Annotated in this window: 50 protein-coding genes, 3 pseudogenes and 2 riboswitches; of the genes and pseudogenes, 15 read left to right on the top strand and 38 right to left on the bottom strand. The window is 35.3% G+C overall.

The genetic code is table 11. From position 1 onward, the window contains the following. Nucleotides 1-151 precede the first annotated feature (151 nt). Together ABE048_RS10300 and ABE048_RS10295 are read left to right on the top strand one after the other, a co-directional pair. Nucleotides 152-745, top strand: coding sequence for a hypothetical protein (locus ABE048_RS10300; protein WP_430311128.1), 594 nt, complete (start codon nt 152-154; stop codon nt 743-745). Nucleotides 746-759: 14 nt separating this feature from the next. Next, nucleotides 760-1,242 carry a hypothetical protein gene (locus tag ABE048_RS10295; protein ID WP_430311126.1) on the top strand — a complete coding sequence of 161 codons (483 nt, stop codon included), beginning with the start codon at nt 760-762 and terminating at the stop codon, nt 1,240-1,242. Between the two features lie 91 nt (nt 1,243-1,333). Here the strand turns inward: ABE048_RS10295 and ABE048_RS10290 are convergent, their stop codons facing one another. Beyond that, a complete protein-coding gene (locus ABE048_RS10290; RefSeq protein ID WP_430311124.1) occupies nt 1,334-1,534 on the bottom strand; it encodes a hypothetical protein in 201 nt (66 codons plus the stop codon). A gap of 77 nt (nt 1,535-1,611) precedes the next feature. After that, the gene (locus ABE048_RS10285) at nt 1,612-2,802 is read right to left on the bottom strand and encodes a YhgE/Pip domain-containing protein (RefSeq protein WP_430311122.1); all 1,191 of its coding nucleotides are present in this window, start codon (nt 2,800-2,802) and stop codon (nt 1,612-1,614) included. A gap of 164 nt (nt 2,803-2,966) precedes the next feature. Here ABE048_RS10285 and ABE048_RS10280 point away from each other — a divergent pair, with 164 nt between their 5' ends. The 3 genes from ABE048_RS10280 to ABE048_RS10270 all read left to right on the top strand — a co-directional run bounded on the left by ABE048_RS10280 (nt 2,967) and on the right by ABE048_RS10270 (nt 5,657). Continuing rightward, nucleotides 2,967-3,578 carry a TetR/AcrR family transcriptional regulator gene (locus ABE048_RS10280; protein ID WP_430311120.1) on the top strand — a complete coding sequence of 204 codons (612 nt, stop codon included), beginning with the start codon at nt 2,967-2,969 and terminating at the stop codon, nt 3,576-3,578. Between the two features lie 271 nt (nt 3,579-3,849). Next, nucleotides 3,850-4,269 carry a MarR family winged helix-turn-helix transcriptional regulator gene (locus tag ABE048_RS10275; protein ID WP_430311118.1) on the top strand — a complete coding sequence of 140 codons (420 nt, stop codon included), beginning with the start codon at nt 3,850-3,852 and terminating at the stop codon, nt 4,267-4,269. Nucleotides 4,270-4,454: 185 nt separating this feature from the next. Further along, nucleotides 4,455-5,657, top strand: coding sequence for an MFS transporter (locus tag ABE048_RS10270; protein WP_430311116.1), 1,203 nt, complete (start codon nt 4,455-4,457; stop codon nt 5,655-5,657). 432 nt (nt 5,658-6,089) lie between these two features. Here the strand turns inward: ABE048_RS10270 and ABE048_RS10265 are convergent, their stop codons facing one another. From ABE048_RS10265 to ABE048_RS10255, 3 genes are all read right to left on the bottom strand, one after another. Further along, nucleotides 6,090-6,674, bottom strand: a complete 585-nt coding sequence (locus tag ABE048_RS10265) for a GNAT family N-acetyltransferase (protein ID WP_430311114.1) — start codon at nt 6,672-6,674, stop codon at nt 6,090-6,092. Nucleotides 6,675-6,696: 22 nt separating this feature from the next. Further along, nucleotides 6,697-7,110 carry a VOC family protein gene (locus tag ABE048_RS10260; protein ID WP_430311113.1) on the bottom strand — a complete coding sequence of 138 codons (414 nt, stop codon included), beginning with the start codon at nt 7,108-7,110 and terminating at the stop codon, nt 6,697-6,699. Between the two features lie 431 nt (nt 7,111-7,541). After that, complete coding sequence (locus tag ABE048_RS10255) at nt 7,542-8,024, bottom strand: hypothetical protein (protein WP_430311112.1); 483 nt, start codon at nt 8,022-8,024, stop codon at nt 7,542-7,544. Between the two features lie 239 nt (nt 8,025-8,263). On the opposite strand from ABE048_RS10255, the gene ABE048_RS10250 reads away from it, so the two are divergent. Continuing rightward, the gene (locus ABE048_RS10250; RefSeq protein WP_430311111.1) at nt 8,264-9,301 is read left to right on the top strand and encodes an inorganic phosphate transporter; all 1,038 of its coding nucleotides are present in this window, start codon (nt 8,264-8,266) and stop codon (nt 9,299-9,301) included. Next, on the top strand, nt 9,301-9,924 hold the full coding sequence (locus ABE048_RS10245) for a DUF47 domain-containing protein (RefSeq protein ID WP_430311109.1): 624 nt from the start codon (nt 9,301-9,303) through the stop codon (nt 9,922-9,924). The genes ABE048_RS10250 and ABE048_RS10245 overlap by 1 nt, the downstream gene beginning before the upstream one ends. A 348-nt stretch (nt 9,925-10,272) precedes the next feature. Here the strand turns inward: ABE048_RS10245 and ABE048_RS10240 are convergent, their stop codons facing one another. The 4 genes from ABE048_RS10240 to ABE048_RS10225 form a co-directional block, all read right to left on the bottom strand. After that, nucleotides 10,273-11,511 (bottom strand): glycosyltransferase family 2 protein, encoded by a 1,239-nt coding sequence (locus tag ABE048_RS10240; RefSeq protein WP_430311107.1) that lies wholly within the window; start codon nt 11,509-11,511, stop codon nt 10,273-10,275. 18 nt (nt 11,512-11,529) lie between these two features. Beyond that, nucleotides 11,530-13,443 (bottom strand): DUF2334 domain-containing protein, encoded by a 1,914-nt coding sequence (locus ABE048_RS10235; protein WP_430311105.1) that lies wholly within the window; start codon nt 13,441-13,443, stop codon nt 11,530-11,532. A 258-nt stretch (nt 13,444-13,701) separates the two neighbouring features. Beyond that, the gene (locus ABE048_RS10230) at nt 13,702-14,538 is read right to left on the bottom strand and encodes an EamA family transporter (protein WP_430311104.1); all 837 of its coding nucleotides are present in this window, start codon (nt 14,536-14,538) and stop codon (nt 13,702-13,704) included. A 206-nt stretch (nt 14,539-14,744) separates the two neighbouring features. Next, nucleotides 14,745-15,299, bottom strand: coding sequence for a GNAT family N-acetyltransferase (locus tag ABE048_RS10225; protein WP_430311103.1), 555 nt, complete (start codon nt 15,297-15,299; stop codon nt 14,745-14,747). 351 nt (nt 15,300-15,650) lie between these two features. Here ABE048_RS10225 and ABE048_RS10220 point away from each other — a divergent pair, with 351 nt between their 5' ends. Further along, nucleotides 15,651-15,980: a hypothetical protein gene (locus ABE048_RS10220; RefSeq protein ID WP_430311101.1), complete on the top strand. Its 330-nt coding sequence runs from the start codon at nt 15,651-15,653 to the stop codon at nt 15,978-15,980. Nucleotides 15,981-16,073: 93 nt separating this feature from the next. Here the strand turns inward: ABE048_RS10220 and ABE048_RS10215 are convergent, their stop codons facing one another. Continuing rightward, complete coding sequence (locus tag ABE048_RS10215; RefSeq protein WP_430311099.1) at nt 16,074-17,267, bottom strand: hypothetical protein; 1,194 nt, start codon at nt 17,265-17,267, stop codon at nt 16,074-16,076. Nucleotides 17,268-17,516: 249 nt separating this feature from the next. On the opposite strand from ABE048_RS10215, the gene mutT reads away from it, so the two are divergent. Further along, complete coding sequence (gene mutT / locus ABE048_RS10210; protein ID WP_430311097.1) at nt 17,517-17,912, top strand: 8-oxo-dGTP diphosphatase MutT; 396 nt, start codon at nt 17,517-17,519, stop codon at nt 17,910-17,912. A 20-nt stretch (nt 17,913-17,932) separates the two neighbouring features. Beyond that, a complete protein-coding gene (locus tag ABE048_RS10205; protein WP_430311095.1) occupies nt 17,933-20,815 on the top strand; it encodes a DUF3427 domain-containing protein in 2,883 nt (960 codons plus the stop codon). A gap of 176 nt (nt 20,816-20,991) precedes the next feature. Here the strand turns inward: ABE048_RS10205 and ABE048_RS10200 are convergent, their stop codons facing one another. Beyond that, the gene (locus tag ABE048_RS10200; protein ID WP_430311228.1) at nt 20,992-21,075 is read right to left on the bottom strand and encodes a putative holin-like toxin; all 84 of its coding nucleotides are present in this window, start codon (nt 21,073-21,075) and stop codon (nt 20,992-20,994) included. 904 nt (nt 21,076-21,979) lie between these two features. On the opposite strand from ABE048_RS10200, the gene ABE048_RS10195 reads away from it, so the two are divergent. Beyond that, nucleotides 21,980-22,519 (top strand): ECF transporter S component, encoded by a 540-nt coding sequence (locus tag ABE048_RS10195; RefSeq protein ID WP_430311094.1) that lies wholly within the window; start codon nt 21,980-21,982, stop codon nt 22,517-22,519. Nucleotides 22,520-23,252: 733 nt separating this feature from the next. Here ABE048_RS10195 and ABE048_RS10190 read toward each other — a convergent pair. Both ABE048_RS10190 and ABE048_RS10185 read right to left on the bottom strand, forming a co-directional pair. Next, nucleotides 23,253-24,662, bottom strand: a complete 1,410-nt coding sequence (locus ABE048_RS10190) for an amino acid permease (protein WP_430311092.1) — start codon at nt 24,660-24,662, stop codon at nt 23,253-23,255. 184 nt (nt 24,663-24,846) lie between these two features. After that, nucleotides 24,847-24,936, bottom strand: a riboswitch (glycine riboswitch). Then, nucleotides 24,937-25,038, bottom strand: a riboswitch (glycine riboswitch). A 542-nt stretch (nt 25,039-25,580) separates the two neighbouring features. After that, nucleotides 25,581-26,429 (bottom strand): pyridoxamine kinase, encoded by an 849-nt coding sequence (locus tag ABE048_RS10185; protein WP_430311090.1) that lies wholly within the window; start codon nt 26,427-26,429, stop codon nt 25,581-25,583. A gap of 630 nt (nt 26,430-27,059) precedes the next feature. On the opposite strand from ABE048_RS10185, the gene ABE048_RS10180 reads away from it, so the two are divergent. Next, nucleotides 27,060-30,110 (top strand): efflux RND transporter permease subunit, encoded by a 3,051-nt coding sequence (locus ABE048_RS10180; RefSeq protein WP_430311089.1) that lies wholly within the window; start codon nt 27,060-27,062, stop codon nt 30,108-30,110. 161 nt (nt 30,111-30,271) lie between these two features. Here the strand turns inward: ABE048_RS10180 and ABE048_RS10175 are convergent, their stop codons facing one another. From ABE048_RS10175 to ABE048_RS10140, 8 genes are all read right to left on the bottom strand, one after another. Continuing rightward, nucleotides 30,272-31,843 (bottom strand): SagB family peptide dehydrogenase, encoded by a 1,572-nt coding sequence (locus ABE048_RS10175; protein ID WP_430311088.1) that lies wholly within the window; start codon nt 31,841-31,843, stop codon nt 30,272-30,274. A 21-nt stretch (nt 31,844-31,864) separates the two neighbouring features. Further along, nucleotides 31,865-33,814, bottom strand: a complete 1,950-nt coding sequence (locus ABE048_RS10170; protein ID WP_430311087.1) for a TOMM precursor leader peptide-binding protein — start codon at nt 33,812-33,814, stop codon at nt 31,865-31,867. After that, a complete protein-coding gene (locus ABE048_RS10165; RefSeq protein ID WP_430311085.1) occupies nt 33,811-35,778 on the bottom strand; it encodes a putative thiazole-containing bacteriocin maturation protein in 1,968 nt (655 codons plus the stop codon). The genes ABE048_RS10170 and ABE048_RS10165 overlap by 4 nt, the downstream gene beginning before the upstream one ends. A gap of 185 nt (nt 35,779-35,963) precedes the next feature. Then, nucleotides 35,964-36,278, bottom strand: a complete 315-nt coding sequence (locus ABE048_RS10160) for a hypothetical protein (protein ID WP_430311226.1) — start codon at nt 36,276-36,278, stop codon at nt 35,964-35,966. A gap of 858 nt (nt 36,279-37,136) precedes the next feature. Next, nucleotides 37,137-37,910, bottom strand: a complete 774-nt coding sequence (locus ABE048_RS10155; RefSeq protein WP_430311084.1) for an SDR family NAD(P)-dependent oxidoreductase — start codon at nt 37,908-37,910, stop codon at nt 37,137-37,139. Between the two features lie 319 nt (nt 37,911-38,229). After that, entirely contained in the window at nt 38,230-39,657 is a 1,428-nt protein-coding gene (locus ABE048_RS10150) for a protein adenylyltransferase SelO (RefSeq protein ID WP_430311083.1), read from the bottom strand. A 564-nt stretch (nt 39,658-40,221) separates the two neighbouring features. Next, entirely contained in the window at nt 40,222-40,359 is a 138-nt protein-coding gene (locus ABE048_RS10145) for a YfhE family protein (RefSeq protein WP_430311081.1), read from the bottom strand. A gap of 164 nt (nt 40,360-40,523) precedes the next feature. Then, complete coding sequence (locus tag ABE048_RS10140; RefSeq protein ID WP_430311224.1) at nt 40,524-41,888, bottom strand: catalase; 1,365 nt, start codon at nt 41,886-41,888, stop codon at nt 40,524-40,526. A 427-nt stretch (nt 41,889-42,315) separates the two neighbouring features. On the opposite strand from ABE048_RS10140, the gene ABE048_RS10135 reads away from it, so the two are divergent. Further along, complete coding sequence (locus tag ABE048_RS10135) at nt 42,316-42,717, top strand: helix-turn-helix domain-containing protein (RefSeq protein WP_430311080.1); 402 nt, start codon at nt 42,316-42,318, stop codon at nt 42,715-42,717. A gap of 175 nt (nt 42,718-42,892) precedes the next feature. Here ABE048_RS10135 and ABE048_RS10130 read toward each other — a convergent pair whose 3' ends face one another. From ABE048_RS10130 to ABE048_RS10095, 8 genes and pseudogenes are all read right to left on the bottom strand, one after another. Beyond that, entirely contained in the window at nt 42,893-43,063 is a 171-nt protein-coding gene (locus tag ABE048_RS10130) for a hypothetical protein (protein ID WP_430311078.1), read from the bottom strand. A gap of 75 nt (nt 43,064-43,138) precedes the next feature. Further along, nucleotides 43,139-43,642, bottom strand: a complete 504-nt coding sequence (locus tag ABE048_RS10125) for an Imm6 family immunity protein (protein ID WP_430311076.1) — start codon at nt 43,640-43,642, stop codon at nt 43,139-43,141. A 218-nt stretch (nt 43,643-43,860) separates the two neighbouring features. Then, complete coding sequence (locus tag ABE048_RS10120) at nt 43,861-44,316, bottom strand: DUF600 domain-containing protein (RefSeq protein WP_430311074.1); 456 nt, start codon at nt 44,314-44,316, stop codon at nt 43,861-43,863. Nucleotides 44,317-44,528: 212 nt separating this feature from the next. Continuing rightward, nucleotides 44,529-44,783, bottom strand: coding sequence for an Imm6 family immunity protein (locus ABE048_RS10115; protein WP_430311072.1), 255 nt, complete (start codon nt 44,781-44,783; stop codon nt 44,529-44,531). Then, the gene (locus tag ABE048_RS10110) at nt 44,770-45,243 is read right to left on the bottom strand and encodes an SMI1/KNR4 family protein (protein ID WP_430311070.1); all 474 of its coding nucleotides are present in this window, start codon (nt 45,241-45,243) and stop codon (nt 44,770-44,772) included. Before ABE048_RS10110 ends, ABE048_RS10115 begins: the two co-directional genes overlap by 14 nt. 188 nt (nt 45,244-45,431) lie before the next feature. Then, nucleotides 45,432-45,707: pseudogene (locus ABE048_RS10105) on the bottom strand (IS110 family transposase); the annotation flags it as partial. A 238-nt stretch (nt 45,708-45,945) separates the two neighbouring features. After that, nucleotides 45,946-46,413 (bottom strand): DUF6985 domain-containing protein, encoded by a 468-nt coding sequence (locus ABE048_RS10100; RefSeq protein WP_430311068.1) that lies wholly within the window; start codon nt 46,411-46,413, stop codon nt 45,946-45,948. Between the two features lie 25 nt (nt 46,414-46,438). Beyond that, nucleotides 46,439-46,888 carry an HNH endonuclease gene (locus tag ABE048_RS10095; protein ID WP_430311066.1) on the bottom strand — a complete coding sequence of 150 codons (450 nt, stop codon included), beginning with the start codon at nt 46,886-46,888 and terminating at the stop codon, nt 46,439-46,441. A 383-nt stretch (nt 46,889-47,271) separates the two neighbouring features. Between ABE048_RS10095 and ABE048_RS10090 the strand changes: the two are divergent. Together ABE048_RS10090 and ABE048_RS10085 are read left to right on the top strand one after the other, a co-directional pair. Beyond that, nucleotides 47,272-47,364 (top strand): annotated as a pseudogene (locus tag ABE048_RS10090) (hypothetical protein); the annotation flags it as partial. After that, a complete protein-coding gene (locus tag ABE048_RS10085; RefSeq protein ID WP_430311222.1) occupies nt 47,354-47,443 on the top strand; it encodes an IS3 family transposase in 90 nt (29 codons plus the stop codon). The pseudogene ABE048_RS10090 and the gene ABE048_RS10085, both read left to right, overlap by 11 nt. A gap of 976 nt (nt 47,444-48,419) precedes the next feature. Here ABE048_RS10085 and ABE048_RS10080 read toward each other — a convergent pair. The 9 genes and pseudogenes from ABE048_RS10080 to ABE048_RS10040 all read right to left on the bottom strand — a co-directional run bounded on the left by ABE048_RS10080 (nt 48,420) and on the right by ABE048_RS10040 (nt 57,349). Further along, nucleotides 48,420-48,854, bottom strand: coding sequence for an SMI1/KNR4 family protein (locus ABE048_RS10080; protein ID WP_430311064.1), 435 nt, complete (start codon nt 48,852-48,854; stop codon nt 48,420-48,422). A gap of 11 nt (nt 48,855-48,865) precedes the next feature. Beyond that, entirely contained in the window at nt 48,866-49,801 is a 936-nt protein-coding gene (locus tag ABE048_RS10075; RefSeq protein WP_430311063.1) for an HNH endonuclease, read from the bottom strand. Nucleotides 49,802-49,843: 42 nt separating this feature from the next. Then, nucleotides 49,844-50,179, bottom strand: a complete 336-nt coding sequence (locus tag ABE048_RS10070; protein ID WP_430311061.1) for a hypothetical protein — start codon at nt 50,177-50,179, stop codon at nt 49,844-49,846. A 103-nt stretch (nt 50,180-50,282) separates the two neighbouring features. Continuing rightward, nucleotides 50,283-50,752, bottom strand: a pseudogene (locus ABE048_RS10065) (DUF6985 domain-containing protein). A gap of 111 nt (nt 50,753-50,863) precedes the next feature. Next, nucleotides 50,864-51,376 carry an Imm6 family immunity protein gene (locus tag ABE048_RS10060; protein ID WP_430311060.1) on the bottom strand — a complete coding sequence of 171 codons (513 nt, stop codon included), beginning with the start codon at nt 51,374-51,376 and terminating at the stop codon, nt 50,864-50,866. Nucleotides 51,377-52,073: 697 nt separating this feature from the next. After that, the gene (locus tag ABE048_RS10055) at nt 52,074-52,583 is read right to left on the bottom strand and encodes an Imm6 family immunity protein (protein ID WP_430311059.1); all 510 of its coding nucleotides are present in this window, start codon (nt 52,581-52,583) and stop codon (nt 52,074-52,076) included. Nucleotides 52,584-52,599: 16 nt separating this feature from the next. Next, a complete protein-coding gene (locus ABE048_RS10050) occupies nt 52,600-54,375 on the bottom strand; it encodes a pre-toxin TG domain-containing protein (protein ID WP_430311058.1) in 1,776 nt (591 codons plus the stop codon). A 629-nt stretch (nt 54,376-55,004) separates the two neighbouring features. After that, nucleotides 55,005-55,793, bottom strand: a complete 789-nt coding sequence (locus tag ABE048_RS10045) for an enoyl-CoA hydratase (RefSeq protein ID WP_430311056.1) — start codon at nt 55,791-55,793, stop codon at nt 55,005-55,007. Continuing rightward, entirely contained in the window at nt 55,790-57,349 is a 1,560-nt protein-coding gene (locus ABE048_RS10040) for a class I adenylate-forming enzyme family protein (protein WP_430311054.1), read from the bottom strand. Before ABE048_RS10040 ends, ABE048_RS10045 begins: the two co-directional genes overlap by 4 nt. Between the last annotated feature and the right edge of the window lie 322 nt (nt 57,350-57,671).

Raw genomic sequence — 57,671 nt, 5'->3', positions numbered from 1 at the left:
CCTTGTCGATTTTTGTCGGATATTACCTTCTAAATATTTATAGTATTTAGAAGGTAATAAATATAAAGTTTTCTTTTTCTAAAATATCATTTACATCATATTCCCCTTTAGATAGGCTTTTATAAAAAGATTGTTTTCAGGAGGGCTTTTTTTGAAAAAGAAAATTGTTTTTTCGATTATTTTCTGTTTGATTCTTACAGTATTTTCTCCGAGTGTGTATTATAAAGAAAAAGAGGATTTTTCGGATAATATAAGCTTTGCAAATTCTGTAGAAAATAATAAAGAATTAGTAATTGGTTATCAAAAAGCTGATGCTTGGATAGCATTAGTAGGTAGATTAATTATACAAGGTGCAACAAAATTAATTAAAGTAGGTAGTAAAACTTTTAAAAAAGTACCAAAAGATAAAGTAGTGAATGCATTAAAACATTATAAAGGTACAACATTTAAAACCGGAACGAAAACTTATAAACTAACTAAGACAGATATGAAACATATGTTAGAAAGACATCACCCTAAATATTGGAATGGTTCTGAAAAAAAGAAACAGACGTATTATGATTCTCGATATTCTATAAAAGATATTGAAAACGTTGCTATCACTGTTGCTAAGAAAAATAAGAAGAAATTATCTGAAATTTCGGCTAATGCTTCTGGACAAGTTAAAGCAAAAGTTGACGGTATTGAATGGGTATTAGGAGTGAAAAACGGACATATTCATCAGCTATATCCTGTGAAAAAATAAAGGAGAATTATTAAATGAAAATCAAAACTTATATATATATTCGAGAAGAAGATAAGTTTATAAATATTAAGAAAAAAGAAGAAATAAAAGAAATTATTGCTATAAAAAAAGATGTTTTTGAAGATGGGTTATTAAATTTAGATGGTGTTATTGTATTTGAAAACGGTGTTCATGGAAAAATTGAAGATTTTGAAGCATATGATGATATTGATTCATTATGGTATTTTTATAAAAATGCATTAGAAAATTTCTTAGAAAATGGAGAAGGTGAAATTTATTTCCCTAATACACCTATCGAAATTAAGTTTGAAAAGAAAAATAAAAGTAATTTACTCTTATCAGTAGATGAACAGCTATTAGTTAGCGAAACTAAAGAATTTATTGAAGCATTCTATGAAAAAGGAAATGAGTTTGCGTATTTTCTAGATTATATTTCAGATTACACTTATAAAAGTGATTTTAGAAGAGATTTAGAAAAGCTAAAAAAATATAGATAGCATTGTAAGAAGAGAACGCTCATTAATTTAAGTGTAAAAAAGGCTAACCATTATTGGAAGCCTTTTTTCTTCGCTTATTGCTGACACTTGCCTATTTAAGTTTTTTATTCCAATTTTTAATTACTACTATTTCTTCTTTTAAATCATCGGAATATTGCCCTTCACTTATATAATCAGTGAATTCAATGAATTTGATTGCAACATCATAAAATTCTTCTAGAAATTCTTTTTGATCACAAATTATAATTTGATTTTCTAAAGATAACATCAAATCTTTTTTTGATTTTTTCAAATTTTATTTCTAAATGTTAACTTGGATAATAAGCTTCCCTATATCCTTCTTTTAAGTAATCTATTAAAGCATTTTTATTAAATACTTAAGGATTCATCTACTATACCTTGTGTTTCTTCAACTTCACCCTGCTCTTTCTTCGGTTTCCAAACAGATAAAATTGCTAAAGCTAAGCTCACAATTGCAATCCACGCTAAGACTATAGTTGATGTATTCCAACTTATTGAATCATCAAAGAAGAATAGTTGGCGTAATCCTTCGATCATAAAGCGCATTGGCATCCAAGGATATATCCAGTCCTTATAGAAGGTTGGCATTACTTCTGGTGTCATTTGTAGTAAAGGAATACCGAAGAATAATAACAATACAAATATCGGAATACCCGCAAATCCAATCCAGCTTAAAACAGCGAATATCATTAATGTGAAGCTACAACTTGCTAAAGTTAAAAATAGCGCTGTATCCATAAAACTTGGAAACTCATAATCTAGTATAGATGATGCCACCCAAGTTAGACCAAATCCAGCTACAACACCAATCAACAAGCTAACCAATAGCTGAAGTAATCGTGCTTTCAATTTTTCTTTTTGATTGTTAAAGTTACGTTTTTGCATTGAAAGATAGATAAAAACTGCTCCTATTAGACTACCAAACCAAAGTGGTTGGAACAGAGATAAAGGTGCATTACTTAATGTACCCGTTGGATGAATCATTGTTGTTGTTTTTGTAATCGGTGTTGTTAAAATTTTAGCCTGTTCTACTGATAATTTTGCATTCTTTGCTTGTAATGCACTTAATATTTCTGCACTCATTTTTCCGTTAATTTTATCAACTATGCCGTTTAAAGCTTGACTTACTACATTTGCTATATTGGCGTTTTTCCCTTGATTCACCAATAGTTTAATTTCTGGGGAAACAGGTGACTTTGTTTGTAAAGACATGTATTTTTCACTAAAATCCGATGGAATGACGATTGCCCCATAATAGCTTTGATCATTCATTCCTTTTTGCATTTCCTCTTGATCTTTTAGGTTCACCCATTTAATCATTGGCTCGTCATTCGTTTTTTTCTTTTCAGATGCTTGCTGAATCCCTTTCAAAATGGTTTCACCCACATTATTCTTTCCTACTCCCTGATCTTCGTTGACAACCGCAATTTTCAAGTTTTTAGGTGTCTGATGAGCAGCGGGGATTTGCGTACAACTAAAGATAAAAATCAGGAGCAACGCAACTATTGGCGCAAGTATTAAAAATTTTTGGTTCTTCATCAAATCTCTCCTTTCCAGATAATGAACATGGTGTTCATTTACAAACACACTGTTTATTATATTCAAGATAGTGTAATATACAATAAACAATAAAAATCACCTTGTTGATTTTTAAACACTTATATAATATATGTTCATTATCTAGTGATTTAGGAGATGTTTTTATGACTCAATCCAAACAAGATCGTCGAATACTAAAAACAAAAAGTGAAATTAAACAAGCATTGACAGAGTTAATGGAAGAGAAGCGTTTTGAAGCGATAACCGTTCGAGATTTAACGGAAAGAGCGAATATTAACCGAGGTACATTTTACTTACACTATCAGGACAAATATGACTTATTGGAACAATGTGAAGACGAAGTCATAAAAAACATTTTGGAGACTGTACGTGACGTACAGGTTTACGATTTAGAAATACTAATCGCAAACGAAAAACCATTTCCGTTTATCGTCAAAATTTTAGAATATATCCAAGAAAATGCTGGCTTTATAAGAGCCATTCTAGGACCAAATGGGGACCCATCATTTCAGGAAAAATTAAAAGAAGTCATGATTCAAAACTTCTTCTTTAAAAAGTTAAATAATCCTTCAACAACTGTACCTATTGAAATTTTGACAACTTATATTTCGTCTGCTCATATAGGAGTAATTCAACAATGGTTAAACACTGGGATGAAACAATCCCCAGAAGAAATGGCCACTATTCTTTTTAGAATCATCTCAAAGGGTCCCATTCAAGTAATCGGTATTGGTAATCATGTACATGAAAAGTAAATGTTTTATTTTTTTATATAGTGGATAATAGGAATTATGTGTGGCTTTCAAATGGCTTGGAATTGAAACAAGTTTCCAGCTTAAATTGTCCTTATGGGTTGTAAAAGGCTATCCTTGTAGGATGCCTTTTTCTTCTCTTACAGTTTTCAAGCTAATTATTTAATTAGTTTTTTTATAACATTTGACAACAAAGGTCATTTTATTTAACATAAACTTAAAATATTTTAATTAAATTTTTTTAAGTTTATTACAGAAAGGAGAAAATAATGAGATGAATGAACTCTTTGAAGATTTGTATATGAAAATTACTATGAATTTTTATAAAAAGACCGCTCACGGCCAAGTTGAGATTGAAAATTTAAGTGCTGTAGAAATGGCATGCCTTGAAGTCGTATTTTTCTTAAAAAAACCTACCTATAGCGAGCTTGCAGAGTTTTTTAATATATCACAACCGAATGCAACTTATAGAATCAACAAATTGATAAAAAAAGGATATCTTACAAAATTCAATGACGAAAAAGATAAACGTGTATATTACCTCCAAGTAACAGATAAATTTATGGAGTATTACTCTCTTAATGATAATTATATTAATAATATAATTACAAATTTGAAAAAAAGATGTACCGCAGAGGAAATAGAACAATTTGAAAGAATGTTAAAAATACTAATAAAAGAAGCTATGGAATAATTACAAATTGAATTAAAATTTGCAGAATAGGATGAGCAAAACAGTTAAAACGTTTATTTTTACAAAACACAAATTAATTCAAATTAATTTGGAACCCATTCTATGTAAAAAATCAGAAGCCTCTTAGACAGTATTTTGAAGAGGTATTTCACATTAATGCTTCTTATAGAAAGAGATGTTGATATATGAAGAAAACAATAAAAGAACAAAAGTCGATATTAATTATTCTTCTAAGCAATATATTCATTGCATTTCTCGGAGTTGGTCTCATCATTCCAGTTATGCCATCATTTATGAATATCATGCATTTATCAGGAAAAACGATGGGTTATCTTATGGCCACATTTGCGGTGGCACAACTACTTATGTCACCACTCGCTGGTCGTTGGGTTGACCGTTATGGCAGGAAGAACATCATCATAATCGGTTTATTCCTTTTTGGTATTTCAGAACTTATCTTTGGTTTAGGCACGCAAGTATGGGTGCTTTATCTATCAAGAATGTTAGGGGGAATTAGTGCCGCCTTTATTATACCAGGTGTTACTGCATATGTTGCAGATATTACATCCGTTCAGGAACGACCAAAAGCGATGGGCTATATTTCTGCCGCTATTAGTACTGGCTTTATTATAGGACCTGGCTTGGGTGGCTTTATTGCAGAATACGGTATTCGCGTACCCTTCTTCTTTGCGGCAGCCATTGCCTTTTTAGCATGCATTTCATCATTATTTATTTTAAAAGAGCCGCTAACAAAGGAACAGCTTGCAGAAATTTCTGCTAAAACAAAGCAAATAAACTTTATAAACGATATAAAAAAATCACTTAATCCACTTTATTTCATTCCATTTATCATTGTATTTGTACTCGCCTTCGGTTTATCTGCATATGAAACTGTTTTTAGCCTATTTTCTGATCATAAATTCGGCTTCACGCCGAAGGACATCGCAGCCATTATTACAATAAGCTCAATCTTCGGTGTTATTGTGCAAATATTTATGTTTGGAAAAATGGTAGATAAACTCGGTGAAAAGAAATTGATCCAGATATGTTTAATTACAGGTGCAATATTGGCGGTTACGTCAACCGTAATCTCTGGCTTTTGGGTAGTGTTGGTTGTAACTTCCTTTATCTTCCTCGCATTTGACTTGCTACGTCCGGCATTAACGACATTTTTATCAAAAACTGCCGGTAAAGAACAAGGATTTATTGCCGGAATGAACTCAACCTATACGAGCTTAGGTAATATCATCGGGCCTACAATAGGCGGAATACTATTTGACGTAAACATCCACTATCCTTACCTTTTCGCAGCTGTTATTATGGTCATTGGCCTCGGTATTACATTTGTTTGGAAAGAAAAACGATTGACAGAAAACTTAGTGGAATAATTAGAAAAATTCGGGAAGAAAAGGTCTAGGGTTATTAAAATAAGAACAAACATAAAACAGAGTTAATAAAAAACATCCTAATTTATTTAGGAGTGTTTTTTATTAAAATCTTGAAAACTATCAAAAATATTACTGATCCTACAAAAGAATCAATAATAGCAGTAACCAATTCTCTCTTTAAAACAAAATAAAATCCTAAAAATGAAATAACTAGATATATTATTATTACTTTTAACAAAAAATTCATGTGGATTCTTCTCCTTATAAGTTTTTAAAAATTCAACAACCTTGCACCTCTCACTTCAGGTGACTGCCCCCAAAACAAATAATAAAGGTGCCAGGTACTCAAACAGATAAATGTCGTAATTTCTGTGAGTGCCTGGCAACATAATCTAACGTATCAATTTGAAGGAGGCGTTTTTCTTATGCTAACTAACAAAATTCTTCCGACTGTATACTTTTCCAGTCTTCTTTCTTTAAAACATAGTGGTTGAACTGTTCTCCATCTATTTCTGCATTCCCTTTCAGATGAAATCCGCATTTTTGAATAACTTTATTAGAGCTACCATTATGTAGGAGAACAACCGCATTAATGAGTTTCACATTTGTATGCTGAAATAAATATTGGATTAATCCTTTTACAGCTTTTGTTGTATAGCCCTTGTTTCGGTAATGCTTTGAAATTGCATATGCAACTTCTCGGTTTGATCCACTTAATTCTTTCTTTATCCCTGAAGTACAAAAACCAATAAATTCACTTGTTTCTTTTAAGATTATCCCAAGTCTTATAATTTCCTGATTGAGATTCGGAACAGCAGCTAAAAACGCTTTATTATCAGGAATATCTTCGTTTATAGTCCAATCTAAGCGCTGTTCTCTAGTGGATTTCCAATCTGGTAAAAACTCAGCGACTTCATGTTGAGATGTAATTTCAACGATTGCATCCACATCCTCTTCACAAAATTCCCTTAAGTAAAATTCACCACAATCAATTGTGAATAGTTTATTTTCTTTCAACTGCAGACAACTCCTCTATTTCTTACCCTTTCGGCATCTTGCTCATATCCATATACAATACATTCCAGCGGTGACCATCCAAATCAGCAAAGCCGCATCCGTACATCCAACCTTGGTTCTCTGAGGGATCACCAAAAATTGTTCCTCCAGCCTGCACTGCCCTCTTTGCTATTTCATCTACTTCTTCTTTACTCTCTGCATCAATGGAAAATAATACTTCAGTAGCTTGTTTTGTATCGACTATTTCTTGTTTGGTAAAATTTTCGAAAGTGGAAACAGGAAAAAGCATTACGGTAGCATTATTATCTCCGATGACTAATTGCACTTGATCGCTATTGCCAAGTGGTGTATTGGTCGAAAATCCAAGTTTGCTGTAAAACTCTTTTGATTTATTTGTATCTTTAACTGGCAAGTTGATCCAAAATTGTTTTGTCATAGTTATTTCTCCTTTTTAAATTAATTCTACTCTCCCATACATTCTTCAGTAAGGTATAAAACACCTTCTTCCACTAACCTGCCCTCTGGTTCTTTTTCTTTTGAGTATCTATACACCATTAAATTGAATGTTTAATGATAAAGATAACATACTCTTGTCCCCATTAGTAAAAGCATCTCCAAGAAATAGTTAGGTAACTCAAACCAAATTCCTTTAAAGATGCTTTTTTATTTTGTCTAACCCACTGGGGTCAGTTCAAACCAATTCCATTGCATTTTTGTATGCTAATTTAACGATGATATTCTTACTTATTGTTTTGCTAAATCGGTCACGAATTCAGATTATATACTTCAAAACCGAACCTATCCGTTAACCTTAGAGGACGCCTTTTCTTCGCTTATCGTTGATACTTACCAAAACTAATTAAAATTTCAATCAATATATTTTTTTAATTTCTTTATACTTTTTTTAAAATTATCATCATATTTACCATCTGTAATAAAAATTCTTAATTCAATAAATTTATTACTTGCTTTATAAAATTCTTTTAAAAAAATATCTATGTCACACACCAGTATTTGATCTTCTAAAGATAATATTAATTCCTTTTTTGATTTCTTTTCTAATGTAATTTCTAATGGCAAATCGGGATAATAAACCTGTCCGTATCCTTCATCTAAAAAATCAAAAAGAACATTCGTATAATAATGCCAAAGCGTATTAATACTGTCTAAATTATCGAAGTCTGCTATACTTTCATTTTTATGTTTAAACGTAATCGTTCCATCTAATATCAATAAATCTTCTACAATTAAATCCTCTTTACTATCTGTAAAACGCTTTATTTCATCTTGTCCATCCAAAGGAACACAAATATCCTTATCTTCCAATAAAATATAGGTTTCTATTTTCATTTATTAAAAAACTCCTTATAGATTTAGTTCATATTATATCTATTTTGGAAAAATAAAGAATAGAATTTCAATAAAAAAGTAAATTTTTACCACATAATTTTCTTATAAAACTTAGTTGGTTGAAGATAAAGTTAAGATTTATAGAAAAGAAAAAGTACCTTAAGTGTAACAAATATTCTTATTTATTTTTATGCAATCTGATTAGTATAATGTAAATATAAATAAAGGAGGGGGCAATGGTGTTAACAGGAATCTATTGGTTATTGGCTGTTGTGATTATTATTGCATTGATTTTTACGCTGACAAATGGATTGCATGATGCGAGTTCAGTTGTTGCTACGATGATTGCTTGCAAAGCTGCTAGTCCTGTTCAAGCGGTGCTGATTGTTGCGATTTTCGGATCACTAGGTGTTATTTTTAGTGGAAATCAAGTTGCTGATACTGTGTCAGCAATCGTTAAACTCTCTCCAGGGATTCATCTTATACATATATTAATCGCGTCTATTTTCGGTGCGGTAGTTTGGAATCTCATTACTTGGAAAATCGGCATTCCTTCCAGTTCAACTCATGCTCTTATCGGAGGTCTTGTTGGAGCTGCTTGGATTGCAAATGGACCTAGTAGCATTTTATGGGGAGTTTCGGAGCTCTTTTCAGGCAATCACCAGTTGGTAGGGATTATGAAGGTTATCGTTTCACTGATTCTTTCCCCTGTCCTGGGTTTCGTCATTGCATATGTAATTCAAAAAATATCTGCTCTGTTGTTAAGAAATGCTAAGTTCAGCATTAATGGTACGATCAATAAGCTGCAGTGGATTGTGGCAGCTGCTCTGGCATTTAGCCACGGATCAAATGATTCTCAGAAAATAACCGGGTTGATTTCACTGGCACTTATATCTGCCGGAATCGTGAATTCTCATGGTGTTCCACTTCTCATTAAATTAGCAGTAGGCTTGGTCATGTTCATAGGTACTGCTTTAGGTGGATGGAAAATCATGAAGACGATTGGAAACAAAATATATGATCTCAGACCAATTCATAGCTTAAATTCAATGCTCTCTTCAGGAACTTCTATCCTACTCGCTACTTTTACTGGTGCACCCGTTTCCACAACACATGTGGTTGTCGGTGGTATTATGGGGGTTGGTTCAGCAGACGAATATCGTATGGTAAACTGGAACATTGGTAAAGAAATAGTTACAGCATGGTTTATCACCATCCCGTGTTCTGCCATAGCTGCTGCTATTGTCTACTTTTTAATGAATGGGAGGATTTTTTAATGAGTGATAATAATTTTTTGGATAAAATATTCCCAAAAAAGTATGATTTCTATTCCATGCTTTTGAATCAAAGCAAAACAAATTATCAAATCATTGATTCATTGAACGGATGGATTAAGGACAAAGGTGAATCCGATTCTCTTGATTTATTCAATAAGAAAAAGGAAGCGGATACTATACGTTTTCAGCTTGAGCATGACCTTGTAGAAGCATTTGCAACTCCCTTTGATAGACAGGATCTTTATTCTATTTCTGTGTCGATGAACAAAATTAGTGACTGCTCCATATCTATTTTTAAGACAATTAAGGCTTTAAACATCGATGCGGACTCTACAATCATAGGAATTACTAGTTTATTAAGTCAGGGAGCCTTAGAACTCAGTGACGCAATATTAATTTTGGAGAAAAAACCTGATGAATGCCAAAGCAGAATTGCAGAAATCAGAATTGCTCAACAATCGATGGAAGATATCTATATTTCAGGACTGGCAGAGCTCTTTACAAACAATGATTCTATTACCATCTTAAAATATAAAGAAGTATATGATGTTCTAAAAGAAGCAGCTATTTTATTGGGGGATACGGTGGATATTTACCATAGGATCTGCGTTAGGATGATATAAAAAGCTATTGAAAATTCTTCAAATGAAAGTTAAGTAAAAAACAGGTATACCAAATTAAAGAAGATGCTGTTCTGTATTTTGCAGGCAGCATCTTTTTTGAATTTTATCGGCTACGATAATGACTATTTCTCGATTCACATCTTCTATTACCTCGCAGTTTCTCTAATCGATTTCGAGGACTTAAAATGCTAATAGGGCGAATACAATTCCAAAAAGAGCGAATAAAGTACTAGAGAAAGCGAATAAATCTGTTGGAAGAGCGAATAGCCCCCTTAAGAGAGCGAATAAACTCTCACATGCCTTCCAGCTGTTATTTTGAAAAAGATTTGAAAAACTTATTCCAAACCATCATTCCTTCATATCCTCAAATCGAATTGAACGTGTATGGACTGTATGGTGCCAAGCTTTATTCTTACTTGTGAATAAGCCTATTAAAGTAATCGGGAACCACGTGAATTGGAACACTGGAAATAGTATGAGCCCCCAATAAGCTTTCAAAGGTCGTTTCTCTAACATCATGACTAATGGGAATTGCAAAAATAAGGCGATGTTTAACACAATCCAAGCCCAGTCGGGAACTATTTTTAAAAAGGGAAAGTGAGTATATAAAGGAGTTCCTAATTGCAAATAGGTCATGACCCACACAGCTGCAACGAACAAGAACCGGATAGGCTGGAATAAGTACAAAGCCGCATCAAATTCAGAAAAATTTCGTGTTCTAACGGCATGGCTTAGAAGTGGCTTCATATATCTCATTGCACATTCAGTATGTCCTCTTATCCAACGTATTCTCTGCTTAAAAGAGCTCCTAAGTGTGATGGGTTTTTCATCATAAATAATCGCATCATTAGCCCATGTGGGATAGATTCCTTTGAGAACGCAACGCGCCGTAAATTCTACATCCTCCGTAAGCGATGTTGCATTCCACCCCATCTCCTTGAGTAAATCAGAATCGAAGACCATTCCTGTTCCAGCCAAGGTGTTCGGCATCCCCCAATTTTGCCTAGCCTGTTGCCACATCTTATTCATGAACCAATAACTGATCGCATACGAAAGTGTAACCCATGAATCATATGGGTTTTTCGTTTCTACGTAGCCTTGTATCACTCTATAGCCATTTAGTAACTTGTTATTCATTTCATGTAAAAAGTTTCCGCTAACTAAATTGTCAGCATCAAATATGACAACAGCATCGAACTGTCGCTCCCTTTTCCATAGCTGATTTAGCATCCATTCAACTGCGAATCCTTTTCCCTTTTGAACATCATCAAACCTCTCCATTGCATGAACTCCATGCTCAATCGAAATCTGTGCGGTGCGGTCTGTACAGTTATCACAGATGACGAAGACCTCATACAATTCTTTGGGGTAGTCCAAGTTGTTGAGGTTATCTAGGAGTGGGGCAATCACCTTCTCCTCATTATGTGCCGCAACAAGTATGGCAAATGACTTTTCTGGTGAATGCTTCTCTTCTGTATCCTCTTTCCCCTTTCTATAACCAGCTAAACTGATTATAAATTGAAAAATAGTAATGGAAAAAATAATTACTTGCAATATGTCAGCAATTATTATGAAAAATAGATGCATAAGTTCTTCCTTTCGACATTAAGGATTCACATTACGAAAAGACAGAGCGATATCTAATATATTCTCCGAATTATCGTAGGATCCAATATCTGTTTTTCCATTGCCATCAAAGTCGGCAACAAATCCGATTCTCCCTTTTCCATGAGCCCATGGACCAAAGTCATTATCTAGCCGAACAAACCGACTATTCCCTTTGTTCTCGTATATTTGCCATACACCAGTATCAGAAGAATAAATAATTAAATCGCTTTTCCCATCTCCATTTGGATCGCCCACAAGTAATTGATCACTTCGATGTAACTTAATCCCTTCAATTACTTTAGGCTTAGTGTATTGATCATTCCCTTCATAATAGAGAATGGATACATGAGGGTCTTTTCGTGATACACAAAGGATGTCGTTTTGAGTAGAGCTTTCAAATCGTCCTATGTATAAATTCGAATCTTTAGGAAAAGGATACTTTACCGTACTTATGACAAGCTTATTATTCACATAATGAATGAATATTATTTGCCCTTTTTGTTTAGCAATTAACCCACTACCTTTTTCTGATTGGAATCCCTCCATGAATTGAAGTCCAGAAGGCAGTTTACCAAGCAAAGCAGGAGTTAGAAACTGACCTTTCCCTGCCCAAGAAATCCGAAGCTCTCCTGTTTTTTTGTTATAGACAATTAAATCCTGCTTACCATCACTGTTCCAATCTGAAAGGAAAAATTCTTCTTCAGTTGTAAAGGTATAATTCAGCCATATTTGAGATGCAGGCTGCGGACGATTGCGCGGCAATGTATATGTTTGAGGTATAACCAACACACGATGCTTTTCGACTACAATTACATCCGCATGTCCTTGTCCAATTACATCTCCGAATAATACTTGCTGGGTTTTCGTTTTAAGTGGTAACGTCACACGATGAGCAGGGGTAAACGGAACAATATCATGGAGTGACATCCAGCGGTAACCCTCTTTTTCAAAACCATCCAACAGCCTATGAAGATACGAAATTTCGCCATCTTCCTTATATTTAAAAACAGGTAACCCTTCCCTTATCAACTGCTTTCCATCTGCTCCTAACTGTTCCTCCAAATAAGGAAATTCCATAAATGGATGAAAGTATAAGGAAGCTAGACCATCGTCTTTGGCAGCTTTTGATAAGATCCGGTCCACTGATTTTCTGTCCGCAACATAACTGTAAGTTGTGGGCACATAAATGGACCCTAGACTCCTCTGGCCCCAAAAATTAGTACTATCGTAAACGTTTATATCTTTAAGTGAACGAAGAGAAAAAAAATCAGGCTGATACAGGATACCAATGAAAGAACGGAACAACTTCTCCTGAACCCTTTTGTCATGATAATGTGGTGTTTCCCAAAACTCAGGATGTAAGCCAGCTTTATCAAACGCTGCAATACTTTGAGTAATTCGTTCAGCTGCATATGAACTTTCCTTCGTTTCAGGTACCCCTTTCACATTAAACTCATTGCCAATTCCAGAATTCTGATTATCATTAGGCTTGTCGGAATCTCCAAATTGATGGCTATATCCATGCATTCCTAGAATAGCCCCTCGTTTCTCACCTTCTTGAAGAAGGCTGATAAAATGACTTACCACGAGATCTGGATTAGGGTCATCTATTCCTCTTTCCTTCCATGTTCCATCCATTTCAACACTTATCCATCTTGGAATAACGGCCATATGATAAGGTATATTCTGCGTCTGGATGTATTCCATAACGGCTCGTAATTTTCCTAAACCTTCCAGACTACCATAGACACCACCTGGCCCAACGTCTTCCAATCGAATCATTGCATGTTTCTTTTTTGTGTTTGGATAGATATTCTCTCCTGTAAAAGTAATTTGGTAAAGTAGGACGGATACTGCGACAATTACAGTAATCATAAAAATACCTACCCATCTCCAAATCTTTCTCTTCAAGCCTTATTCTCCTCCAGCTTCGTAATTTCTAATATTCTTTCATTAGTTACTATGCCCTCATTTGAATAAATTAATCCTTCTAGTTTGCAATACTCCTAATACAAAATCGTAAAAAGATTAAAATAAAAATACGACTTAACGAAAACTATGTGAATGAACACATTTTTCGATTAAGTCGTATTGAAAATTTCTTATTTTATTTAAGATAAGGTTTGGTTTTATTCAGCTTTTATATAAAATATAGTTGAAATTCTTCTATTAAATCTTTGTAAGCACAATCCCACCGATTGCTGTTAAAACACCGATGATTTGATAAGCTTTCATTTTTTCTTTATAGAGCAAGACACTGCCAAGTACAACGACTAAGCAACTCAAGCTTACGATTGGGAATACAATACTTGCGATCCCTGTGTCTAGTGAGAAAAAGTAGCTACTATAACCTACGACACTAAAACAGCCAATAATTGAACCAAATTTCACTTCAGAACGAAGCCATTTTTCTTTCGTAATCAGGCTTTGGATGATTAAGTATACAGCGCCACCACCGTACATACATACTAGCGTATTAATCGAATCGATTTGTAAATGTGAAGAGGTTTTCATCAATACACCAAGAACACCAAAACATAGAATTGAAAGTAAAATTCTGTACATCCATGGCTTGTATTTAATTTCGCCAGCGCTGCCTGGTGCATATTGAATGACCGCCGCAGACGCAAGCATGACGATTATTCCAATCCACTGAATGAGTGTAATATGTTCATGGAAAATAAGTGCTGCACTTAAAATTGGAATTACCGTATAGGTGCTAATAATAGGAGATGTCAGACTCGCAGGTCCCTTTTCAAACGCCTTCGACATTTGAATATTACCATTTGCATTTAATATGCCAATCATTGCACCGAGTACAATAGTTAAAGTATTAAATGGTGCAAATCCTTTGATTGCTCCATATCCACACATTAACAAAAATGCGATAAGATAAAAGAAAAACTGCATATGTACCTTTGACATTCCTTTTCCAGAAGTCGCCTTAAAAATGAGATTATTGATACCAAAACAAAACATCGTCAAAACTGCTGCTACAATCCACATAAATATCCTTCTCTCTCTTTGATACTGCTACTGCTTATTTTAGTATGAAAATTGCGGATATTGAACAATTTTGATGATTTTCATCATATCTTGTATGAAATTGGTAGGTGACACGCATAAAATAGAAAATCTGATTCATTTACGTACAAAAGAATCAGAACATGATTAAATACTTAAAAGATAGGTTGAACACAAGAAAAATTATTTTATTGCGTAAAATATGCCATTAGGAGTAAATCATAATATGTGTCATTTTCATTTTTTATAGCTTTTAATTTTTTGCCCTCGACAATAAATCCAAAATTTTCATACATATGAATTGCACTTTTATTGATGGAAACTACTTCAAGACAAACTTTTTCAATCGATGCCTCTTGTTCTGCCCAATTCAGAAGTTCTGTTAATAGCGCACTGCCAATCCCCTGGTTTCGAAATTGTTTTGAAACACTCATTCCAAAAGAGCCCTGGTGTTTAATCCGATTTCTATGTCCATTATGGAAATCTAAGAAACCAATAACTTCCCCTTGAAATTCTGCTATTATCGCTAATTTCCCATTATCTTCAAACACTTGTTGTAAGAATTTTTCTTCCTGCTCAATTGAGATTTTGAATTCTTCCCTGGTAGTCACTAGATAGGGAGCTTCACTAATAATATCTTTATTAAAGTTCAATACTCTCTCCGCATACTCTGGTAATGCAGTCGTTAACGTAATTTTTTCCCCATTCTTCATTGTGTATTGTTTTATTTTGATTTGTCCCATGTAATCCACCTCCTCATTTTCATTCTTTAAAGTATTTACTTATTCTGTATGTTCCTACTGCAAGAAGAATACTAAATTATTTATTTTGACATTCGCAAACTGTAATTGCTATTTCAAATACAAATGAAGTGAATAAAGACTCTTTCATATGCTGTTCAATGCTTTCATTACTACGACTATCGACAACCAAGCATGGTAATTATCAAGATATTTTGTAGCCAGACCTTTTAAGCTGTCTATCTATTGTTTTAAACGAGGGTAGGATCTAAATTATATAATTCTTGGAATTCACTGGCTTTCTTGCCTTATAATAGTCATAGAGATTCTTTACAACAAAGGAAGTGTGAAATAATGGATGATGTAATTGGCTATTTAGTGGTCATATTTGTCATAATCGGGTTTACATTTGGATTAGTTAAACAACTTCAACATACTGTGACAATCCAAAAAACAGTTGGATTTAAATTTAATAGATTACTAGTTGGTAATTATCTAAAAAATGCGGCACTATTTGGTTTTATCATTTCTTTTCTATTAAACATTTTAGTAGGACTACAAATAATACACTCAAATAGTATCACAAGTAATACAACTGGTTCTGCATGTACTCTATTTCTATTTGGGTTTTTTATAGCTGAATATTTGGTTATTCCTAAGAATAGACTTAAAAAAAGTATTTAGGTGTTTTTTACACATTCGTATCTAAAAGATAAAAGTATTTTGAAGAATAATAAACAAGCATTCAAATTTAATTTGAATGCTTGTTTAATTTCTCTATTTCAAAAAGGTTTTAAAATGTTGATACGTTTTTTGGGGTACATATTTCTTTTGTTTGGTTGTAAGTTTTTTGTAAGCTGTATTGGTTTTTTTAATCAGTGCTTTCGATGATCTACGATTGATTTTTTCCATTGCATTTGTCACGTCATTCGCGGCTCTCATGTCGATCATTTTTTCGTGATCTGTTAATACAGCTTTATAGATAAGGAACTTTTTTTGGGCTTTCGTTAGTTTATCATATTGAGATCGTACCTTTTTTACATTTGATTTATAGTTTGCTGATGTGCAAAATCTAATGTTTAAAATGGCTTTATCGACCTTAGCTGCTTCTTTTTGATCTTTTACAATTTGCTCATTTGTTAGAAGTTTTTTGTAACTGTTTTTAACAACTGCCTTTTGTTCTGAAGTTAATGCGTTATAATACTGACGGGCTTCCTTCACACGTTCTTGATAATCACCATCTTCTATAAACATATACAATTCATCTGCAACTGATTCAAATTGGTGAATAGGTTTATCAAATTCAACTTGCACTTCTGCCTTCTCAAGTTTTGTTACAAAGTCAGGATTGAACATCTCTTTTTGTTTATATGTGAGAATGTTGTATTGTTGCCGAGCTTTTGTGACAAGCGACTCATCTGCTCCCGCTTCTGTAATCAGATTTTCAACACGTTTAACAGCGTTTTGATTAACCATAACCTCCAATTCTTTTGCTTGCTCGTAGCTCGCTTCAGCTAATTCCCGTGCAGCCAAACTAAGAACTGCAAAATTGCTATAGGCAGTATTCAATTGACCTAATGCTCGTTTTGAATTGATATCAATACTGTCCACGTAAGCTTTAAAAGTATTCGCCTCTTGCTGAACTTGAACTCTCTTTTCACATTGTTTCAGCATGAAAGAGGCACCATTATTTTTGGCTATCAACATCTGACTTGGAGTTAAATTAGTATACATTTCGCGTGCAATACTTACTTTTTCTTCATCAATGATATCTGTTACTTCATACTTAAACTGATAGAGTTTTGCAACATAATCCACTACTCCTTGTGCTATCTTTTCATCTGCTAATTTTTGTTGATATGCAATAGCGTTTTCTTCAGGTGTTGCCGCCTTCACACCTTGCTGATTGATAAACATGAGTAAACTCATACCAATCATTGCTGTTGAAAGCTGGGACCATTTTTTTCTCATATGTAAGTTCCTCCAAAAATTACTATATATAAAAATATTTTATCATTATTTTAATAAAATTTTATAAATATAGATCAAAAAAGTAAAATCATTCACAATATAGTGATTCTTAATTCCTTATTCCCATTGAACTATCTCGGTCATTTGGTATCTTACTGTGATTTTACTTTATAATCTCTAATGACTGTTATATATGAATAATGTAAGATATATCTTATATAAATTAATAATATTGAGGAGCAATCCATTATGAAAAAATCCGTACACGTCGTTGGTGCAATTATTGAAAATGAAAAAAATGAGATTTTTTGTGCATTACGAAGCCCTAATATGACACTTGCAAATTACTGGGAATTTCCTGGAGGTAAAATCGAAGCTGGAGAAACACCGCAACAGGCTTTAAAACGTGAAATTTCAGAAGAATTCAGCTGTGAAATTGAAGTTGGACAAAAAGTAGAAGATACTACATATGAATATGAAAAAGTCATTGTCCGTTTAGAAACATATATGTCTAAAATTGTACAAGGTGTTCCTACCATTAGTGAACATGCTGATGCACAGTGGGTACATCGTCAAAATCTTTCACAAATGGGTTTTGCACCCGCTGATATTCCGGCAGTAAATAAGTTAGCAATCCAAATATAATAATGATTGGCGTGAACTGAATGGAACAATTGATAAGTAAAATTGAAAATTCATTACATAAGGGCTTTATCAATCAAAACAAACCAGTGTCGGCTCAATTCAAACCGAAACTACTTACGAATAAAGCACATGAAAATGTTCTATCAACATTGTTACAAGAGCTTAAAACGTGTAAAACCTTTACCTTTTCAGTTGCCTTTATCACTGAAGGTGGATTGGCTACATTAAAAACGATGCTCTATGATCTAAATAAAAAAGGAATAAAGGGGCGAATTTTAACCTCAACATTCCTAAACTTCAATCAACCTAAAATGTTTAAAGAACTATTAAAACTTGAAAATGTTGAAGTCCGTTTAACCGGAGTAAAAGGCTTCCATTCAAAAGGCTATATTTTCGAACATGAAGATTATTATTCATTAATCGTAGGAAGTTCAAATTTAACCGACAGCGCCTTAAAAGCAAATTTTGAATGGAATGTGTTTTTAACTTCTCTTGAAGAAGGCGAAGTTATCCAACATTTTAAAAACCAATTTGAGGATGCGTGGAAAGAAGGTATTCTATTAACTGACGAATGGATTGCTAATTATAAACAAAATTATGTAGCAGTTCCTTTTATTAAAAATCAAGCAAATATAATTGAAGCGAAAACTGAATATCTAACTAATGCATTAGCTGAAAGTCTATCTATTAAACCAAATAAAATGCAGTCTGAAGCACTTGAACAACTTAAAGAATTACGAGCAACTGATGCCACAAAAGGGCTAATTATTTCTGCAACAGGTACTGGTAAAACATTTTTATCAGCGTTCGATGTTCGTAATTTTCAGCCAAAAAAAATGCTCTTCATCGTTCACCGAGAACAAATCTTGAAAAAAGCGATGGCTGATTATCGTAAAATATTGGGCGGTCATGAAGACGACTTTGGTATTTTATCCGGTAACTCTAAAGATATAAATGCCCGTTATTTATTTGCTACGATTCAAACGATTTCATCTGAGCATTATCTACAACAATTTGAAAAAGACGAGTTTGATTATATCTTAATTGATGAGGTTCATCGTGCAGGTGCAAAATCTTATCAAACGATCTTTAATTATTTTGATCCTAAATTTTTACTTGGTATGACAGCTACTCCCGAGAGGACAGATAACTTTAATATATTTGAGTTATTTGATTACAATGTTGCTTATGAAATCCGTCTACAAGCTGCTCTTGAAGAAGACATGCTATGCCCTTTCCATTATTTTGGCGTAACAGATTATGAAAAAGATGGAATCATAATTGATGAAGTTACCGAACTACAAAATCTCGTTTCACATGAGCGTGTGCAACATATAATTGAAAAGATAAACTACTATGGTTATTCTGGCGAAAAAGTTCGAGGTCTAATGTTTTGTAGTTCCAAAGAAGAAGCTTATCAACTATCTGCTGCTCTAAATACTCGTGGTTTAAAAACATGTGCTTTAACCGGTGAACATTCTCAAATTGAACGTGAAGAAGCCATTGCTAAATTGAATTCAGGTAAGCTTGAATACATAATAACTGTTGATATCTTTAATGAAGGTATCGATATTCCATTCTTAAATCAAATCGTTATGCTACGCCAAACACAATCGAGTATTATTTTCATTCAACAATTAGGGCGTGGTTTAAGAAAACATGATTCAAAAGACTATGTAACAATTATCGATTTTATCGGAAACTATAAAAATAACTTTTTGATTCCAATTGCCCTTTCTGGTGATCAATCTATGAACAAAGATAATATTCGTCGGAAAACTGTTAATACAGATTATATTCAAGGTGTTTCAACTATTAACTTTGAAGAAGTCGCTAAAAAACGGATTTTTGATGCAATTGATAATACAAAATTAAAGTTGTCCTCAATGTTAGTGTTAAAAGAAACTTATTTTTCTTTAAAAAATCGTCTAGGTCATATCCCATCTTTACTTGATTTTATAAAAAATAATTCATTGGATCCTGAAGTCATCTTTGAAAACAACCCTAACTATCCAAAATTTCTTAGCAGACTTAAAGAACCGGTCGATGAATTCTCTGAATATGAACTTGCAGTATTAACAATGTTTTCTCTTGAAATTCTTAATGGAAAAAGAATTCATGAAGCTGTTTTATTAGATCAATTATTGAAGCATGATAAAATTTTAAAAAAAGATTATATTAAATTGCTACAACAATTAGGAACATATACAGATAAATCAACAATTGAATCTATTGAAAACTACTTATCCTTAAATTTCTTTGTTACTGTTGCCCGTGAAAAATATGGGAATAAGCCAGTCATAATACTGGATAATGACTACTACAAATTTAATGATAATATAGCTCATAGCTTAATAAACGAGAATTATAAGGAATTAATTATAGATATAATCGCATGTGCGTTCGAAAAAAATAAACAATACGATCTGAATCAATCATTTACCATGTATAAAAAATATTCTCGAAAAGATGTGTGTCGCCTACTAAATTGGGATAACAATGAAGAAGGGACACTTAATGGTGGACACGTTAAATCAAACACTTGCCCAATTTTTGTGAATTACCATAAGGTAGAAGATGATGCTACAGTACAATACATGGATGAATTTTTATCAAACGAAATTTTCACATGGTGTTCAACTAAAAACAGAAAAATTACTGCCAAAGATATTTACCCAATCGTCAAATCTTTTTCAGAAAATACTACAGTCCATTTATTTGTAAAAAAACATAATGGAGAAGGTAAGGATTTTTATTACTTAGGAAAAGTAACGGTTGATGAATCAAGTGCCAAAAATGATCAGTTAGTTGATAAAGGGAAATCTTATAATGTAGCCACTATGAATATGATTTTAGAACAGCCAGTTGAATATAATATGTATCATTATTTAGTTGAAGAATAAGTCCACCTGTAAAGTTGAAACAAACACTATTGCTAGGTATAATTAACTTAACATGAAATACAATAAAAAGACCGCCGATGTTGGTCCATCGACGGTCAATCATAATAGTTAGTTCCCTCAGGGGGATTGGCTGTCCAGTGGAATTAACCCATCTGAGCTTCCGACTCAAGGATGGGTTATTTTTTATGGTTAAATGTAAGTATTGATACAACTAAAGCTGCGAATGTTACCGCAAGCATTAATGCTTCAAATACTGACATGGCATCGCCCCCTTTCAAACGGGAGTGTGCCAACCACCCTTGAGTACCAAACTATTACAAGTATATTATAACAAACATCCGTTCTCATTTATAGTAAAGAAGGATATTTTTAACACATAATTTTCTGTCCCCTCTTATTTACATGGTGATACTGCTCCAACACTCACCACCTAATACTGAAATTCCTGAAACTAGTAACAGTAAGACCTGTTGCCAGCCTTTATTGTTTTTCAAATCATGCATGCAATCACCTAGTATAAAAACTATAAAAATCTCATTTTTAAAATAGCTGCTCCTTTTTTTAATCCAAGAAAATAAAAATTATCACACACCTCCACTAAAAACAAAGCACTTCCATCACCCTACCCAACATCTCCTTAAAACTCCCCTCCCAACATCAAAAACCTCACGATACAACCACTGTCGATGCACATTATGCATCCTTATCGGTTGCCATTTATAAGTCGCCTCATGCAAAGCTACAACCTGTTGAATTTAGCTAACCATCTCATAAACCCATAGAATTCCTTAAATGCAGGCCTTAAATTGCTGTATTCGCGGATTATATTTCAAAAACCGCAGAAGCATGTACTAGAATCGCGGAAGTTCATTCCAATATCGCGGAAATTTGTACTTAAATCGCGGAAGCTCATACTATTTGATATGTAAGATCATGATTCACTCTATTGGTTAAATAAAATGGATTAGCATTACTGACCACACGATTTTCTGATTTTTCTAAAACTGACCTCTACATTTTTTATAGAATTGATACTTTTATAAATACCAATCCTTTGATAATGTTATCTGTAAATAAGAAAATGGATTAAACAAGTAGGGTTTCAGAGGTCTAGGAAATTGCGCGCAACTATTCCTTGATGTCCATAAAAAGGAAGGTTTTATTATGCAAAAAACGGCAAGTTATTCAACTAACAAATCACGTACTTTTGAATTAATTCTAACTGCAATGTGTATTGCACTTGTATTCGTTGCAACAATGATGTTAAATATCAAACTACCAATTGCAGCAAATGGCGGTTTGGTTCATCTTGGTACAGCAATGCTATTTATCGTATCCATTCTATTTGGGCCTAAAACCGGTGCAATTGCTGGAGCATTTGGGATGGGGATATTTGACGTAGTATCTGGTTGGACAATGTGGGCTCCCATCACTATTGTATCTCGAGGCTTGCAAGGGTATATTGCAGGTAAAATTGCCTGGTCAAACGGACGTAAAGGGAACAGTATTGCTATCAATGTACTAGCTACTGTCATTTCAATGCCACCTATGATTGCTGTCTATTATATTGGTGAAGGCATTCTATATGGTAATTGGATTCAACCAATGGCCTCTATTCCTGGAGATCTTGTTCAAAATATTTTGGGACTTATCATATCTATTCCGGTTTGTACTTTCTTGAAAAAACTTCCTACTTTTAAATAATCAAGTTCGCTTTAACTTGATTGTTGATTTTTCAAAAATAATACGCGTATTCGAAATGAATACGCGTATTATTTTTTTAATCCAAATTTAGTAAATCTGAAATTATTTCTGCACTTCCTGATGAAAACATAAATATTGAGAATGAAATACATAATAGTCCGACAAACACAAAACCAATTTTTTTAATTAACAAAGGTGGCTTTTTAATAAATAGCCCTTTCATCATCAAAAACAGTCCTAAAAATAAGATTAAAAAATACCAAAACCCCATTTTTCCACAACTCACCCCTTTTAAGTTATTTTTATATAAGACGTTAAAGTTTATGGAAAGTTCTTCCTATCCCTGACTAAACCCTTTATTGTTTGCATTTTTTTTAATACTGTCCGAGCATCTGTAAACACCATTACACTGTTGAAGGATTTAATTTATCGCCAATTCTTCATAACCATGATTTCAATTCATAGAATCTTTTGTTGATTCCTTACTAAGGTAACAGCAATTATGCTGCTAGCAGATTCCGATGCAATCAAAGTCCTTACAACTTAAATTGTCTTGGTAATGCGTATCATATGTTGATGGTCAATTGGGGATGAGTGTCATTTAATCGATGGAATTGTAAAAAGGTTCGGATCATACATACTTTCTTTGCACGCAAAAAAAGGACAGAAGGGGGTAGCTTTAACCTAATCCCCTTCCCTGTCCTATTACCTGAGAGTATTTTTTAATAAACTCTTAATTATTAACTGTTGAACCACTGTTTTCTTCTAAAGTTTCCTCGATTGTTTGATCTGTCTGATTCATTTTTGCTTTTCTAGTCTTATAAATAGCAATCAGCATGATAAACCAAACAGGCGTTACGAATAAGGCAACTCGAGTATCCTCCGCAATAGCAAGTACGACAAGGACGAACGCAAGAAAAGCAAGGATTAAGTAATTAGCAAATGGATATAACGGCATTTTAAATTTGTTCATTTTTGCTAATTCCGGTCTTGTTTTACGATATTTCAAATGAGCGATGACCGTAATTCCCCAAATAAAGATAAAACATACTGTCGAAACACTGGTAACCAGTGTGAATACACCTTCTGGTATAAAGTAATTCAATATAACAGAGATTAAAATGACAGCACTTGAAAAGAACAAAGCATTAGAAGGTACTTTATTTTTACTAAGTTTAGCAAATTTTTCTGGTGCATCTTTTTCTTTTGCAAGTGAATAAACCATTCGGCTTGTACTAAAAATGGCGCTGTTACATGCTGAAGCTGCCGATGTTAGTACAACAAAATTGATGATTCCAGCTGCGGCAGCGACACCAACTGCCACAAAAACTTGAACGAATGGACTTTTCGAAGGATCGATTGCGTTCCATGGATAAACACCCATAATGACAATAAGTGCACCAATATAGAAAATTAATACACGAATTGGAATGTTATTGATTGCTTTTGGTATTACTTTTTCTGGATTTTCAGTTTCACCTGCTGTAAGTCCTACAAGTTCAATGCCAACAAACGCAAATACGACCATCTGGAATGAGAGGATAAATCCATTTATACCATTCGGGAACATACCTCCGTGACTCCAAAGATTCGTGAAACTAGCAGCACCCGAATGAGTAGAGAAACCTTTTATTATCATAACAACCCCGACAATAATGAGCGATATAATCGCGATGACTTTAATTAACGCAAACCAGAATTCCATTTCACCAAAAAGTTTTACAGTGGCAAGATTCATACATAACAAGATAACTAGCGCAATTAAACCAGGCATCCACTGTGGTATAGCAGGGAACCAATACTCGGTATAAATGCCTACTGCGGTTAAGTCAGCCATTGCAATGGAAATCCAGCAGAACCAATAGGTCCACCCAGTTATAAATGCAGCCATATCACCTAAATACTCTTTTACAAAATCTACAAAAGAATGATAGTTCAAATTGGATAATAGTAGTTCTCCAAGCGCACGCATGATTAAAAAGCAAATAATGCCTGTAATCAAGTATGCAAATAAAATAGATGGCCCAGCTAAGTGAATTGACTTACCAGCACCAAGAAATAACCCTGTTCCAATAGCACCACCAATAGCAATAAGTTGTACGTGTCTGTTTTTTAGACCTCTTTCTAGTTGTTGTTGCTGCATAAAATCTTCCTCTCTACTTTTAGAGTTTAGCAAACTTTTATCGATATTAATCCGTTTAACTAGTTGACCATTAAGTGTTATATCTGGCCACTTCTTCTATAAAACCAAGAATTTCACGACTTATTTAAATTAACTAAAAGTAATTCCTCCTTCTTTTCAACAAAAAAGGACAGAGGAAGGCTTATTTACCTTCTCTGTCCTTTTACCTGAAAGTTTCTCCCACAAATTTTACGGGTCCCCTTTGGTGGCAATGTATTTGCACTCTCCAGAGTTGCGTCCTATATTGGTACTTTTACCTGAGAGATTTACTTCAATGGATTTTTTGAAATTTGCTCCTTCGGTGGTGATTTACTCCACTCTCTCCCAATACAATCATCCGCACGTTATGTTATTATGCTTAACTAGAGTAATACGTTGAATAAAGTATTACTTAACTCATCCACTTTATGGAATTGCTCAACAATGGATGGCAACACCTCACATCATTTAACGAAGCTCTTTCAACTATTATATTTCAAATCTCGCAAAAAATAAATATAATTTTCAAAAAATTTAGAACAATATAGCGAATATTGTTTATGCCCATCTATTATCGCTTACATAGCTCTCTCTTGGGTGAAAATATTATTCATCCCTATATCATAGATATTATAGTATTCAATAAATTTCATTAACTTATTATTATATAGAAATAGATAATAATGCATCAAAATCAGCAGTAGACTGTATTTACGCATATTTAAATCAACAACAAGTCGTCTAAAAAAACAAAAAATTTATTTCCGTAGGTATTTACTTTTTATATATGATGAAATCGATTCACTCTATATAAAGAAAAAAATCAAAACACCACTAGATTGATTACTCAATTCAACCTAGTGGTGTTTTTTTTAACTTCCTTGTTTGAAGTTTCTTCTTTTAAAACAACATCTTCAAATATTTTTCAAAGTTAACGCCGGCTTCTTTCGGAGTTTGCTCCAAGGAAGTATCTTGGATTGCTGCAGTTAGAAAACTTTCTGCAAGTTGGACCGATTTTCTTAAATCCTCCCCACGCATCATGCCTCCCATAATGACCGATGCAAATAAGTCTCCTGTACCAGAATAGCTTTTACCATTGTACGGCTTTGCATCATAAAATGTTCTACTTCCATCCAAATACATATTACCGATAAACTGCTCATCCGAATGGGTTGTCGGCGGATTAACTCCCGTGATAATGACTTGGGCACCCGTTTCACGCTGCAAAACATTTCCGGCTTCTTCAATTGCTTGAATGAAGTCTTTTTCATTAGTATAACTATGTAGCTTGTCATAAGATAGCCCAGTTAATAGACAACATTCCGTAACGTTCGGTGTTATCACATTGGCGCACTTCACAAGTTCCCTCATTCGTTCGAGCAATTCATCTGTAAAAAGCTTATAGGCCTGCCCCATATCACCCATTACTGGATCAACAAGTAAGCGTGTTTCTGTTGTTTGAAATGTATCTAAAAAACGAAAAATATTATTAATTTGCTCTCGACCCGTAACAAAGCCGGTGTAGATGCCGTCAAACGTTACATCCATCTTGCTCCATTCATCCTCAAAATAGTGCATTTTATCCGTAAAATCTTCGCAAAAAAAGCTTGGATAACCAGTTTGTGCAGACAATATAGCAGTCGGCAAAGGACATGCCTGCACGCCCATTACCGAAAGAACCGGAATAGCAGCTGTTAATGAGCATCTTCCAAACGATGATAAATCCTGTATTACCGCGACTTTTTTCATAGTACCAGTACCCTCCAAAAGGTGTATCGTGTATCCAGCTTAAACTTCATTTATCGTATCACAAAAAAAGAATGCGGAAAATCCCTGATAGTAGTTAAATAGGACATTATCTATTTAAAGCGCACCTTCACATCCTAACCAAAAGTATTGTTCATAATGTAAAATTTATCAAAATTACCTAGTTTCTTTTAACAAAATGTAATTTTTAACAAATGTAGTATACAAATCCCTAATTTTAGTTAAAATTAAAAAGGATATAAAGAAAGCAAGTAACAATCTCCATTGCTTCTATTACTTGACAGAAACAATCCGCTCATTCCTTATTTTCCAGAGTATGAGCGATTCTGTTATATGGGACACGGCATTTTTTGAGTTTGGTCTTACGATGTTTTCTCATATTCATTTATTTCTTTCCCTTAGTACATCTACGTCTCAGGTCTTAGATAAAATAAGCACCAGGGCCGATATAGAATATTTACATATTTCTTACAATAAAAGGGAAGGGAAATCAAAAGAAGGGAGTAAATGGTTTTAATGGAATTATAATTTTCAAAAAAGTGTAATATTTCAGTATGTATTATTCGTATATTTTATTTCGTGTTTAATTTGTTTTTAGGAGGAGATTTTATAATGTCGAGTATTACCAAATGGGCTTTTGGTAACAAGCCTGCAGTCGCCTTTTTAACCGTTCTCATATTAATTATCGGTGTTGTTAGTTATTATAGACTGCCTATGGAATTTTTACCCACTGCGGATAATCCGCAAGTTACCATTATTTCGATGGGCCAAGGAACGGACTCCAAAACAATGGAATCCGAAGTCACTGATCCCATTGAACATGCCGTTAAAGGCTTAAATGGAAAAAAATCCGTCTATTCAACGACTGGAGATGGATTTTCAAAAATAGATCTGAACTTCGAATCAGGCTATGATATGAAACAAGCGAAACAAGATGTAGTTGAGGCAATTAGTAAAGTCACTTTACCTTCCAATATCTCAAAGCCAATCATTTCACAGCTGAATACTTCGATGATTCCAATTGTCAACATTGCCGTTACCTTTAAAGATGGTTTGACGGATGAAAACAAGGAATTTGCACGTGAAGAGCTTCAATCTCGATATCAGGAAATCAAAGGGGTTTCCCATGTAGATGTTTACGGGATTACTGATTCCATCATTTCTGTCCGTTTGGATGAAAAAAAATTGGCGGAAAAACATGTCTCTCTTCAATCTGTAATGGGAATTCTTCAGGGACAAAACACGGCTTTAGCTGTCGGTGAAAAAAATATTGATGGCAAAACAAGTAATATCAAAGTCATCGGTGATGTTACAAGCATAAAAAAATTAAAAGGTTTAACTGTAGCACCTGGCGTTAAACTTGGCGATATCGCAACGATTAAAGAAGCAACAGATGCTAATTTCATCAGCCGTTTTAATGGAAAAGATAGCTTAAACATTAGCGTCACAAAAGACAGTAAATCGAATGCGGTGGCGATTAGCAAAGAAGTTGAAAAAGTCACAAAAGAAATCAATAAAGAATATGATCAGCAGGAATCTGTTATTTATGTTTCCTCTGCTGATATGGTAGAAAATTCTGTTCATACGATGATTAAAGAAGTGCTTATTGGGGCACTGTTTGCTACGATTGTCATTATGCTCTTCTTACGTAATATCCGAACTACTTTAATCACGGTTGTATCAATTCCTTTGTCACTTTGTTTCACCCTCTTCCTCCTATCAAGGTCTGGTGTAACATTGAATATTCTAACGCTCGGCGGTGTTGCTGTTGCTGTTGGACGTCTAGTAGATGATAGTATTGTCGTGATAGAAAATATTTTCCGTAAAATGCAGACAGAGAAATTCTCTGTAAAAATGGTAATTGATGCAACGAAGCAAGTAGGCGTAGCGATTACTGCTTCTACCCTAACTACAGTTGCCGTTTTTCTACCTATGAGTCTATTGAGTGGTGGACTTCAAGAATTCCTTCTGCCATTCGCGTTAACGGTTACCTATTCTTTACTTGCTTCATTGCTCGTTGCATTAACTGTTGTACCATTAATGAGTGCCGGGTTATTAAAAAATACAAAGCTTCCGGAACATAAACCAGCTGTTCGTTTCCCTAAAATCGTGAATTGGTCTTTAAACCATAAATGGATAATCTTCACGATTTCCGTATTCTGTTTTATCGGATCCATTGGCATTTACTTTATGATTCCAAAAGGTGCAGTTGACAACTCTTCTGCAGATTTTGTCACAGCAAAGCTCACTTACCCGAATGATACACCATTTGAAAAAGTAAAGGATAAGTCAATTGAACTTGAATCATCTATTCAAAAAATGGATAATGTCAAACAAGTATTTACACAGGTTGGCTCTTCTGCTGAAAATGCACAATATGGCGTTGTAGGCTCTCCAACAGAAGCAAGCTTCAGTATTCTGTTAGACGATAAAAAGGACACAGACCTGGTAGTCAAAGAGTTAGAAAAAGAAAAAGATCAATATTCAGATGCCACTTTAGAAGTTAATGCAGCCTCCTTTATGATGGGTGGCGGAAATACAAATATTACAATTGATGTTGTTGGTGACAATGTAGGTGAACTTGAAAAAGTAGCAACCAATATTAAAGATAACGTACAAGATATCAAGGGTGTCGAGAAAGTAACGACCAATCAAGAAGAAAAGAAAACCGTGTATTCCTTTACGGTTAATCCATCAAAAGGAAACACTACACAAGTTGCACAGCAGTTAGGTGTCATGTTAAATAAAACACCAATTGGCACGATTAATTTAAATGACAATCAAAAAACAGTCTTCCTAGAACCTATCATAAATACAAAAACACCTAAAGATTTAAAGAATATTAAAGTGCTTACTAATTCAGGCCTTGTACCGGTATCATCCATTGCAACATTACAAAGTGAAGAACGGTCAACTAGTCAATTCCATAAAGACGGGAAAACATACCTTCGAGTTACAGCAACTGTTGATCCTGCAAAACTATCTGAAATCTCACAAGATGTAAATACAGTGATTTTCGGAGATAAAAAAGAGAAAAAAGGAATCGATGTACCAGAGAATATCAAGGTACTAGTCGGTGGAGCAAGTAGCGATCAACAAAGTGATTTTACCGATTTATTCCTTATCATGCTAGTATCAATCGGCATTGTATTTTTGATTATGGTCATTACATTCAAGTCGATTAAAACACCTATTGCCATTCTGTGCTCTCTCCCACTTGCTGCGATTGGCGCCATTTTAGGTATCGTCATCAGTCGCATTTCAGTGGATATTACTGCCCTTTTAGGTGCATTAATGCTGATCGGTATCGTTGTTACCAATGCTATTGTACTTTTAGATCGCGTTAAACAAAACGAACGTACGATGATCATTCGCGACGCATTAATCGAAGCAACAGCTACAAGAATGCGACCTATCTTCATGACAGCAGTGGCTACAATCTGTGCTATGCTTCCATTATTGTTGAAGAAAGCCGAAGCAGGAAGTTTAGTATCGCAAAGTCTCGCAATTGTGGTTATCGGTGGATTAGCGATGGCTACCCTACTTACCCTGATTGTGATTCCTTGTGTATATGAACTGCTTTACTTTAGAAAATCGAAAAAACAACGTATGAAGAAAGTAACTATCGAAAAAAGCGAAGAATCAGAATCAACAATTGCTTAATCTCGTTGCTGTGAAGACGAGAAAAACCAGACTTTAGCTTGAGGGCTAGGGTCTGGTTTTTATTTTATCCTTTTGCAATCTTTTTTTACTTTTACGTCAATGTCAGTTATTTTTAACATCTTTACCCTCAATAGTACTCTCTACTCCACATTACCACTTACTTAACTATGCAGACTTCCACTTAACCAAGCACGGTGTCGATACGGACCTGTCGGGATTTGGATAAGGCTGGTTTTTTCTTGTGGACTCATTTTGTAAATCTCATCACAGATGTTCGCATCAAACCCGAGGAGTGGGTGCCCTCCGAATCCGAGGGCTGACGCGACTAGCAGGAGTCTTTGCACCAGCATACCCGCTTCCATTTGTTGGATGCGATATCCCCTGTATCCCATTTCCGTTTTGAAATGATTTTTGTCCCCTGCCACATGTAGACAAAGCGGTACTTGGAACATATTCACATTACCTCCGGACATTCCGTGCTGTAACCGTAATCGCTGATCTCCGAGTTGTACTCGACGTAACGCATGGGCAGAGCTGTCATAGTGATATGCACCATTCGGAATGCCCTCGACATTATACAAACATCCGTAAATTGAGACACGGGACTTCTGTTTCTTTTCTACTCCATCCAAATCATTTTGATACGAGAATGAATCCATCGCTCCCTTAAACAGTGTGGCAAGCTGCAGTTGACTTACCTTTTCCAAAACGAAATCTATGTCCGGTGAAAATCGCTTTCGACAGGCCGACGCCAAATCATACGATAATTGCTTCTCATAAGGCAGAGTCACCGTTTGACCCTCACAATTTATTTGCTCCTCCTTGATCTGCCGAAACGATCTCGTTGATTCCAACAAAGACGCTTCATTCATCTTGGTTAACATCGGAAACTCTGTAACCCTTCGTGATTGGACATAATGAGTAGACTGAATTGCTGTCAACTCTTGGCATAATTCAGTGGCAGAGTCATCCCCTTCTATGTTACTTCTGTTGAAACAGCTTGTTGATTCCTCCGATAGGGGAATCAACGCATACACACTCTCCTCTTGTTCGGAAAGCCCAAGCAGGTGGTTGATAGCTCTATCAAGAAATTGGAAGTATACCCCAGTTGCGAAGCCAAAAGATTTCGCTACTTCCAATAATTGTCCAATCAGCACACCAGCATCCAACCCTTGAAGGCGGTAGGCAAAGTTATTGTATTTAAAAAAATTTTTCCAAAACATTGTCGATACAAAAACAGTACCAAAACAATCGGATATGTCACAGCGATTACCAAGTGCCCGGGATATATATGAATCGAAATTTCCTTCTCGCAGTAACACTAAGCGATGATGTGCAACATCATAATGGTAAACACCCGCAGGCAAATTCTCTATCTTCAAATAAACGTACAATTCGTTTGGATACAGCGCCCCACCGGAAGGAACAAACCGCCGTTTCGACTGCATTAGGTCTATGGCTTGATCGCTGAAATTCAAGTTCATTACAGACTCGCTAAATTGAGTTAGACCAAATACATACCAGAGAAAATGACCGATTCTGCTTATGTCAGGCTTTACAGTTGCTTCCATCCCTTTAAGCGTCAACGGTACTTCTAAAGAAAGCGGAATCACAGGTAAGCCACGATAGAGCTTAAAATTAAGCGGTGCATCATCCCAATCCACTTCCCAGTTTGGCTCGCTTGCCTTTTCAATATCAAAATGGAGATTGTGCAGAAATGCCTCAAGATTCATCCTCTACCTCCTAATTACTGGTTATGGGAACGGATGCGGATATGGATTGAGCTTTCCAAGTGTTAGCGGTTGTTTCTTATATCCTAGTTCCATTGGCACCCGGAGCACCCTCTCAAGTCCTGTTATTCGGGTAAGATGTTGACCGAATGTCATTGGTAGCATCCCCGGAATCAGTACTTTAACGCAAAACAATCCGTTTTGTTTGATTTCCGGTGTCGTTTGGTCCACCACGATCACATCGAGGTTCAATCCCCTAAACACCTGAAGAATATCCCGTAGATCATCCGTAAGGTCTGCATGCACTGCCTTCCATTTATATTCCTCGTCAAACGTTCGCAATGGCCGATTATCGTCCAACAAAAATTGTAGGCGTTCTTGTGCTTCCTGCAATCCATACAACATCCCATGTTCATCCATATTCATTACCAAGGAAGAGTCTTTCAACATTCGCACATACTCCTCCCGGTTTCCTTCTAATTTCTCATCAAGTATTAGCATCATGCCAGCCAACTCATGAATCGCGCTTTTCGTCGCTCGTATTGGATCCAGATGAGCGCCGGCCGCACAGATAATATTCAAGCCCACTTTTTTCCTGTTTTTCGCCAACACCAAAACACTTGGTATTCCGTTCTCCATCGTCGAGTTATAAAAAAAGAGATCATATCCACCAACCACCCGCACACGGTCAATCATCAACTTTAATTCTTGATCGTTAGTAGAATAAGGGTCAAGACGTGGGAGTGCCAGCTCTGCGTACCAAGTCATCAGGAACGAATCACGCTCTACAACTTCCATAATACCGTAGAAAATGGCCTCCTCTATACTACCCCCTACCGCACATCCATTGGAAGTTTCATAGACAAATCCCTCACCGCTGCCCAAGCTATAATAAGCTAGCAACTCTGGAATTAGAATAGGACACTCTTGCAAAAACGAATAACCCCAAACCCAATCGATGGAGCGATCAGGATCGAACGGTTTGAATGGAAAATTAGGCATCGCATACTGTTCCTTTGAATGCACACCTACCTTGAGAGGATTAAGCGCTCGGTCTTCCAGATTGCGGAAGCTATCATGAACCACTGTTCGTTTTCCACTTGGAGACAGACCACAATACCGCTCTAACCCCTCCAAAATAGCCGTGGACTCACTAACCTTGTATGAATGAGTTCTTCCTGCCACACCCTCGTCTCCCATAAACAACGGCAGATTAACACTTACATCGGCAAATGGCAGCCTGAGGTCATACATTCTACCATTTAATAAACCAGTCCGCTCATTCAGATATTCCTTGCTTAAAATATTTTTCAGGTCATCCATGGAGCGACAGCGGAAGCTGTCAGTACTAATCTTCAGACTAGGTTGCAATGTAATTCGGGCCGCGGCTGGTGAATCATTGGGTAATCGACTACAGACCGGACATAACGGGTCAGGAAGAAACGGATGCCATGAACTCTTTAGTGATTTTAGATTGATTAAACATAAACGCCCTTCCGAATAAGCCTGATCTCCATCTAATATGCTTTGTACCTGTGCCTCGAGAAGGTGCGCCATTTGCAATAGTCCCGTACGCGATGCCCAAGCATCACACGAAATTCCACCGTGAGCCTTAGCCTTAAGCCTCTGTTCCATCTCCCACATCTCTTTACGGTCTCGTCCGGCCATGATACGTCGCTTATCTGCACACTGGGAGCAGCCTGGTATTTCAGGACGTACTAGTGGCCCAATCACTCCTTCTCCATATGAAACATATCCTCGCAGCCAAGGTATGCCGGTTGGCCGCAATACCTCTTCCGACTTTTTATGAATGGAAGGATTCAAGGTATCGTGCAATACCAGAACCAGATTAGTCGTTTCTGGTACTCCCTCCTCGAAATCGGAGCGGCGTATTACTTCGTATTGAGTGGATAGATCCTCACACATACGGTCAGCCAATAATCCTTCTCCAACAACCATCACGACGGCACTCACCGGAATCCTCCCTCATCTCGTAATAACACGCCAAACAGCCCTGCGAGTCCTTCTTTCAAAAATGGTTCAAATGCTAGATCAAACACTAAAAGCCGTTTGTGATTCCTTTCTAGGATTTGTATTGCGGACTGCAAAATCTCGGAGTATTTTTCCTCATCACAAGCGGAGATAACAAGGCTTAGTGGCACCTTTTCTTCCGGTATAACGGATGAAACTTCCTGCGCTTGCACCAGGTAGGAAGCCGAAGGGCATTGTACCTTCATAAGCGCCTGTTGTAACGCTTTTCGCAACGCCAATGTAATATTCAAATCTACACCTCCATACCAGCCGTCATTCGTTCCGACCCAAATGACAGGGAAACCGTTCACTTCCTCTCCTAAACCGATTGTCGGTGAGCCATGTATTGTGGACAGTGCATCCAAATAAAACCGGCAGCGATCATCTTCTACCGTATCCAATTGCAACCGAGCAACCTGATTTTTTTTATTTATCAGCTGCATGCTTAGCTCTTTATCCAAACACCTTTGCAATCCCCGGCAAACACCTTCCGCAACCGTTTCCCCCGCTCCAACTCCGATGAATTCCTTTATTTCTACCCCATTCTCCCCTTTTTCCTGATATGAAGGTAGGGTCGCAACGAGAAGTTCAACCGCTTGTGACAAATACGATTCTATCCCAGCCAGCCCCGCATTCCTCCGTGCTTCCTCATGCGTCAGACCTGTACAAACAATGTCTGGTAAAAGCTCAGCGGGTCCCTTCGATAACATATCAACCGCCTGAACGCGGCACTGAGCTAAAGGCAGCTGCTTTAGATCTCCTTCCTCCCAAATATGAAAAATCCCTGATACTTCCGATGTCAACTGGCTGAAGTAAAATAATAATCCATTCGTTTCATCTTTGTTTAAATCTAGGTCAAGACGTACATCCAAATCTGCTACCCATTCGCTAGACACGTGTCCATCCTCCAACGGATGAGGCAAAAACCAATGCCAGTTTCCTTCCAATGTGTCTAGATCAAGCAGATAGAATAGGTTCCTCTGTTCAGATTCGGTCACTCCTGTAATCTCTTTAAACAATTCAAATGTGATTACATTGGCTAACATTGCCCCTGCTGTTGCAGAGAAAGCGGTGAACTGTTGCTCTTTGGAAAGTACAGTTCGGTGTATGCGCCTCCACGCAGACTCCCAGCCCCCATTAGAATCTGGATGCACTAGTGGACCCGCAATGCCCACCCGCTGTTGGCATATAGCAGGGAGAAACACCTTCTTTTCTTCCCTACAAACCTTACAAAGAACTTGGAGTTCCTCAATATCGCCCTCCTGAGACACATACAATATCGAATCAAACGGTTTAACAATATCTCGCCAAAAACGTTCCCCCTCCTTCTGCGATCTAACCTCTTCTACCTCTACCTCGATGTCTGTTTTACGGGCATGTGCCACGAGTTCCATCAACCGCCGTCTATTGGTCGACACCGAGTCCGTGATTAGAATATGGAACTTGGGCAATCCGGATTCAAGTAATGAAGAAACCAACGAAACAAAAAAAGGGCCCGCGCCAACTGCCAACACTTTTGCCTGACGATAGGTTTGAAATCGGTACGCACTCGAATCACCGAAACTGTCCAAAAACTCAATTTGAGAGGCATACTTATTAAGAACCTGATCCGCCAATTGATGAGGAAGATCTTGGCTCACATCCCGAACATACTCATTTCGGTACAGTGCTTCCGCAATCTCATAGACACGATCCCGATATGGACCAGGCAATCCATCTGTCAAATCCCCTAACGTGTACTTCCCGTTGAACATCGGTATCAGTTTTTCAATCCACTGAACGATCTCCTGACCTTCCACACGAAAAGAACTTTTATTATTTCGAAAATACACACCACCATTTGACTCTGGGTGAAAAAATGTGTCCCTTTTCAATTTCAGACGCATCGTGGGGGTCAAATTTGGCATTTCGCTCCTCCTTAACCATTGTTATTCCTAAAACGACATAAACTAACATTACATTACATCCTATGCACCGTAACTTGTTTCATATGTTTAACCTTAAAGAGAAAAGTCCCTGCAACAACTGCAGGGACTTGGCAATCACGGTTTTTGTTAGAAATCTGGAAATAGTAAGCGTGGCAACGGCCACCTTAGCGACCACCGCAACGGAAACAATTAGAGCAATTAGAGCAATTAAAACAATTAGAGCAACGGAAACAATTAGAACAACGAAAACAATTAAAACAATTAAAACAATTAAAACAATTAAAACAGCTAAAGAAGCAACTAAAGCAACTTGAGCATCTAAAGCAGCTAAAACAGCGGCCAATGCCACCAATACCTCCAATACCTCCAATGCCTCCAATGCCTCCAACGCCACCAATGCCTCCAACGCCACCGAGAGGACTGAGCTGTGCAACTGGACCTGTGGATCCGTTTGGGTCCAAAGCAACTGCATCACTCATATTGAAATCGCCAACATTCAACATCTGGAGTTCGTTATGGAAATCATTCATTCTTGCCACCTCCTGAAATTAAATTAACAAGATGTGCTATGATCATAAAAGTGGAAACAAATAAAAATGAACTATAACAGCTGTGTAATAGGTGAATCCACTAGTTCAAACACCTCCTAAACAATTTATGAATAATGGGCGGATAATGCTACTGATATCAATGCCTATTTATATCAACCAGGCATAGAACATTTCAAATGTCTTCTTCTAAAGTGAAACTTTAATCAGTGGGGGGTTTTCTTCATCCCCCACTGAAATACAGGAACTCAGGTTAATAACGCCACGTCCTGTGGCAACACCTGAGTGACCAACATCTTGTTTGCCCGAACCAATCGGGCTTTTACGGGTGGTTTATCTCCTACCTAACTTCTTTGCTTTCGCTGAATTTTGAGGTGGGAGTATTACTGCCCGTTAATTCGGGATAAAACATAATACCTTACCTATTGTGGATTTTGCCAATTGTCCATTTATTTTATTGAAGCAAGGAAATGGTTTTCGTCGAACAGTATTGGAATTTTGTGCGAGAGGTGGATTTGAAGACGAAAAAAACCAGACTTTAGCTTGATGGCTAGGGTCTGGTTTTTATTTTAAAGAAAGATGATGAAAAAGTTATTTTGGTAAAATAAACAATCAAAAATTTTCCCCTGGTGTTTTGTTCTTAAAACGGAATTGAGAAGTATTATTTAATTTCATGAATTTCGCCTGTATATGGATCGAATGAAAAAGCTTTAACAGTTCCTATAGATTTTCCAACGATTTTATAAATTTCATATAAATCTTTACCGGTACAATATCAATCCTCGATTTTTAGTAAAAAACGGTATCTCCAATTCCGCCGGTTACCGAAATGACATCGCCAGTAATCGATGCCGCCAAAGGTGAAGCTAGGAAGGTAATGACATTAGCAATTTCCTCCACTGTAATCAAGCGGCCGAGTGAATTGAGTGATGCCATTTTATGCACAGTCTCTTCGTTAGTGACTCGGTTTCTAAACATTTCCGTATCAACAATCCCTGGATAGACAGCATTAACGTTAATTCCGTGCTTTCCTAATTCCATTGATGCGGATTTCGTTAAATGGACAACAGATGCATTACGCGGACCGGAACTAAAATAATTGCCACCAATTCTGGCAGCCAGGCCACTTATATTTATAATACGTCCCCAATTATTTTCTTTCATATAAGGAGCTACAGCTCGGATACAACGAAAATAGCCCATATATTTTTCTTCAAAATCTTTCAAAATAAGTTCTTCTTTAATACTATTAAAATCCTCTGGCTCAAAACCTCCAACGCGGGCTCCACTGTTGATTAAAATATCAATGCTTCCCATCGCTGCTGCTGATTTTTCAACTAATTTTAGAATAGAATCGGGATCAGTGGTATCTGCGACAATTGGATAGATATTTCTGTTTGTTTCTTGAGCTAATTCCTCTGCAGCCATTTTTAATGAGGATTCGTTTCTTGAACAAATCGTACAATCTACACCTTCCAGAGCTAATTGACGGGCAGTAGCTTTACCAATCCCCCGGCTTCCTCCAACAATAAGTGCTTTTTTTCCAGATAACTTTAAGTCCATATTTCAATCTCTCCTGTTTTGTTTTAACTGTAAAAGACTAAACTCGAAAGTAAGTCTTTGGAATAAATCATTTCTATTTTTGATTCTACAGATAAATTATAATTAAATAAAATTAAAAACTTTTCATTTGTATTTAAGTATTACTAATTTAAAATAAAAAAAGCTATTTTGTAAATAATGAAAATTAGACCGATACCTAAGTAAAATGTATCGGCCTGGTAGATCTCCACTTTGCAAAAACCTAAATTATTTTTCATAAAATCGCTTTTTTCTTCTTAAATTTTCTATTTGTATAGAAAAAAATAGAATCTTGCTTATTCTATGTCCCACAAAACGTAACAAATGGGCCGTCTTCTTTTGGCGGGGTTTGTAAATGCTGATGCTCTTTTTTTACTGCAAATGGTGATCTTAGGGCATCAACTAATGTTTCAACATAGGTTAAATCACCTTGATTAGCAAAATTGAGTGCTTCTTCTACATAAAAATTTCGTGCAATAATTGCTGGGTTTATCTTTTGCATAGTGGCCTTTGCTGCTTCTAAAGTTGTATTTTCTTTTTGTAGGCGGCTATGCCAATTCTTTTGCCATGCTTTAAAATCCTCTGTTTCAAAAATTTCTAGCTGTTGGTCCGTACTAAGCCCTCGGAATGTGTTCGTATAATCTGCCTGTTGTTGATGCATTATCGTTAATAGTTGGTCTATTAATGATGCATCTTCTTCCATTGCTACTTGTAGCCCTAACTTTTTACGCATGCCTTCTAACCAATATTGCTGAAATGCTTGTGGGTATTCATCTAGCTTAGCCTGCATTATTTCTAAAGCTTGCTCCTCATCCTCATGCACAAGTGGTAATAAAGTTTCGGCTAGACGCGCTAAATTCCAGCCGCCGATTTTCGGTTGGTTTTCATACGCATAGCGTCCCACTCTATCAATAGAGCTAAAAACTGTCGCCGGATCAAATGTATCCATGAAGGCACAAGGTCCAAAATCAATTGCTTCGCCACTAATTGTCATATTATCGGTATTCATCACACCATGTATAAAACCAATTTGCTGCCAGCTTGCAATCAGCTTCGCTTGACGATGAACCACATGACCGAAAAATTCAGCATAACGATTGTCCTGTTTTGCAAGTATAGGATAATGACGTTGTATTGCATAATCTGCAAGTGCCTTTAAATCCTCTTGATCACAAAAATGTCGTGCAAACTGGAATGTACCCACACGTAAATGACTAGAGGCGACTCGAGTTAAAATCGCGCCATCTAATACACACTCGCGATAAACAGGCTCTCCCGTTTTAACAACGGCTAAGCTTCTCGTCGTCGGAATATGAAGTGCATGTAAAGCCTCACTAATAATGTATTCTCTTAGCATTGGGCCGACTGCAGCACGTCCATCTCCTCCACGTGAATACGGTGTTCTTCCAGATCCCTTTAATTGAAAATCTTTTAGTCCTTGCTCTGTCTCTTGCTCACCAATTAATAGTGCCCGTCCATCTCCTAGCATTGTAAAATGTCCAAACTGATGCCCTGCATAGCTTTGCGCAATTTGAGCTGCTGATTCAGGCATCTCATTGCCCGCTAAAATTTGTAGTGCTCGTTCACTTTTTAATTTGCTAGCATCAATCCCAAGCTCATCAGCTAATAGTTCATTGACAACTAAAAATGACGGATTACTCACCGGATTTAATGGCACAACTTTATAAAAAGAAGCAGGTAGTGACAAATAGCTTTGATTTTCTTGCATATTTTCTCCTCGCTTTTTTACATACTTATTTATATTTTTGAGTGAAACTGTTTCAACAAAATGACAAGAAAGTGTGCATGATATATCGCCATATTAGCGAAATCATATCGGCCATCATTTTATTTTTAATCTTATCATTATAAGTGCCCTTTCTTTTTGAGATCATAGTATTGTATATCATAAAACAAGTGACACAAGCATTCTTAACGGATTCATCTCAAACAAAAGATTTATCTATTAAGTATTTGTATTAATCAACATCCAATCCATACCCTATCATTAAAAAAAATGTAATCAGGTAGAAGAAAAACTGCATATGTACTTTCGACATCTCTTTTCCTAATGTTTGCCTTAAAAAATATGATTGATGCCAAAACAGCTGTAACAAATTACATAAAAATCCTTCTCTCTTGTTGATACAGCTAATTTTAGTATAAAGCTTGCGGACACGAAAAAACATTCAATCTATTCACCAGCACGAAATAGAAAATATAAATTCTCTCTCATAATAATTATAAATGAACCTCAAATTAAGCTAATTCAAGGTCCATTTTATTTTATATTTTACTTTTTATTTTTTTCGTTTTGTTCAGTTGCATTGACAGCTCGTTTGAATCCTTTTCGATAAATTACTTCTTGCATCGATGTTAGTCCATTATCTTTTGTCGTCAACTGTTGATGTGGTAATTTATGATCCTTCAACGAAAACACTCCTTTCTTTATTACTCTTCTACAGTTTTTCCTATGTAACGATGGATATACCTGAGTTTATTACGACAAATTAAAAAAATCAAAGAACCACAGTTTTTCCATTACTGTGGCCCTTTTTATGCTTTATTAAGATACATTTCGGTCAAAATAATCAATCATTTCTTTTGCTTCTCAATTTGCTGGTTCACACGCTCCCCTAGTTCTGAAGATGCATTATGCAAATAATTTAAGACAATCTTTTGCGTTTCATTTGATATACCGGAGAGATCCATTGCTAGGTTATTGACTAAATTTTCTTGTTGATCTGGTGGTAAAGATTCGTAATACTCACCAGCTTGTGTAAAGTCATCCTGCTTTGGGATACCAGACCTCACAAGCTCTCCTTCCACATACCTACCACTACCGCTTGTTACGAGTGAAGAAGGTGACCAATCTTTTTGGTGATTAACTGGTATGTCACGGAAATTTGGACCTATGCGTCGACGCTGTGAGTCCGTGTAAATATTGGCACGACCTTGCAATATTTTATCATCTGATAATTCAGCACCTTCTAAAAGATTGGAAGGTGAATAGGCCAATTTTTCTACCTGCTCCATATAGTTATGTGGATTTCTATTCAATACGAGTCGGCCAACTTCTCGCATTGGGTATTGCCGTTCATCCCAAACCTTTGTAGGATCTAACGGATCATAAGGAAGCTTTGCCACGTCATTTGGATCCATAAGCTGAACATAAAGTCGATATTCAACAGTTTTTCCGGAGGCAATAGTATCATATAAATCTTGACCAGCTATATCTGGATTTTCTCCTGACAATTTGGCAGCCTCATGACTATTTAAATACTCCACACCTGCAAGTGGAAGCCAATGGTATTTGATAAAATAGCGAACACCTTGTGCATTTCTCCATACATAGGTATTCACACTGTGCCCTGGAATATGACGAAAACTTTTCATTGTACCGGCGTCCGAGAATAGGCGAACAACAAGATGTGTAGATTCCGGCGCGCTAGCTACAAACGCCCAAAATCTTTCTGGAACAATTAGATTGTTTACTGGTGAGGGAGAATTGGCTTTGATAAATTCTGGAAATCGCATGGCATCTCGAATAGGAAATACGGGGATATGGTTGAAAAGTAAGTCAAAAACACCTTCATCTGTGTAAAATTTGGTGGAGAATCCAACTATATTACGGGAAGTATCTGGAGTACCTTTCGTACTAACAGCAAACGAAAACCTCACAGTTACAGGAACCTGTTGTCCTGGATTTTGTAAAAAGCTAAGCTTCGTATAGTCTTTCATAGAGTGCTCAGTCTGAAAGTATCCGAAAGCACCATAACCCTTTACATGTACTGGTCTTTCGATAATTTTGGCATGAACAAAGTCCTCCAATGTTTCATGTAAAACTGAATCTTGTTGAAGTACAGGTCCTCTATCTCCTACCGTTTGGGAATGAGTTATAACTTTTTTCCAATGTGGCGGAACTTGTTTACTAACAAAATCAGTTTGAGTTTGAGACATTGTGTTTTGGTTCTGAGATTCATTAGAATTTGAATCGTTTTGTACTTTTAACTCATCCAGTGGACCACTATTGTTTTCTTCCATCATTTACCCCCTGTGTTCAAAGGTCTAATCATTCAGTATTATTTACGTAAACACACACTCATTTATTACTTTTGCTTTTTCCTCAAACACTTGTTCACGAATAAAAAAGTTGTTTAAAAACAATAAAGTCTTTTATAAAATAAAACTGATGTTAATAAATGGGATGGAATTGGTGTAGTTTTGTAATTTAATTTGATAATTTGGAGTATGGTTTAAATCAGAGATTTTTTCATTTACTTTTTAATTGCAACGGAGCGTTGCGGCCTTGATACGATTGGTTTCGTTTGCAACTGAACTAAATTTGGTATGGTGTTGATATCAAATATAAAAAGGAGTGATAAAAATGAAAATTAGCAAGTCGATTTTAGATTATCGTAAAAAAAATGATTTAAGCCAAGAACAATTGGCAAATAAAATTGGTGTTACTAGACAGGCAATTTCAAAATGGGAACAAGAGAAAGGTGCTCCTGATATTGAAAATTTAATTTTATTAAGCGATGAAATGAATATTAGCTTAGATAATTTGATTAAAGGTGACAGAAATATTAAAAAGCAAATCGTGAATAATGAAAAAACAGTAAAGTTTCATTTTCTAGTCATTTTATTTTTAGTTGCAATTATAATTTATATAGCGTATTTTGCACTTGTACATGAAATTTTTATGATTGGATTCTTAATCGCAACGCTCTTTATGCTAGGTATCGAACTTTATGCGTACATGAAAAATTCTCGAATAAAAAAATAGTTATGTTATTTATTTTTTCTCTTCAAATGAGTACAGCAAATCGTTTTAGGACAAAGACTGCAACATATAAAACTTATTTTTAGACAACTTTAAAACCACCTACTTGATTAACTTGTAGGTGGTTACTGAGTTTATGAAGTTAGGATTAAACAACCTTGTTATCTCTGCACAACACTTACATACTCTTGAGCTTAAAATTAGATTTATGATGATAAAATTTGCTTACTGTTAAACGATTTAAATCATTAGGATTACCTATAAAGTGTTCAGATAATTTTTTATATCTATCTACAAATTCAATTTTTTCCAAGACTGCTTTGATTTCCGGTTTCATCTCAAAACTCATTTTCTATTCCTCCATAAATCTTAATTTTATTACTTACTTTTAAATTTAATCTTACTGTTAATTTCAACTTTTATTTCATAACAATCCTTTTAGAAAGTACATAATATCGTCTTTTTTTAGCGATGTATTACTATCCTTTAAATAATTTATGAACTCTTTAACTACTTCCTCATTAATTAGTTTTATCTCATAAAAACCATCTAGAAACTGCTGTAATATACTTTCGTCTACATTTTCAATTGGTGCAGGCAAATATTCTTCATTATCAAACTGATAAGCTCTCCAATTAGTAAAAGATATTGCATCTACAATGCAACCCCAAACTAATTCTTTTAATGGATCATTTTCATCTTGCATTTGCATAAATAACCCCGTAAATTCCGTCCCATCGTCTAATAAGTAGTATATTTCATCTCCTGAACATGACTTATTTCCCAGCCATCCCCAACAAGTTTTCATAGCGTTATTTATATCCTCGTATGCTGAAGAAGAAATTAACAAATCAACAACCGTTTCACTTAACCCCAACAAAAATGCAACTTGTCTATCTGATTCGAATTTTTCAAATGTAACTAACATGATACCCCTCATTTACTCAACTAATTTTCCATTTGCATAAAAAAACAGCAGAGATTTCTTTTATCTATCTCTGCTGTTTTTTCATTAACTTCAAAATAAACTAATCTCTTTGAAAAGGTTGAAGACTTTATTTGAAGCTTATTATATTTTCAAATTTATTTGGATACCTTGCACTAAAATTTCGAATGGAAATTAGAGTATATCTATAATATAAAAATTTATAGGTTATTATTTTTTACTTCCTCAAACCACTCATCAGCAATATGCCCCGCTGTTTTAATATCATCATTCGTATATACTAAATCATACTTGTATTCAGCTTTAAACCCGCCACTCTTAACATCATATATTAATTTCATCTCAGTTGGCATGTCTCTTTCATATTCTTTGCATAATACTTTTACTTTTTTGATATCTTCACATATTATACGTAATACCATAGACTGGCGTTTTGTTGAAACATCGTATCTTTCATCCCTATCCTCTAATGCATCATTCACTTTATGAGGCTCTACATACTTATTATTAATCAAATAAAAGAACCTGCCCGAAGTAATACCTTCTTCACGTGAAGCATAAACATACACTTTATCAGCCCTATTTTCAACATATTCCTTACAAATGGATATCATATCTGCTTGCAATTCACTAAATTTATCTTCAAATTCTCTCATGCTACTTTTTCACTCCCCAGATTTAATATGTAGTAAACTTCAAAGCTAGCCATCTATTACCTTTTCCTGAATCGAGACTCATTTATTCCCAACAACGTTCAACTTTACTCCCCGCTAATAAGAATACTAAAAATAAACAAACTAAATATATTGTACTTCTTGGAGTATTATCACAAACAAATTCTTTTATTTAATGTATGTTTAAAATAGTTTTATAAATTCTTCTCTTTTAATTGAAGATTCACTATCTGAACACTGAAATTATTTAGAACTGATACCATTCTTTCAATTTCATCTATTGTTAGAAAACTAGTTTCAACTGTACTTTTTGTAAAGATATCAATACTATCATTATTTATACCTTCCAGTGATTGTGGTAAATATTTTACCTTTTCTTTTTTATAAGCTTCCCAAGATGTATAAGCAATAGCATCCACTAGGAGTGACCTTAGACTAGCAATATCCAAGTCTTCTTCTTCCGTAAAATACATTTTCTCTTACACGTTCCTCAGCCTGATCTTCAGTTAAACCCTCTTCACGCATTAACATTTCTTTCTCTCCTGCATTTTCATGTTCCCAAAAAACTACAGTTGGATTACCTTCATGATCTTTATAATCAAAACATATTAAATTCCCTGCGGGGTCAAAAGCAAAAGGTACTAAACCCTTGGGTAGAGAAGAAACATAGTTACGATATACATTAAAAATATTTTCACTACTATCTTTATCATAAGAAAGCAATGTCCCAAACACTCTAGCTATTCCATCTACTCCAAAGTTATATGGTAGGACTGCAGAACCATTATTGTGAACAGCACATTCAACATAATCACTTGGAAATATAAAACCTATCTGTCTTCCCGTCTTATTAATATATGCTGTTGAAACTGGTTCATCCGGTACCGGCCTTGTTAAATCATTTCTCATCTCATTCCGCCTCCCCATAAAAAGTCTTCAACACTTTCATAACCTTTAGGAACAATGGATCTATTAATCAAGTTTCCATTTATATCATAATCATTTTTAATTACTTCATCAAAGGTGAACTTTACCCGTACCCTATGTTGTAATCTTAAAAACTAAAAAAAAAGTCATCCATTTATTACCTTATTAAACTATTCTTTCTCTTTTATTTCAGATAGATCATAGGCTGTTTTGTGCTTCATCATGCCGTAAATAATATTCACAAGCCTTCTCATTATGTAAACCAATCCTTGCTTCTTTGTTTTACCTTCTTTAAGTTTACGTTGGTAATATGCATGGAACACTGGATTCCTTGGAAGTTTACTTCCTTTTGACACTTGCACTTGCTGTACTGCCAAATTAAAAAATAAACCATGTAGCGCCCGATTTCCCTGTTTGCTTTTTTGTTCCTTACCTTTCCCACCAGACTTTCAGAAAGCTGTGAGAAAGCGAAGACAACAAAAAACAGGTCAATCATGGTGGTATCTGACCATAATCGACCTGTTCAACGTAACGTAACAGCGTTATTTAGGTTATAAAATTAAAGCATTTATGTGCGTACAACCAAAATGACGAATTCTTCATACGGATAATACATGGGTTATATGTGTTATGGGGTTAAATGATGGTTTTATTCGATAATGGGTAGCCCCTATCTCAAATTATTCACATTGCAACATCCTGGTATCCTACTCTAGCTACTTCTTCATTTATTAGAAGTACACCTAATCCATTTTCTTCGTCCCATGTAGAGTCAAAAGATATCCCAATGTATCTACCTTCAAGACTCTTCGAATATAAAACAGAAATTCCAACTAAACTTATCCTTTCAAGAAGTTGATCTATCGTTTCAATTAAAGGATAGTTTTCATTGAACGAAACATCATAACCAAGTTCATGCCGTTTTTGTTTGTAGTATTCAAACAATGGTTGCAAAATACTTTGCTGAATTTGCTTCCATTTTTTTATGAATTCTTGAAAAGCAATATATTGTTTTTCTAAAAACTTACCATCCTCTTCACCGCTTACTGATAAGGAAATTTCAAATTGCTTTCCACAAAACTCAATATCAGTGTCCTTAAACCATACATAATCATATTCGAGTTGTCCAAAAACCGCATCATTTATAATCATTTTACACTCTCCTTTAATATGCTTCCTATTTTGTGGCAAATCCTCCCGGACTATATGCCCCAGCGTTTATTTCTCCAACTCCGCCAAGGTGTCCAAATTTACTGTTTATTACTGATGGTACAAGTTGCATCGTTTTTCCATCATTTAATTCATGCCATGTTAAATTGTTTGCAAGTCGGTACTCTTCTATATTACCTGCTCTAATATTACCAGGTGTCATTACAAACTGCTTAGCTAATTCAGGAGATTTATTTAACTGCTCAGCTAATTTTTCGTTTGCTTGAGCAAAATTAGACCGTCTAGCTCTATTTCCGTTTCTGCTTCCAGTACCACCGTTCATATGATCAATTTCTAACTGCGCTTTTGATACTGGTGAAAAATCAGGAACAGCATTTTTATACTCAATTCCATCAATCCCGGCTTTATCTAGTATTTTCTTTATTTCAGGGTCTGGTGGTGGCTTAAGAGAACACAAAGATTCACCCCTTGTCCCTTCAAAACCAACAGTTGTATTATTAGGATTAGGCGTTTGAGTAAATCTTGCTTCGTACGAACTAGCAAATTCCGTTTGTCTAAAAGCAGGTGGAACTTCAATCTCTTTAGCCGTACCCTTAGTACCCTTTAAAGCATCCTTCTCCGCCTGCTTTATGGCTACATAATTGTCAGCTTTCCCTGTTAGCTTACAAGTTGATTCGCCTCGTTCAAATCCTGCAAATACCTTGTTACCTGCTGTTGTTTGCCCGGTTCTAACCTCGACGGGGCGTAAAGCGTCTTCAATAAATTTTGCAGATCAGATCCTCGAATGGTTTTTTGTCCTGTCTTTGATATCACTGCGGCACAGCAACGGAAAGCTTCTTCCATATCTTAAAATGCGAAACAGTTTACACTCACCATTACGAAACATATGAAGAAGTTAAGATAGCAGTTACAGAGTGGATTCATTTACTATAACAATCAAAGAATAAAAGAAAAACTCGGTGGCAAGAGCCCTATTCAATACAGGGTTCTCAGCACCGAGAAAGTCGCCTAATATTTAATTAAATATAATGTCCAACTTGTCACATCAAACAGACAAAAATAAAACTATTTTACTACATTGGAGATTATTAACCCCATAAGTAACAGTCATTATAAAATTCCATAATCAATATGCAACCTTACTTAAGAAATTGTTTAGATTTATTTTTTGTTTTCAAAATATCGATTCATATCCACCATTCTAAGTTTAATTTATTTAGTTTTAAAAAGTAGTATCTACTATTTTCATAATTACTTGCCCTTGAGTCGAGACTCGTATATACCCGACAACGTTCAACCTTTCACCCTCCCGTTACGAAAATTAAAATTTGTGTAACGCTTTTAAACGAATAGCGAGTATTATACGACCGTCTCTAGTAAAAATACAACCCACAATTTTTTATCCAAAACAGGCAAAGAACACCCTTTCACGTTACCCGTTGTTTATCCCCATGAGCTTGTACGATCTCATTAGTTTATTGTCAATGACGTGTCATATGTTTCTCCGACATGTAAAATGTCATCTCGCCCGGTTATCTTACTTTTCATGCTATCCAAGTATTAAAACATAATGCCTTGATGGTACAACCATCATAAGTTATGAATTTCACAAAAGCATTATTCATGTCGTCCAACATAAAATCTATTTTCTTTTATTGTTTCATTCGTTTTTTCATGTACAGTGTATTGTCTACCTTTATTACCACGAGCTTTGCCATCTCATATGTAAATCTAAATCAAGTAGTATGCATGGTAGTCTTTTATTTTTTATCACTGTAACCTTCCTCGTATATTGCTTACCATCATAAGCTTTCGATTCAAATGTTAGTTTATTTTTAACCATAAAATTTTATATACAAAAAAACCTTGAGAGGCATATAGCCAATCAAGGAATGAGTATTATTTTCGCCTTTTAATCCTAGGAAAATACCTTCTTCTATTTTACTTTTCAGTCACAAGATAAAACTATTTTCTTAAATGCTAAAAAATTATTGTTCCTCATATAAACTATCAAGAAATTCATTAAAATTGTTTGATAAAAAATACATATTTTCCATTTCATCATGTTCCTCATCGTGAACCCAATGAAATATCTGTCCAAAATACTCTTTACTTATTCCGATGCATATTTGATCACCACTCGGATCATCTGCTACTGGAATAAATCCTATTTCTAATATTTCATCAAAAATATCAAACTTTTTCTCTAAATTGTCATACATACTACCAATTCCATAAAAGATATTTAATATGCTTTCACCTATCTCATCCGATATCTTATATATACCGGGATTCGGATATCCTCCATTATATTCCAACAAAAAATCTCTATAATCTTTTGGAAGTGTAATATTGTGATTATGCTCAAAACTCTCTAAATCTCCGATAGATAAACTCTCATGTATCTTTTCAATTTTCACCATAGTCTCACTCCTTATTTACTATTTTTCCCATTAACCTTTGATTGTCCACCTATGTGTTTAAATTCATCATGAATATCTTTTTCTACAAGAAGCATTGTTTCACCATCTTGGAAATGATGCCAAGTGTATCCTATAGGCGGTCTCCTCATGTCGAAAATTGGAGGATCAGTATCTTTACTTAGTTTAGCTTCTATATTTGCATTTTCAAAATCTTTCGGATTATTTTTAGGCGAATTAACTTCAATTTTTACCGGTTTAACATTTGGATGCATAAACGGTGTAAAATCTGGGTATCCATCTGGATATCTTACAGATACTCCAGACTTGTTAGTATAAGTCCAAGTTCCTTCACTATCAATAGAGATTTTCCCGCCCTTATCTAACCACTTTTTAGGTATTGGCGAGTTCATTGGTTTTGTTTCCAGTATTTCTTTAGTAAAATCTTCTAATTTTAACGAGTTACCTTTCCCCGTACCCTTAATAGCATCCTTCTCCGCCTGCTTTATGGCTATATAATTGTCAGCTTTCCCTGTAAACTTACCAGTCGATTCGCCTCGTTCAAATCCTGCAAATACCTTGTTACTCGTTGTTGTTTGCGCGGTTCGAACTTCGACTGGTCGTAAGGCGTTATCGATAAATTTAGCAGATTCTCGAATGGTTTTTTGTCCTGTCTTTGAGGTCACTACTGCTCCTACCGGATGGGACAGGGCGTATTTGAGTTGATTTACATGCTGACCACCTAGTTTTTTAGCGTTACTCACTACAGTCGAATACACTGCTTTTGATTGGATTTTCACTCCGTCAATGGTGTTTTTAAGAGGTTTGACGGCATCATCTATTGTTTTAGCAGTTGTTTTCAGAACATTGGCTAGTGCTGGAACATTTTTTAACAGGGATTTTGCGGCGAGTCCCCCTACTCCTGGTGCGATTGCAAAAACGCCTCGCATCAGTCGTTCTTCATCGGAGAGCTTTCTTCCAGAGATTAAATCTTATCCTTTGGCAGCTCCTGCAAGATCTATGGCTGTATAAACAGCACCAGCGGCTAGTCCTGCTGGCGGACACACAATGGACAATCCTATTACAACACCAGCTGCAATCAGATTGTACCAAAACTCTTTCTTCTCTTGTCCTGCTCGAATTCCTTCATATTCGAATGCACCGCTGTTTAAAGCGGCTTGGCGATAATCTTCTTTTGAGGCTTCTTCACTAGGATTTTGAAGTTTCCAAGCCTCGTACTCTGTTTTGAGATTGGCTGAGTAAGTTGTATCTGCTTCGTATAAATCATTTAGTGTAATTTTAGTATTACAAACTAACAATTTCCCCATTTATAAAGTCTTCAACCTAAGTAGGATTGAAGACTGACTTCATTTGTTTCATATTTTCCGAATTGTTTGGGTACCTGGCACCAAAAACTGTTAACAGCCTATTTTAAATTGCGACATCCTGGTAACCTACTTCAATTACTTTTTCATTTAATAAACGAAGCCCTAATCCATTTTCTATATCCCATGTACAATTAAATGTAATTCCAATATCTCGACCTTCAAAAATATCCGCATACGGAACAACAATTCCATCTAAAGCTATCATTTCTAGAATTCGATCAGTTGTTTCAACTAATGGATAATTTTCATTTAATCCTATACCATAACCTAGTTCATGTCGCTTTTGTTTGTAATAGTCTAATGTTGATTGCAATAAAATTGGCTGTAAATCCTCCCATTTTTGCATTAATACTTGATAGGCCATATACTGCTCTTCATCAAACTTCCCATCTTCTTCACCATCTATATATTCAAAGATATCTCAGTTTCTTTACCCCAAAAATGAATAATGGTATCCTTAGCCCAACCATACTCATACTCAAGTTCACCAAAAATTGGGTCGTTTATAGTCATTTTAAAATCTCCTCTTTTTGTTTAGTAGCAAACCCTCCAGGTTTAAACAATTGGTGCTATTCGATTTGGTAAAGTGAAAAAAACCTTCTCCCTTTAGGAAGAAGGTCTATTTTAGATAAATGGTAAACTATCCTTTTTTATATAATTATAGGCTTCAACACTATCATTTATTGAGTAGTTTTCCAAAAGGTATCTTTTTATATTATTTAAACTTTCAATTTCAAAATAACCAGATTCAACCGCATTTTCACCTAATATTCTTAGCGTTTCATCATCAATTACTTCAACAACTTGAGGAACGAATTTTCTTTCTTCCTTTTTATATGCTTGATAAATTGTGTAAGAAACAGCATCTAAAACTGAATACCATGCATACTGTTTTTGTACATCCTTTTCTTTGTTTGCAAACTCAGCTACATCTACATAATCTTCACTATCTATGTAGTTACACAAATCATCCGCATCGATTTTTTCACCTTCAAGCCATTTCCAGCAGGAAACTAGTGCTTCTCTACCTGTTTTATATCCAGGTTCATCCATATTAATTATATTAAACATATTTTCGGCTATTACCAATCCTAGTGCAACCTTAGCCTCTGTATTTAGATTATTGATAAAATCCATCACTATAATTCCCCACTTATTTTCTTATTTTAACCACATTTTCTGTCAACCCATTCATTACCTCAAAAGATAATGTATCTCTTGGATATGCTACAACCATCATGAGTTATGAATTTTCAATAGCATTTTTTATATGCTCCAAAGCAGGGACAGGGCGTATATGAGTTGATCTACATGTTGACCACCTAGTTTTTTATCGTTACTCATCATACAACTTCTATCCAAAACAAAAAAAGCACTCGTTCTCCTTTGTATAAATACAAGTGCTTTTAGGTCATGTTTTTTTATTAGTATTATAATCTTCTTACATTTTCCTAATATCCCTTTTAATCTGATTAAGTATTCTTATCTTACATCTATTTTAGTAAATCGGTTACTAGGGTACTAGTTAATAGATTTTTGGGGAACTCATCCTCAGTAATCAAACTTGCCAAACTAATTTTATGCTAAACAAGTTCAATTCTGATGACGAATTTATTTTCAGTAACTTGATTGATTTTTTCACTCTTATTAAAATGCTTATATTTCGTCATGTGTGATGAATAGGTCAAGAAATGTTGACACTAAAACATCTTACAGGAGGGATTTATTGTTACAAGATACTAAAAATATTTCTAACATGAATACTTTTTAGTATAAATAAACTACTAAATATATTGCACTTCTTAGAGGAGTATTACAAAATAAATTCATATATTTAAAATAATTTTATAAATTCTTCTCTTTTTATTGAAGATTCACTATCTGAAAACTGAAAATTATTTAGAACTGATGTCATTCTTTCAATTTCATCTATTGTAAGAAAACTAGTTTCAACTGCACTTTTTGTAAAGATATCAATACTATCATCATTTATACCTTCTAGTGACTGTGGTAAATATTTTACCTTTTCTTTTTTATAAGCTTCCCAAGATGTATAAGCAACAGCATCCACTAGGAGTGACCATAATCTAGCAATATCCAAGTCTTCTTCTTCCTCAGCAAATTCTGATATTCCTGTATAATCTGCATTATCAATAAGTTCATATAATTCATCCCCAGAAACAGCATGAGCTTCAACCCATAACCAGCATTTGTTCAATGCTTCTCTTCCTTCTGGATATCTTTCATCATCTTTCCTGATTTCAGAAAATACTCTTTCAGCAATCGTTAAAACAAACCCCACTTTTAGCTCACTTTTCAAACTATTAACTAATCTATTTTCCATGATTTCCTCCTTATGTTCATTCGATAATCTTACCATTTTTTAAAATAAAAGAGAGTAATCCATTGGTTTTAACACTTTTATCAATCTCCGATGTCACGACTATTGTTAAGTTAGGATATTTCTTACTCGCTTGAAAAAATATCCCGCTTTTTTCAAGTGGATAGGGTTTTATCAATCCTTTACTGCATTTATTACAAACACCTCTTGGATTGGATTGGTGTATTTTTAAAGTTCCTGTAACTTCTCTTGGTTCGATTCCTGCTTTTTTGACAGCAGAATCAAACTCGTTTAAAACTCCTTCTTCAGCATGCCTTGTAAACTGTGCTAACTTAGGATTTTTTAGATGATCATATGGAGCCCTAATCTCCCTATTAGGTAAGATTTCATCTAATGAAGGCAATCCTGCTTCTTTTCTTACTTCTGGAGAACCTCCTTCAAAAGTCAAATCCTTAAGTCCTTTTATATTTGTTTTTCCTACTGCAATAGTATGTGTTTCTGGTACATTCCATTTTTTACGTAGGTTTTCTAAATCAGCATTTCCCAGTTCTATATTACTTAGATCTTTTCCCGTACCATTAGTACCCTTTATAGCATCCTTCTCCGCCTGCTTTATGGCTATATAATTATCAGCTTTCCCTGTAAACCTACCAGTCGATTCGCCTCGTTCAAATCCTGCAAATACCTTGTTACCCGTTGTTGTTTGCGCGGTTCGAACTTCGACTGGTCGTAAGGCGTTATCGATAAATTTAGCAGATTCTCGAATGGTTTTTTGTCCTGTCTTTGAGGTCACTACTGCTCCTACCGGATGGGACAGGGCGTATTTGAGTTGATTTACATGCTGACCACCTAGTTTTTTAGCGTTACTTACCACAGTCGAATACACTGCTTTTGATTGGATTTTCACTCCGTTAATGGTGTTTTTAAGCGGTTTGACGGCATCATCCAATGTTTTAGCAGTTGTTTTCAGAACATTGGCTAGTGCTGGAACATTTTTTAACAGGGATTTTGCAGCGAGTCCCCCTACTCCTGGTGCGATTGCAAAAACGCCTCGCATCAGTCGTTCTTCATCGGAGAGTTTTCTTCCTGAGATCAGGTCTTCTCCTTTGACAGCTCCTCCTACATCGATTGCTGTGTAGATAGCCCCTGCGGCTAGTCCTGCTGGCGGACAAACAATGGATAATCCAATCACAACACCAGCTGCAATCAGATTGTACCAAAACTCTTTCTTCTCTTGTCCTGCTCGTATTCCTTCATATTCGAATGCACCGCTGTTTAGTGCAGCTGTACGATAATCTTCTTCCGAGGCTTCTTCACTAGGATTTTGAAGTTTCCAAGCCTCGTACTCTGTTTTGAGATTGGCTGAGTAAGTTGTATCTGCTTCGTATAAATCATTTAGTGTAATTTCTTTTTTATTAGTTTTAAAAAGGATTCCCTCTTTGACGTTAATCGTATTGGCTGTACTGTAAGATGTTACATTGAAATCCGCCATCTTTTGTATGTAGCCATCAAGGGATTTATAAAAAGGGGTATCTACTTTTTCATCTATAATTTTACCAATTCCTTTGGCATAATCATACAGTTTTTTGTAATCTTGGCGAATCGGCTTTGCTTCTGGCTGATATTCTTGAGGTTTAAAAGTGATCGCACCATCGACATCTTTTTCAGAGATATCCTTTTTGGAATCGTCGAAAAGATTATCTGCATCCTCATATTTATTGTCATACTTATGTGCTTCATTGACATTTTGTAGTGCAGAGGCGATTTTTTTCCATTTGGCATCCTCATATAACAATTTCACGTACTTCTCCACCCCATTTTGGAAAATTCATTATTTACGAATTAATAACAAAAGACAGTTCCCTTAAATGTAAAAAAATTCAATAATTCCATTTTAATGAAGGTGGATAATACTGGTCAATAAGAGTTATATTTATATACTAATCAAATTGAGAATGCAAAATTTAAAAAAATTCTCCAAATCCCTATATATTAAACCACTCGTTAATCTTCCATATAAAGGTTTTAACAAGTTGTTCAAAAGTACTATTTTAAATATCCCAGTATATATGATTATTTCTTTTATCAATGTTCAGAAACCACTTCACTCTGTATCTACCAATTTTTTGTAAAAATTTGTAATTTACAATAAGTAAAATTCGTCAAACGGAATTACAGAATACATTCCATTTCTCTTATTTTTCTATTTTAGGGTTAAATAGATTAAATAAACTCATTTTACTATTGAAGGATAATTTACAAAATAAGTATTGAATGATCACTAAAATCCTCCAAAAGTGATTCGATCAAATGGCATTAAAAATTTTTCCCAAAGAAAAAAAGAACATCAATTTTAATAAAATCAATGTTCTACATGATTAAAATGAATTTATGAAAACTTTCTTCGCCTTTTCTGCTACTTCATCAATCCAAAAACTGCGGTTTTCTTTTTTCGATAAATGCTGAAACGCCTTCTTTAATGTCTTCTGTTTGGAACACACGGCCAAAATAGTCAGCTTCGGTTAAAAGAGCATCCGATAGGCATTGTTCAAATCCCTCATCGATTGCTTGTTTCGCATAGGTTAATGCTTCGCGTGAATGAGTGGCAATTTTTTTTGCCAATTGTATCCCAGATGTTAAGCCATACCATTTCGGAACAACTGTATTCACTAATCCTATTGCTAGGGCCTGATCGGCTGATAGAGGTTCCCCTGTGAAAATGATTTCTTTGGCTTTCGCCTTTCCTACTAATCTGGTAAGTCTTTGTGTACCACCAGCACCAGGGAAAAGGCCAAGTTTTATTTCTGGTAAACCTATCTTTACATGTTCTTCTGCGATGCGAATATCACAAGCTAATGCCAATTCACACCCTCCACCAAGAGCAACACCATTTAATATACAGATAGTTGGGTAAGGCAATGCTTCGATTCGATTGAGTGGGTGTTGTAGCCATTGTGATTTCTCCTTAGCAACATCTACCCCTTTTCCAATCCATTCAGGAAAAGACTTAATGTCTCCTCCTGCCATAAATGCCTTTCCCCCATCTCCCGTCATCAGCACAACTTTGATAGCTGATGTTTGTTCTATTTCATCAATTTTATGATGTAATTCCTCGACTACCTCTGCATCAAGTATATTCACAGGTGGATTTTGGATCATAAGAATGGCTATTTGATTTTCAATTGTTAAGCTTACCTTTTCTTTACTATTCATAAAACCCCTCCTTCAATACCATATATATCGCGTAACTCAAACTTCTTCACCTTTCCAGAAGGTGTACGGGGAATGTCATCTACAAAAATTACTTTTTTAGGCGTTTTATAACTTGCTAAAAACTGCTTACTATATTGGATTAACGCTTCTTCTGATACCTTGGCATCCTCTTTCAAAACAATCACTGCACATACAGATTCAATATACTTTTTGTCGGGTATCCCAATCACAGAGACGGCTTTTACCGCTTCATGTCGGTAAAAGACATCTTCAATTTCTGCTGCATAAATGTTTTCTCCACCACTTCGAATCATATCTTTTTTACGACCTGCTATTGATAAAAATCCTTCTTCATCAAATTTTCCTAAATCCCCTGTTTTACACCAGCCATTACAAAATGTTTCTGCTGTTGCTTCAGGCTTTTCCCAATACCCTTCGGAAACACCTGGACTCTTAATCCAAATTTCTCCAACCTCACCTGGTAAAGCCTCACTCTCTTCGTCCTTCATCACTCGTATTTCGGTTAATGGAAGTGGTTTTCCAACCGTTTCACTTTTCGTTAAGGAGTACTTTGGATCTAAACAAGCAGCAATCGGTTGTCCTTCCGTTAAACCATACACTTGTACAATCCCAACTTGTGGATAAAGTCGATATATTTCTTCTATAGCCCAAGGCATCAATGAATCTCCGCCAGTATAGATTGTTTTTAATTGTGCTAACTGATAATCTGACAAGTTCGGCAAATTTAACATGTCGTAAATCATAAATGGGAATAAGAAACAATCCGTAACCTGCTCTTTCTCAAATACCTTTAGTACGCGTTCTATTTCGAATCCTTTACTTTTGGTAATGATGACCGTCCCTCCCATTAATAGAACGGGCAATGCCACATCTTCCATTGCGCCAACATGATACAATGGACCGGTTGTCATCGCAATCTCATTTCCTGTAATACCCCATTGCATAATTTGAATTGTTGAAAACCAATAGGTCGTATTATGTGTCCAAAGCGCTCCTTTTGGTCTACCAGTTGTCCCAGATGTGTACATAAGCATAACTGGATCATTGATGGAAATCTGGGTACTGTCAACTTCTTCTGTCGATCCATTAGATAATACATTCCAATCATGCGCCCGATTCGGTATTTCCCCATTATTGGTAAGACAAATAAAATCTTCCGTACAGATTTTTTCATAAATCGGAGCTATTTTTTCACCCAATTCTTCGTGAAAACAAAGAATTTTAGCTTTAGAATCATTGAGAATGTACTCAAGTTCATTTGCAGTGAGTCTAAAATTAATGCGAACAGCAATCGCGCCAACTTTACCAATGGCAAAATATAATGCAAAATACTCCAAACAATTGTAAAGAAGAATCCCTACACGATCCCCTTTTTTCACACCCATTTTCAGAAGCTGATTCGCATAAGCATTGGATTTTTCATGTAGTTCTGCAAAACTCCATGAACGACCTGATTCTTCTTGCACTGCCGTTTTTTGCTTCAATTGTTCATCTCGTGCTCTATACAATCTCCTTGTGAAATGACCGATATCCATCTTTAATCTCCTCGTTTCTTCTCAATATATCTGGTGAGATTCTATCTATATTCGCTTTCTAATCATTTATATTAATTTGGAATCAAAAATATTAATCTTTCATTCTATTTTGTGGTAGCTATCAATAGAGAATTTACAAATAACTCTTTAAGGGGGTTTTTAGGAGTTTTACATTTCTCCCCTCTCCTTTATGTATTATCAAAAAAATCAGAGTATTTATTTATGTTTTTCACTTTAAAAATAAGTAACTACTAATAAATCTATATGCTATATCTAATTAGAACCGTTCAATGGAGCGGAAGACGGCGACTCCTGCGGGAAA

The sequence above is a fragment of the Rummeliibacillus pycnus genome, from assembly GCF_050459865.1.
GTDB classification, from domain to species: Bacteria; Bacillota; Bacilli; order Bacillales_A; family Planococcaceae; genus Rummeliibacillus; species Rummeliibacillus pycnus_B.
The sequence above is the reverse complement of the archived record's forward strand: the minus strand, read 5'-3'. Positions and strand labels throughout refer to the sequence as shown.

Coding starts and splice junctions, on each gene's coding strand:
- ABE048_RS10295 (WP_430311126.1), top strand. CDS start 760: ATGAAAATCAAAACTTATATATATATTCGAGAAGAAGATAAGTTTATA.
- ABE048_RS10285 (WP_430311122.1), bottom strand. CDS start 2,802: ATGAAGAACCAAAAATTTTTAATACTTGCGCCAATAGTTGCGTTGCTC.
- ABE048_RS10280 (WP_430311120.1), top strand. CDS start 2,967: ATGACTCAATCCAAACAAGATCGTCGAATACTAAAAACAAAAAGTGAA.
- ABE048_RS10275 (WP_430311118.1), top strand. CDS start 3,850: ATGAATGAACTCTTTGAAGATTTGTATATGAAAATTACTATGAATTTT.
- ABE048_RS10270 (WP_430311116.1), top strand. CDS start 4,455: ATGAAGAAAACAATAAAAGAACAAAAGTCGATATTAATTATTCTTCTA.
- ABE048_RS10260 (WP_430311113.1), bottom strand. CDS start 7,110: ATGACAAAACAATTTTGGATCAACTTGCCAGTTAAAGATACAAATAAA.
- ABE048_RS10255 (WP_430311112.1), bottom strand. CDS start 8,024: ATGAAAATAGAAACCTATATTTTATTGGAAGATAAGGATATTTGTGTT.
- ABE048_RS10245 (WP_430311109.1), top strand. CDS start 9,301: ATGAGTGATAATAATTTTTTGGATAAAATATTCCCAAAAAAGTATGAT.
- ABE048_RS10240 (WP_430311107.1), bottom strand. CDS start 11,511: ATGCATCTATTTTTCATAATAATTGCTGACATATTGCAAGTAATTATT.
- ABE048_RS10230 (WP_430311104.1), bottom strand. CDS start 14,538: ATGTGGATTGTAGCAGCAGTTTTGACGATGTTTTGTTTTGGTATCAAT.
- ABE048_RS10225 (WP_430311103.1), bottom strand. CDS start 15,299: ATGGGACAAATCAAAATAAAACAATACACAATGAAGAATGGGGAAAAA.
- ABE048_RS10220 (WP_430311101.1), top strand. CDS start 15,651: ATGGATGATGTAATTGGCTATTTAGTGGTCATATTTGTCATAATCGGG.
- ABE048_RS10215 (WP_430311099.1), bottom strand. CDS start 17,267: ATGAGAAAAAAATGGTCCCAGCTTTCAACAGCAATGATTGGTATGAGT.
- mutT (WP_430311097.1), top strand. CDS start 17,517: ATGAAAAAATCCGTACACGTCGTTGGTGCAATTATTGAAAATGAAAAA.
- ABE048_RS10205 (WP_430311095.1), top strand. CDS start 17,933: ATGGAACAATTGATAAGTAAAATTGAAAATTCATTACATAAGGGCTTT.
- ABE048_RS10200 (WP_430311228.1), bottom strand. CDS start 21,075: ATGTCAGTATTTGAAGCATTAATGCTTGCGGTAACATTCGCAGCTTTA.
- ABE048_RS10195 (WP_430311094.1), top strand. CDS start 21,980: ATGCAAAAAACGGCAAGTTATTCAACTAACAAATCACGTACTTTTGAA.
- ABE048_RS10190 (WP_430311092.1), bottom strand. CDS start 24,662: ATGCAGCAACAACAACTAGAAAGAGGTCTAAAAAACAGACACGTACAA.
- ABE048_RS10185 (WP_430311090.1), bottom strand. CDS start 26,429: ATGAAAAAAGTCGCGGTAATACAGGATTTATCATCGTTTGGAAGATGC.
- ABE048_RS10180 (WP_430311089.1), top strand. CDS start 27,060: ATGTCGAGTATTACCAAATGGGCTTTTGGTAACAAGCCTGCAGTCGCC.
- ABE048_RS10175 (WP_430311088.1), bottom strand. CDS start 31,843: ATGAATCTTGAGGCATTTCTGCACAATCTCCATTTTGATATTGAAAAG.
- ABE048_RS10165 (WP_430311085.1), bottom strand. CDS start 35,778: ATGCCAAATTTGACCCCCACGATGCGTCTGAAATTGAAAAGGGACACA.
- ABE048_RS10160 (WP_430311226.1), bottom strand. CDS start 36,278: ATGAGTGATGCAGTTGCTTTGGACCCAAACGGATCCACAGGTCCAGTT.
- ABE048_RS10155 (WP_430311084.1), bottom strand. CDS start 37,910: ATGGACTTAAAGTTATCTGGAAAAAAAGCACTTATTGTTGGAGGAAGC.
- ABE048_RS10150 (WP_430311083.1), bottom strand. CDS start 39,657: ATGCAAGAAAATCAAAGCTATTTGTCACTACCTGCTTCTTTTTATAAA.
- ABE048_RS10140 (WP_430311224.1), bottom strand. CDS start 41,888: ATGTCTCAAACTCAAACTGATTTTGTTAGTAAACAAGTTCCGCCACAT.
- ABE048_RS10135 (WP_430311080.1), top strand. CDS start 42,316: ATGAAAATTAGCAAGTCGATTTTAGATTATCGTAAAAAAAATGATTTA.
- ABE048_RS10130 (WP_430311078.1), bottom strand. CDS start 43,063: ATGAGTTTTGAGATGAAACCGGAAATCAAAGCAGTCTTGGAAAAAATT.
- ABE048_RS10125 (WP_430311076.1), bottom strand. CDS start 43,642: ATGTTAGTTACATTTGAAAAATTCGAATCAGATAGACAAGTTGCATTT.
- ABE048_RS10120 (WP_430311074.1), bottom strand. CDS start 44,316: ATGAGAGAATTTGAAGATAAATTTAGTGAATTGCAAGCAGATATGATA.
- ABE048_RS10110 (WP_430311070.1), bottom strand. CDS start 45,243: ATGAGAAATGATTTAACAAGGCCGGTACCGGATGAACCAGTTTCAACA.
- ABE048_RS10100 (WP_430311068.1), bottom strand. CDS start 46,413: ATGATTATAAATGATGCGGTTTTTGGACAACTCGAATATGATTATGTA.
- ABE048_RS10080 (WP_430311064.1), bottom strand. CDS start 48,854: ATGGTGAAAATTGAAAAGATACATGAGAGTTTATCTATCGGAGATTTA.
- ABE048_RS10075 (WP_430311063.1), bottom strand. CDS start 49,801: ATGCGAGGCGTTTTTGCAATCGCACCAGGAGTAGGGGGACTCGCCGCA.
- ABE048_RS10070 (WP_430311061.1), bottom strand. CDS start 50,179: ATGGGGAAATTGTTAGTTTGTAATACTAAAATTACACTAAATGATTTA.
- ABE048_RS10060 (WP_430311060.1), bottom strand. CDS start 51,376: ATGGATTTTATCAATAATCTAAATACAGAGGCTAAGGTTGCACTAGGA.
- ABE048_RS10055 (WP_430311059.1), bottom strand. CDS start 52,583: ATGGAAAATAGATTAGTTAATAGTTTGAAAAGTGAGCTAAAAGTGGGG.
- ABE048_RS10045 (WP_430311056.1), bottom strand. CDS start 55,793: ATGAATAGTAAAGAAAAGGTAAGCTTAACAATTGAAAATCAAATAGCC.
- ABE048_RS10040 (WP_430311054.1), bottom strand. CDS start 57,349: ATGGATATCGGTCATTTCACAAGGAGATTGTATAGAGCACGAGATGAA.